Here is a 54,271-nt window from a genome sequence, read left to right as displayed (position 1 = left end):
CCGCTGACCGTGCGCAGAAAGTGATCGGCGTCTTCCGGCTCGCCGAGTCGGCCCAACTCCAGCCAGGAACCGTCGGCGAACGCGAGCCGGAAGGTGGCGTACCCGCGCGGCTGGCCCGCCTCACCGTCGATCCGGGCTCGGTCGAGGTTGAACTCCGTGACGGTCCGGAAATCGTCGGCCTTGGTCGGCGACAGCCGACGGCGAGGGGACGCTGCCACGCAGATGCGGTCGCGGGTCAGCATGACCAGGCGCTTAGGGTTGGGCGAGTACCCGTACCAACGCAGCAGCAGCTGGCCCGCGGTCAGGTTCCAGTCCCCGTCGAAGACCCCGCTGGTCGCGTCCTGCCCGCGATCCCCCTCACGAGAGCGGTCACGGCCGGAACGCTGTGTGTCGGGTGGACACGGCTGTCCGGTCTGACCGTCACGGCTCCGTCCCGACAGCCGTTGGTCGAGTCTACGGCCGAGACTGTCCAGCAAGATCATCGGTACGACCACGAAGAAGAACACCACAGCTCCGGCGTACCACAACCAGTGGTGGCGCGATTTCAGGCGTCCTTTGCCTGCAGCACGGTGAACGTCCTTGGGCGGTGCGGGGATGGGCTTGTGGATCTCACACCAGACCAAGGCCACGGGTTTCTCGCCCAGGATCTTCCGAGCCCGCCGCTGCACCTTGCCCTTCGCCATGCCAAGATCCTAGTGCTGGCCTTCTACCAGTGGCCGGTGGGCGGGCAGTTGGTGGCTGAAGCCCCTCTCCCTCAGCGAGACCGGCCGACGCCGCCGTCCGGGTCGTCGTTCGCGTCGAGCCGGTCGAGTGCAGCCGGGATCGCGGCGGTTCCAGCGACCTGCGCTCACGGCGAGGCCGACCAGAGGGTCGAGTGGCTGTCGGCGGCATCCTACCGACGCAGGCGGGACGTCGAGGTCCGCGGATATGACGTCACCGGGTTGCCGAAGCCGCTGGATTTCGCGGAACGCGGCCTACTCCGACTTGATGGTCCGCACCGGCATGCGGATCTTTGAGCAGTCAGCGGTGACTGGCGTGGAGTTGCCAGCGGGGCCAGGGACTGCTGCTGGATTTCCCAGGTTCTGGCTGCCGGAGGCGATTGCGAAGGGCAGGTCGGCCCGCTGGGTCAACGTTCCCGGCTCGGTGGTGAGGGACCTGACCGACCACCGCAACGTCGACCGCGCCGGCGGCAGGGCGGGCGGGCAGTAGGTCGACGTCCGGCACCTGAAGCCCCCAGAACGCTACCGGCTGTTGTGGGAGACGGCCGACGGCCTGGAGCCGGCGATGTCCTGGGTACCGGCGCACAGGGCGCGGTCCACCAGCCCGCCGCCGGTGCCGTCGGCGACGACGACTGAGCGGCTCCCGTCCGCGGAGAGGCCGGTGCGCACCGTGAATCCCTCCAGGCCCCTCCGTGGTAAACCGGCTCCCTGCTGACCGGGCCATCGCCCCTTTCAGGCTTATCTTGTCCGCTCCCCACCCGGGGCCCGACGCACACGGGCCCAGAGGGTCAGCGGGCGCCGGTCACCACGGTGGCCTCCCACTCCGGGCAGGAGACCACCTCACAGGCCAGACCGCCCCGGACGAAGGCCTCGCGCGCCGCCACAACCTGTTCTTGGCCCACCTCCACCAGCACCCGGCCGCCCGGCGCCAGCCACCGGCCGGCGTCGGCCGCCACACGGCGCAGCAGGTCCAGCCCGTCCTGTCCCCCGTCCAGGGCCCGCCGGTCCTCGTGCACGCGCGCCTCCGCGGGCAGCAGCGCGATCCGGTCGGTGGGGACGTAGGGCACGTTGGCGACCAGCACCTGGACGCGGCCGCGCAGGTCCGGGGGCAGGGCGTCGTACAGGTCGCCCTGGTGCACCCGGTGCCCGGGCAGGTTGCGCCGGGCGCAGGCCACGCTGGCGGCGTCGATGTCGGCTGCGTGCAGGGTGATGTCGGCGCGGGCGCGCGCCAGGACCGCGCCCAGGGCCCCCGAACCGCAGCACAGGTCCACGGCCACGGCGCCGGGGGTGAGCAGGGCGCAGGCCCGGCGGGCCAGGAACTCGGTGCGGGGACGGGGCACGAACACGCCCTCGTCCACGCGCACGCGCAGTCCGCAGAACAGGGCCCAGCCCAGGACGTGTTCGAGGGGCAGACCGGCGCAGCGGCGCCGGACCATCAGGTCCCGTTCGCCGGGGGTGCGCGCGGCGGAGGCGATCAGGCTCGCCTCCTGCTCGGCGAAGACGCAGCCCGCTTCGCGCAGACGGGCGACGAGGGCAGGGGAGACCGGGGAAGGTGGGGATGCCACGAGAGCCTTTCGACGAACTGTCGGGCGCTCCGGCTACGACGCGGGTGCGTGACCTCGCGGTGGGAACGCCCCTCCTGCGACAGCGGAGATCGTCCTCACCCCCTCGGTTGTACGGTGCAGTGCCCCGGAACTCTACCCCAACGCGCCCTGCTCAGGAGTCGCGGGGCGGCACCGGCAGGCGTTGCAGGTCCTGGGCCAGCGTGACGGGCCCGTCGAACTCGGCGGCGGCCTCGGCGAGGAAGCGGGCGTCGTCGCGGTCCTCGTAGCGTTCGGAGATGTGGGTGAGCACCAGGGTGCGCGCCCCGGCGCGCGCGGCCACGCGCCCGGCCTGGCGGGCGGTCAGGTGGCCGTAGGAGCGGGCCAGGTGCTCCTCGGTGTCCAGGTAGGTCGACTCGATCACCAGCATGTCGGCTCCGCGTGCGAGTTCGACCGCCTCCTCGCACTCGGCGGTGTCCATCACGAACGCCATGACCTGGCCCCGGCGCGGCCGCGCGCAGTCGGCCAGCTCCACGCGGCGCCCCCCGGCGGTGGTGACCGAGCCCCGGCGCTGGAGTTCACCGACCATGGGGCCGCGCACGCCGTGGGCGGCCAGCCGCTCTGGCAGCATCCGCCAGCCGTCCGGTTCGGCCAGCCGGTAGCCGTAGGCGGTGGTCGAGTGGCGCAGCGGCAGCGCGGTGACGCGCAGGTCCCGCTCGCCCAGCGGGCAGGAACCGGTGCCGCCGACCGGTTGGGGGAGTACGACGTCGGTGTCGTGGAAGGCGGTGGCGTGGCGCAGCCGCCGCCAGTAGCGCTCGCCGTCGGCGGGATAGGCCACGCGCACGGTGTGGGGCACCCGGTCACGGGCGATGCGCTGGATGGTGCCGGGCAGGCCCAGGCAGTGGTCGCCGTGGAAGTGGGTGACGCAGACGCGGGTGATGTCGGTGGCGGCCAGGCCCGCCAGGCGCATCTGGCGCTGGGTTCCCTCGCCGGGGTCGAACAGGACGCCGTGGGTGTCCCACCGCAGGAAGTAGCCGTTGTGGTTGCGGCGGCGGGTGGGCACCGCGCTGGAGGTGCCCAGGACCACGAGTTCGCGTACGGACATGGGAGGGATCCTGCCACAGCGCGGGTCGGGGCCCCTGCCAGGAAACGTGCGGGTCCGCGCGTACCCGCGAGCGGGTGCCGATCCTGCTCCCCGTCGCCCGGGAGAGGGGCCAGGACGTCACCCCGGCCCTTCGGCGCCCGACAGGGCCCGCGTGCCGCACGCGCTCACCGCCGACCGGCGGGCCGAGGGAGGGCCCCGCTTACTGGGGGAGGCCTTCGTCGCCGCCGGGTGAGGCGTCGGAGTCGCGCGGCGAGAGTACAGCTCTGGCTGTACCCGACGCGTTTTCGGGCCCCGACCAGCAGACCCTGAGGGCGCCGCCAACGAAACTCCGGACTCCCCCGCCCTCTTTGTAGCAACACATGTAGTAGCACCTTATAAGGTTCACTTATCGGAGGTGAGGAAGTGGGGGTGTTTGAACCCTTGTTACGTATGCAGACTGTATTTACGTTAACAAGTAACGTAACAAACGAAACGTTATTAAGCCGGCTGGGGAGCAGACCTGCCAGGGCTCCGCGGTCAGGTGCACCCGGCGGCCGTCGGCGGCGGCCACGATCCGGGGAACGGCCCTGTTGGGGCTCCGGGACCAGCGCTGTGACGCCGCTGGCGGACCGGGGCGTGAGGAACATCGGAGCAGGATCGACCGCAGATGAACTGCGATCGTCCGCGGTGGTGCCGGTGCCGCCCCAGGCGGGCCGCCCCCGCACACCGGAGGCGGCCCGCCGTGGTCATCCGCGATAGCGCCCGGGGTTGCCGTGGGAACGACCACCGGCCCGACACCAGGGCCGCCGTGCCCGCCCTCGGCGGGGCGGCCCAGACGTTCCTCGCCGGGATCGTCAACGCCGACACCGCGCGCCCACCAGCTGCTCCCTGCGTCGGAACCGCGTCGCCGACCGGCTCGGTGCCGCCTGGGGCACGGCGACGTCGGCCCTGTGGCCGCGACGTTGCGCTGGATCTCGGTCGGCGTCCGAGAGGTCACGTACTGGGGCAGGGCGTTGACGCGCTTGCCGTGGTCCCTCCCGTGCGGCGCCGAGCCCCGCACGGGAGGGAGGTCAGGCGTCTCCGTTGAGCATGGCGGCGGTCAGGACGCCGCCGGCGACGCCCCAGCCGCCGTCGGCGACCTCGTCGACCAGCACGACGGTGGTGGGCCGGGCCCGCTCACCGTAGATCTCCACGTACAGCTCGGTGGTGCGCTCGACGAGCTTCTTCTTGTCAGCGGTGGTGATGGTGCCCGCAGGGACCTTGAAGTTGGCGAAAGGCATGGGTGTTCCTCCTTGGACGGGTTCTCCCGTGATGCGGAAGCATGTGTTCGAGAACGTGTGGCCACGGTGCCGTTCTCGGTCGGTGTAGGCGTTGGCAGATGCCGACGCGTGGGTCAGCGGTTCGTAGGTGGCGAGCCGTTGGCGGGACCGCGCCCGGACCCGGGCGCACATGAGCGGCTCCGCCTCGCCGCCGTCGCGGCTGGGGCCGATGCGTGCGTCAACGGTCGCGTCGGCACGGGAGAAGCGGTCGGTGCTGCCCGGCCGGGCGCAGGGGACGACGGGGTGCGGCGTTCGACCATGGCGTCACACCATGCCCCCGTTGGCCCGAAGGACCTGGCCGTTCACCCAGTGCCCTGCCGGGCTGGCGAGGAAGGCGACCACCTGGGCGATGTCCTGCGGGGTGCCCAGCCGCTCCAGGGGCGCCGCCTTGGCGAGCTGGTCGATCTGCTCGGGCGCCTTGCCTTCGAGGAACATGTCCGTGGCCGTGGGGCCAGGCGCGACGGTGTTCACGGTGATGTCCTGCCCGCGCAGCTCGCGGGCCAGGATCAGCGTGATCGACTCGACGGCCGCCTTGCTCGCCGCATACGCACCGTAGGCAGGGAAGCTGGTGCCGACCACGGAGGTCGAGAAGCCCACGAACGCGCCGCCCGCGCGCAGTCGTCGGGCGGCCTGCTGGGCGACGACGAAAGCGCCACGGATGTTGGTGCGGTGTAGGGCGTCGAGCACCGCCAGGTCGAGGTCGGCGATGGGCGACAGAGCGAGTCGGCCGGCGCAGTTCACCACGACGTCCACCCCGCCGAACACCTGCTCAGCCCGGTCGAACAACTCGGCGGCCGCGTGCTCGTCCGCCACGTCCGCCCGCGCCGAGACCGCCCGCCCTCCGGCGGCGGTGATCGCCGCCACCACCTCCTCGGCGGCAGCCGCGTCGCTGGCGTAGTCCACCACGACGGCAAGGCCGTCCTGGGCGAGCCTGAGGGAGACCGCTCGGCCGATGCCGCGTGATCCGCCGGTAACGACGGCGACGCGCATGTCCGGCGAAGGGGTGCTTGTGGTGTGGTCCGTAGTCATGTCCTCCACGGTGCACGCCGCCGACCGGCGTAACCAGGGGATCTCATCCCCTGTGTCGGCGGCCCGGCCGGACGCAGAATGGGTGGCATGGGTTCTGTGAGATACACCGAGCTGGGAGCTTTCCTACGCGCGCGGCGTGAGCGCATCCGTCCAGCCGATGTGGGACTTCCCCACGGGCTCCGCCGCCGGGTGCCCGGGCTGCGCCGCGAGGAGGTCGCCCAGCTCGCAGGCGCATCGGTGGACTACTACAACGAACTCGAACGCGGTGCCGGATCCCAGCCCTCCGAGCAGATGGTCGCCGCGCTGGCGAGGGCCCTGCGCCTGACCGCTGACGAGCGCGACTACCTCTACCACCTGGCCGACCGCCCGGTGCCCGCGCACGGCGGACCGGCCTCGCACGTCCACCCCGGCATGCTCGACCTGCTCATCCGTCTGACGTCGACTCCCGCACAGGTCATCACCGACCTGCACGTCACCCTCGTGCAGAACCCGCTGGCGATAGCGCTGCTCGGGGACCACTCCGGCCTCCGCGGCGCTCGGGCCAGCTTCGTCCACCGGTGGTTCACCGACCCCGGCGCCAGGCGGATGTATCCCGAAGCCGACCACGAGGGCCAGTCCCGGGCCTTCGTCGCCGACCTGCGGGCAGCCGCCGCCAGACGAGACGCCAAGGACACCGAAGCCCGCTCGATGATCAGCTCGCTGACCGACGCCTCCCCCGAATTCGCCGCTTTGTGGGCCGAACACGACGTGGCGTTCCGGCGCGACGACCGCAAACGCCTCAACCACCCCACGCTCGGCCTGATCGAGGTCAACTGCCTCCACCTGTTCAGCGAGGACGGCCGACAGCGGCTGCTCTGGTTCACCCCCGCGGTCGGCACCGACAGCGCCGACCTCCTTGACCTGCTCGCCGTTCTCGGTACCCAGGAAGTCACCGGACCGGCGCGCTGATGCGCGCAGGGCTCCCCTGGCTGCCCGTACTCGCCCCGCGCCTTACCCTGCCGGTTCCGGTCCCGCTGCTGGGCGTGCCCAGCCCCCGGTTCGAACGGCCCTGGACCGTCACCACCTGGTTACCGGGCACACCCGCCGACCCGGCCCCCGCCACGAACGCCGAAGGAGCGGCCGAGGACCTGGCCGCCTTCCTGACCGGGGACGGCGCCGTCAGGCGCTTCTACCGCGCCTACCGGCCGACCCCCGCCCCCCGCGAACCTGCGCCGGGCCCGGCGAAAGCGCACCACCGCGGGGCGCCGCGCGTCATCGCCGCCTGGGCCCAGGCGTGGCGGAGGAGGCGCCGGTCGGCTCCTCGGGCGCCGGGTGGGGGCGCCCTGTCCGGACGGGAACGGCGGGTAGGGGTGTGCGCCGGTCGGGTGCCCGGCCCGGCGCACACCCCCGTTCGGGATCAGCCGTTGTAGGGGGCCGCCACGTCCAGGACCCAGACGACGCCGAAGCGGTCCTTGAGCATCCCGTAGAGCGGCGCCCACTGGGAGGGCTCCAGCGGCTGCACGATGGTCGAGCCGGCGGACAGCTTCTCCCAGAAGGCGGTGATCTCGTCGGCGCTGTCACCGCGCACGGAGACGAAGACGGAGTTCTCGCCCTGGTCCCACGGCATCGCCGGGGGCACGTCGTAGGCCATGACGCGGAACCCGTTGTCCGCGACCACCTGGCCCCAGACCACCCAGTCCGCCTCGTCCGGGTTGGTGACGTTGCCCGCGTCCTTGTAGGTGACGGCGACGACGTCCCCGCCGAAGACGGAGTGGTAGAAGTCGAGCGCCGCGCGGGCGTCGCCGCGCAGGTTCAGGTGGGTCGTGGTCGTGACGGACATGCTGGCTCCCTGGTCGTGTCGGGTGTGGACGGGCGCCGAGCGGGTCCGTGTCACGGGCGGGCCGGTCCCGCGCGGCCACGGCGTCCGCCCGGTCCCGTGGCCGGGCGGACGCCGCCTCTCCTGCGGGCGGCGGACACCAGGTGCCCACCGCCCACGGGGTCGTGACCTGCGATGACCGTGCTGGTGTCGGCCCCCGTCGGCGTCTGCGGTCTCAGATTGGCAGGGGTAGGGGCCAGGGTGTGTCCTCTACTTCCAGCAGGATGGGTTCCATGGTGATGAAGGCTTCCGCTCGTCTGCTGGCGCTGCTCTCCGTGCTCCAGACCCGCCGGGACTGGTCGGGCCGGGACCTGGCCGCCCGGCTGGGCGTCAGCGCGCGCACGGTCCGCCGCGACGTGGACCGTCTGCGCGAACTCGGCTACCCGATCACGACCTTCAAGGGGCCCGACGGCGGGTACCGGCTCGACGCCGGGTCGCGGATGCCACCGCTGCTGTTCGACGACGACCAGGCCGTCGCGCTGGCCGTGGCGCTCCGGGCGTCCACGGCCACCGGCGCCGGTATCGGGGAGGCCGCGGCGCGCGCCCTCGACACCGTTCGCCAGGTCATGCCCGCCCGCCTGCGCCAACGGATCGACGCGGTCCGGGTCGCCGTGGTCGCGCCGCCCGCCGCCCCGCAGGCGCGGGCCGACGGCGGGGTGCTCACGGAGGTCAGCGCCGCCGTGCACGCCCGCGAGGAACTGCGCCTGGACTACGCCCCCGCCTTCCAGTCCGCCTCCTCCCGGGAGGGGGCCGCCGTGGGCCCGCGCCGGGTCCAGCCCCACCACCTGGTCACCTGGGCGGGGCGCTGGTACCTCCTGGGCTGGGACGTGGAGCGCGAGGACTGGAGGACCCTGCGGGTGGACCGCATCGCGCTGCGCAGTCCCAACGGTCCCCGGTTCACCCCGAGGGAGGTGCCCGGGGGTGATGTGGCTTCCTTCCTCATCGGCCGGTTCCGGGGTTCGGACGGCGCGGTCGACTGGCCCTGCCGCGGTGAGGTGGTCCTCGACCTGCCCGCCGCCGCTGTCGCCCCCTTCGCGCGCGACGGGCTGGTCGAGGAGGTGGGCCCCGAGCGCTGCCGACTGGTTCTCGGCTCCTGGTCGTGGGTCGGCCTGGCCTCGGCCGTCGGCCGCTTCGACGCCGACTTCGATGTCGTCGGACCGCCAGAGCTGGAGGACGCCTTCGCGCGGCTGGCCCGCCGTTACGCGGGCGGCGGCCGTCAGGCCCGCGCCCCCGAGCGCTGACCGCCCCGGAGGGCGGATCGCCGTAGCCCCGGGTCCGGGCGGTCCCGGTCGCGGAACGGTGGGCCCGCGGGGTCGCGAAGCCCGGGCCGGGAGGTTGTCCGGCGCGCGGGAAGGTGCGTGCAGAATGGGCGGCCGTCATCGCGGTCCCCACCATGATCGCCGGGTTCTACGGCATGAACTTCGACCACATGCCCGAACTGCACTGGCTGTTCGGATACCCCCTCGTCATGGGCGTGATGGTCGGTGCCTCCGGCCTGGTCCACCACCGGCTGCGCGAGAACCGCCGGCTGTAGGCGCCCCGGACCGGGAGGGCACGGCTTTCTCCCCGGCCCGGGGCACGGTGCACGGGCGCGCCTCCCCTCCCTTCGCCACACGGGCTCATGCCTGATACGCACAACCTCTTGCCTAAAACCCTTAGGGAGAATTACAGTGGTTCCCGGCAGAGGGGAGAGAGGTTATGGCACGCGCGGGACTGACCACCCAACGCCTCACCGAGGCGGGAGCCGAACTCGCCGACGAGGTCGGCTTCGAACGGGTGACCGTCTCCGAACTGGCCCGGCGCTTCGACGTCAAGGTCGCCAGCCTGTACTCACACCTGCGCAACTCCCAGGACCTGAGAACCCAGATCGCCCTGCTCGCCCTGGAGGAGCTCGCCGACCGGGCCTCCGACGCCCTGGCCGGACGGGCGGGCAAGGACGCCCTGGCCGCCCTGGCCAACGTCTACCGCGACTACGCCCGCGAGCATCCGGGCCGCTACGCCGCCGCCCAGCTCAGACTCGACCCGCAGACGGCCGCCGCCAGCGCCGGTGTGCGGCACGCACAGATGACACGGGCGATCCTGCGCGGCTACGACCTGTCCGAGCCGGACCAGACGCACGCGGTTCGCCTGCTGGGCAGCGTCTTCCACGGCTACGTGACCCTGGAACTGGGCGGAGGGTTCAGCCACAGCGCCCCCGACACCCAGGAGACCTGGACACGGACCCTGGACGCCCTCGACGCCCTGCTGCGCAACTGGCCCGAGCCCTGACCGCGGCCCGCGCCCCCTCCCGTCGGAGCCGAGCCGCGGGCCCGCCGACCCACCAGACTCCATGACCGCCCCGACCACCAGGTTGACACCTTGAACACCCAGCACCACTGGACCACCACACCACTGACCGCGGACCTCCTGCGCGGGGCCCTGGACCTGGAGCGCACCGAGCGCGGCGTGCTGCCGCATCGTCTGCCCGCTCGGGCCCGCGCCCAGTGCGAGGACCCGCAACTGCTCATGGCCGAGTCCCAACCCTCCGGGGTGCGACTGGCCTTCCGGACCCGGGCCAGCGCCGTCGAACTCGACACGCTGCCCACCAAGCGCGCCTACACGGGCGCCCCGCCCCGCCCGGACGGCGTGTACGACCTGATCGTGGACGGTCAGCTCGTCGACCAGGCCAGCGCGACCGGAGGCAACACCCTGACCATCGACATGGTCACCGGCTCCGCCGAGCACCGGCCCGGACCCGTGGCCACCGTGCGCTTCGCCGGCCTGCCCGACCACGTCAAGGACGTCGAGATCTGGCTGCCGCACAACGAGACCACCGAACTCGTCGCCCTGCGCACCGACGCGGCCGTCGAACCCGCACCCGACCAAGGGCGCAGGGTCTGGCTGCACCACGGCAGTTCCATCAGCCACGGCTCCAACGCCGCCAGCCCCACCGGCGTCTGGCCCGCGCTGGCCGCCTCCCTCGGCGGTGTGGAACTGGTCAACCTCGGTCTGGGCGGCAGCGCCCTGCTCGACCCGTTCACCGCCCGGGCCATGCGCGACACCCCCGCCGACCTGATCAGCCTCAAGATCGGCATCAACCTGGTCAACGCCGACCTGATGCGCCTGCGCGCCTTCGGTCCCGCGGTGCACGGCTTCCTCGACACCCTGCGGGAGGGCCATCCCGGTGCGCCGCTGCTGGTCGTCTCACCGATCCTGTGCCCCATCCACGAGGACACGCCCGGCCCCTGCGCCTTCGACTCGGACTCCCTGCGCACCGGGGAACTGCGGTTCCGGGCCACCGGCGACCCAGGCGAGCGCGCCGCCGGAAAGCTGACGCTCACCGTCATCCGCGAGGAACTGGAGCGCATCGTGCGCCAGCGCGCGGCACAGGACCCGAACCTGCACTACCTCGACGGGCGCGAACTCTACGGTGAGGCGGACAACGCCGAGCTGCCGCTGCCCGACGAACTGCATCCGGACGCCGCCACGCACCGGCGCATAGGCGAACGCTTCGCCGAGCGCGTCTTCGGCGCGGGCGGCCCGTTCCACGACCACAGAACCTGAGAGCCCGACCGGCCCGCCCCTGCCGCGCTGCCATCGTCGTCCCACTGATCGGCCGAGCAGGCACCGTTCCTGAACAGTGATCAGAAGTGACCCTCAGGGTCACTTTGGCACTGCACCCATCCCGAACGGTGCTGGATGGGCCGGGTCACCGCGTTCCCGCCCCGCCCGGCCACGCGCATCGCGTGCACGCGCCGTGACGGGTGGGCGGTTTGCCCCACGCCCACAACTCCCCGGTGCGGCCTGGACGGTCCGATGCCCCGCACCATCACCCTGGGCGATGACCGCCACCCCCAGGGTGCGGGCCATCGAGGTCAGCCGGGACCGCAGCCGGGCGGTGGGAAAACCGATGATCAGCCGCCGGAACCTCTGCGGCTCAGCAGCCCGCGGTCGCGGGTGAGCAGGACCCTGTCCTCGGCGTTGGCCTGGCGGAACAGGGAGGGGTCGTCGCGGTCGTTGTCGTAGGCGGTGTCCAGACCCAGCAGGCGCAGGCGCCGGGCCAGGGTGCCCAGGTGCACGTCGAGCAGGAACCGCGGCTCGGCGAAGGGTAGGCGCTGCGGATACTGCACGGGCAGGACCGTCACGGCCCCGCCCGGGGCGGGGATGTGGGAGGCGGGGGTAGCACGGCCGTCGACGCGCAGCGCGCCGACCTCGGTCAGGGGTACGCCCAACGACTGGACGAGGTGTCCGAGGGTGGATGTGGAGTCGCCCTGCACGCGCACGGTTCCGCTCCGGTGCCGTGAGGGCAGGAAGAACCGCAGTTCGGGCGCGAAACTCAGGTCCAGCATCGGTTCTCTTCCTTCCAGCGCGCCCTTCCCGCCCCCGGACCATAGGGCCGACCGGTGGCGGCGGACGCGGTGCGGCAGGTACCCGCCGCGGCCGGTGAGCGGTTCAGGGCAGGAGCGGGCGGACCCTTTCGGCGGTGAAGCGCACGAAGCCCTCGGGGTCGGGCTCGTCGGCCGTGGGCTGCAACACCACGGTGTCGGCTCCGGCCTCGGCCATGTGCCGCACCGCCTCGGCGACGCGGTCGGCGTCACCCGCCACGCCCGTCTGCGGCGTCAGGCCCTCGGCACGCAGTTCGGCGGCCATGCGCCGGTCGGCGTCGGGGCCGGTTGCGGCGAGCAGGTAGACGGTGACCGGGTGGTGGCCGGGGCGCCCTGCGGCCTGGCGTCCCTGGTCGACCAGTTGCCGTGCCCTCCGCACGCCGTCCACGCCCGCGGCGGCGTCCAGGATGGTGCCGTCGGCGGCCTGCCCGCTCAGGTGCAGGGTCCGCGGTCCGCGGGCACCGGCCAGTACGGGGACGGGGGCGGTGGGCGGGTAGTCCAGGGCGACGTCGTCCAGGGTGACGTAGCGGCCCCGGGAGGTGACCCGTTCACCGGCCAGCAGGGCGCGCAGTGCGTCCAGGTGCTCGCGCAGGAGGGCGAGAGGGGAGTCGGGGCGCGCGCCGACCTGGGCCATCCAGTCCTGCACGCCGTGGCCCACGCCGATGCGTACACGACCGGGGAAGAGCCGGTGCAGGGTGGCTGTCTCCATGGCGGTCAGGGCGACGTTGCGCAGGGGGACGGGGAGCAGGCCCACGCCCACGGTGAGGTTCTCGGTCCAGGCCAGGGCGGCCGAAGCGGCGGCCACGCCGCTCTCCAGGAAGCAGTCCTCCCACAGCCAGAGCTGGTCGAGTCCGGCTTCGTCGGCCGCGCGGGCCACGGAGCGCAGGCGCTCGGGGGGCAGTTGGGGGCGGAAGACGGCTCCGAGTTCGGTCATGGTGCCGTTCTACCGGGCGGGGGCGGCCGGGGACAACGGTTCTCGCCCTCCCCGTCACCTGCGATGCGGACCGCGGCCTCCACCCACGGGTGGAGGCCGCGGTCCTGGTCTCTCAGGGCGCGAGGCGCACCACGCCGCCGGAGTCCGTCACGGCGACCAGGGTGATCTCGAAGCCGTTCATGACGAACACGCCCCCCGGCTCCCCTCCCATCGGAGGCGGGAGGTGGCCCGACAGGGTGGTGCCGGGTCCGTAGCCGCTGACGTCCAGCCCGTCCTCGCCCACGGCGTCGACCACGAACCGGTCCACGCCGTGGGAGCCGTCCATGGCGAACTCGTCGCCGCTCTGCACCAGCACCTCGCAGTCGGCGTCGGCGCAGGCCTCCAGGTCGGTGCCGTCGGCGGCCTCGGGCGGGGCCGGTGCGGCGGCGGAGGGGGAGGCGGTGTCCGTGTCGCCGGGAGGGGAGGCGTCGGCGGCCGAGGGGTCGGGGTTCGCCGCGTCCTGCTCCTGCGTTCCGGCGCAGCCGCCGAGCAGGGCGGTCACGGCTCCGGCGGCGGCCAGGACGCGGATCCGGTTGAGGGTGGTGGTCATGGTGCCCCGTCCATGGGTCGGGCCGCGCACGTCCGGGGGTGAGGGGAGGCCGCGCGGCGGTGGCCTCGTCGCCGACGGTTGTGCCCCGGCTCCGTGGTGTCCATACGCCTTCCCGTGTGGTGCGCGTCACCAGGACCGGTGCGGCCGTGACCTCGGGCCTTCCGCGTGGCGGCAGGTACAACCGCGCGCGAGTGCGCCAGGGTCCAGGCGATCGCCACCTGGGAGGGGTTCGCCTGGACCCTCGGGGGCCGGTGCGCCGTGCCCGGGCGGGGCAGCCGCCCGAGCGGCGGGTGCGGCCCACGGCGCGAGCGGTGCCGGGCCGATCGGGCTGCTCCCCTCCCCGGCAGGTGCGCCGGACTGGCTAGGCTGTGGCGCGGAACACCTGAGCGAGCGAGGGGTTGGCGGCCATGGGCCCGGTAGTGGAGTCGGTCAGCAGCAGTCCCGGCCACACGTTCAGCAAGGCCGCCCTGCCCCGGATCCGTCTTCTGGCGGGGTTGGGCGTGGAGGGTGACGCCCACCTGGGCGCCACCGTCCAGCACCTGTCCCGGATCGCCGCAGACCCCGACCAGCCCAACCTGCGCCAGGTCCACCTGGTGCACGCGGAGCTCCTGGAGGAGGTCGGCGAGGCCGGGTTCGCGGTCGCCCCCGGACGACTGGGCGAGAACATCACCACCCGCGGCTTGGACCTGCTGTCCCTGTCTGCGGGCACCGTCCTGTCCTTCGGTGACGGGGCCAGTGTTCGGGTCACCGGCCTGCGCAACCCCTGTGCGCAGATCGACGGCTTCTCCCGGGGGCTGCTCAAACAGGTTCTGCACCGCGAGGAGGACGGAACCGTGGTGCGCAGGGCTGGGATCATGGGCGTGGTCCTGACCAGCGGCACGGTCGAACCCGGTATGGCTGTGCGTGTGTGGACACCCCAGGGTGCCCGCACACCTCTCGAACGGGTCTGAGGAGCGGTTCCGCCCGCGGACGGCTCCGCAGACCCGGGCGCGTATGGAGGGGCCGGTGGCGTCGCTGGGACCGCAGGTCAGCGGCCGCAAACCGTTACTCGCTGGTGCCGGGGAAGTCGGTCGCCGACGTGCTCTCCACACGGGCGCTGGAGCGGTTGCGGCGGATCAAGGCCGAGCGCGACCCGCAGAACGTGCTGCGGTCCAACTACCCGGTGCTGGCCTGACGCGGGCCCGGCGCCTCAGTTCTCGCCGCGCTGCAGGAGGCGTTCGTGGCGCTGGCGGGCGGCCTGGGCCGAGCCCAGCCCGAGGCCGAAGGCGATCTCCTGCCAGGTCATGCCGCGTCCCTTGGACATCTGGAGCAGTCCGGCCTCCAGTTGGTCGAACTCGGCGCGCGCCCAGGGCACCAGGGTCAGGGCGGCGGTGAGGTCGTCCTGGTCCACGGCCGGGGCGCCGGGCTCGGGATGCGCGCCGCCCGCGGCCAGGTCGGCGACGCGCCGCAGGGCGTCCAGGGGCGCCATGGGCGTGCGCGCCTCGTCCCAGCGCGTGCGGTGCTCTCCGGTGGCGTGGCGTTCGGTGATGCGCAGCAGCGCCTCGTGGGTGCGCATGCGGCGGGCGCTTCGCGGGTCGGCTCGGGTGAAGGCGCTCTCGCGCTGTGCATCGCTCATGCCTCCAGGATGGAGGCGCAAACTTCCAGTTGTCAACGCATCGTTTTCAACAGATTGTTCACTTCGGGTTCCGGATGTCAAGGAAGTCCGCGAAGGTCGCCTTGCCCACCGTCCGGTCCGGGGCCAAGCGGCCCCCGGCGCGGTAGGCGGCGTCCAGGTCTCGCAACGACTGTTGGAGCACCACCGACGACACCTCACCCGACCAGGACCGCTCCTCGGTCTTCTTCGCCTGGGTGGTCAACCGTGTGGACAGCTCACCGGCGGTCGGAAGAGCCTCTGCGTTCGCGTGCGCGGTCTCACGGGCCCGGAGGGCATCGTTGCGGACCACACGGGAGCACCCGAACGCCCCGGCCAACGCACCCCGTCGGTCGGCGTCCGGGTACACGCGAAAGGAATACCGCAACTGCATACCCCGGACAGTAGAGACCGGCTACGGCAGCACGTGACCATCCAAGGACACGCGGGGAGTCCGGATCCGATTCACCTCCGGCGGGAACTCCGGGCACTCTCGGACAAGACCTGTAGCCCAGCGGAACCCGGTCCACGCCGACGACGGAGACGTAGACCAGGTGCGCCACCCCCGCCTCGCGGACCGCGCGGATCGGGTGGGTGGCCGACTCGATGACGCCGCCCGCGAGCGCCCTGACCACGGGGCGGTGGTGTCTTCGGCGCCAGGTGTCCGGTTAGAGTGCTGGCGGCGTCGGCGCAGCGGAGCGGCCGAGCGAGCGGTGAGGGAGTGTGCCCATGTCCGGGATCGCCGGGAGACTGACGGCAGCGGTCGGCGCGGAGCAGGTGGTCACCGACCCCGCCGTCCTGGAGGGCTACTCCCACGACGAGGCCGAGTGGGCTCCCCACGGCGTCCCGGCCGCGCTCGTGCGCCCCCGCCACACCCAGGACGTGGCGGACGCGGTGGCCGTGTGCGCGGAACTGGGCGTCCCGGTGGTCGGGCGCGGAGCCGGGACGGGGCTGTCGGGTGCGGCCAACGCCGTGGACGGCTGGGTCGTGGTCTCCTTCGAGCGGATGAACCGGGTCCTGGAGGTCGACCCCGTACAGCAGACCGCCACCGTGCAGCCGGGCGTGGTCAACAGCGACCTGCGCGAACGGGTGGCCCGGGACGGCCTGTGGTACCCGCCGGACCCGGCCTCCGCGCACTGGTCGACCATCGGCGGCAACGTGGCCACCAACGCGGGCGGCCTGTGCTGCGTCAAGTACGGGGTCACCCGCGACTACGTGCTGGGCATGGAGGCGGTCGTGGGCTCGGGCGAGGTGGTGCGGCTGGGCCGGACCACCGCCAAGGGCGTGACCGGCTACGACCTGTGCGGGCTCATGGTGGGCTCGGAGGGGACGCTGGGCCTGGTCACCGAGGTGACGCTGCGGATGCGGCCGCTGCGCACCGGTACCGAGCACACCGTGGTGGGCTACTTCGACTCCTTGGCGGAGGCCGGACGGGCCGTCGCGGCGGTCTCGGCGGCCGGGGTGGTGCCCTCGGCGATGGAGTTGATCGACCGGTTCTGCCTCCAGGCGGTGGACGACTGGAAGAACATGGGGTTGTCCGCCGAGGGCGAGGTGCTGCTGCTGGCGCGCAGCGACCAGCCCGGGGCGGCGGGCGAGGAGGAGGCCGACCGCATCCTGGCGTGCTTCGAGGCCGAGGGCGCTGTCTACGCGGTGCGTTCCACCGACGAGGAGGAGGCCGAGGCCCTGTTCGAGGCCCGCCGTCTGGCCTATCCGGCGCTGGAGCGGCTCGGTCCGCTGCTGACCGAGGACATGTGCCTGCCCAAGGCGAAGGTGCCCCTGATGCTGGAGCGCATCGAGGCGATCGGCAGGCGCTTCGACACCCGCATCGGCAACATCGCGCACGCCGGTGACGGCAACCTGCACCCGCTGTTCATCGTCCCGGCCGGTGACGAGGACGCCAAGAAGCGCGCGCAGGAGGCCTTCGAGGTGATCGTGGACGAGGCGATCGCCCTGGGCGGCACGGTCACCGGCGAGCACGGCGTGGGCCTGCTCAAGATGCGCGGCGCCGCCCGGGAGATGGGTCCGCACGTGCTCGCGATGCACCGGGCCGTCAAGGACGCCCTGGACCCCAGGGGCATCTTCAACCCGGGCAAGGTCTTCGCCGCGTCCTAGCCCACGGGGGTCGGCCCGGGAGGTGGGGCGGGCGCTGGGGCGCGGGGCCGTGAGAAGTGTGGAACCGGTCGGGGAGTGGGCGGCGTCTCAGAGGGCAGGAACCGCACCGCGCACGAGGAGACCCCCATGGAGACCCCCACCGTCCTGGTTCTGGTGATCGCGGCCCTGGTGGTCGTCGGCGTCATCGGGGCGGCGGTCACGGGCTCGGCGGCCGAACGCCGCCGCTCCCGCGTCCTGACCCTGTGGGCCTCGCGGGAGGGGTGGCGCTACGACCGAGAGCGGCCCGAGCTGGTCGACCGCTTCGAGGGCGTCCCCTTCCTGGAGCGGCGGTCCAACGCCAGGGCCAGGCACGTGCTGTGCGCCGAACTGCGCGGACGTCGGGTCCTGGCCTACGAGTACGGATACGCCGCGCCCCACCCCCAGCAGCGGCACCGCACCGTCGCGCACGTGTACACCGTGGTGGCGGTGGCCCTGCCGGCGGGCGTACCGCTGCTCCAGGTGGAGGAGGTCGGCGCCGGTGCGCCCCGGCCCCGGACCGACGGCGCCCGCGCCTGGACCGCGGGCGAGGCCGCCTTCGACGAGCGGTTCGCCGTGGTGACCGGCGACGGGGCCTTCGCGGCGACCGTCCTGGGGGAACCGGTGCGGGAGTGGCTGCTCTCGCGCGAGGGCGTGTGCCCGTTCCGCCTCGGCGGCCGGTACCTGGTGGCCTGGGAGCGCGGACCGTTGGAGACCGGTCGCGTCCGGGAGCGCGCCGACGCGGCGATCGGCATGCTGGAGCGGATTCCGTCCGGTGTCTGGGAGGGCGCGCAGGACACCCTGGGGTGAGACCTCTTTTGGAGCCGGGCGCAGTGGACGGCGTCAGGGGCGGCGCCCCTCACTCTCCGGACACGGTACCGGCGAACGCGGCGCGCAGGCGGCGCACCCCCTCGGTGATCTCGGCGGTCCCGGCCGCGCCACCGTAACTGAGCCGCAGGTGCGGGGCGGTCGGCTCCGCAGGGAAGTAGGCCTGGCCGGCGGCCACCGCCACCCCGGCGCGCAGCGCCGCCGACACGAGCGCGGCCTCGTCGGTCTCACCGGCAAGCCGCAGCCACAGGTGGTACCCGCCCGAGGGCAGGTGCGGCGCCGCCAGTTCGGGCAGCTCACGCGCCAGGGCCGCGGCCATGGCCGTGCGGCGCTCGCACAGACCCGCCGCGACCGCGCGCAGGTGTCGGCCCCAGACGGGGGAACCGACCAGCTCCAGCACGGCCTCCTGGAGGGGGCGCGCCACGAAGAAGCTGTCCACCAGCTGGATCGCGCGCAGGCGCCGCGTCACCGGTCCCCGCGCGGCGATCGCCCCCACGCGCAGACTGGGTGAGGTCGCCTTGGTCAGCGACCGCACATGCACCACGGTGCCGTCGGGGTCCTCGGCCGCCAGCGGGGGCGGTGGGGCGGCGGCGTCGGCGTGCGCCAGGTGGCGGGCGAAGTCGTCCTCCACGACGAACGCGCCCGCGGCGCGCGCGATCCGCACCACCTCGCCCCGCCGTGCCGGAGCCAGGACCGTTCCGGTGGGGTTGTGGAAGAGGGGCTGGCACACCACCACGCGGGCGCCGCTGGCGGCGAACGCCTCTTCCAACAGGTCGGTGCGGATCCCCTCGGCGTCCACCGGGACGGGGACGGGCCGCAGGCCCGCGGCCCGCACGATGGCCAGCAGACCGGTATAGGTGGGCGACTCCACCAGCACGGGCGCTCCCGGATGGGCCAGGGCGCGCAGCGCGGTGGTCAGCGCGCTCTGCCCGCCCGCGGTGACCAGTACGTCGGCCGCGCCGACGGAGCCGCCGATCTGACGGGCGAACCAGCCGCGCAGCTCCTCCACCCCTTCCGCGGGCGGGCGTGCCCAGGCTCCCGGCCGCCGTCCCGCGCGGGCCAGTGCGGCGCCCATGGCCTGTTCGGGCTGGAGAGCGGGGTGCAGGTAGCCGCCGTTGAACACGATGACTCCCAGAGCGGGCGGGGTGAGGGTGGCCAGCACCCCGGAGGCGTCCACGGTGCGCGGGACCGGCTCGCCGGAGGCCGCCGCCGATTCGGCGCTCAGCGCGACCTCCTGCCATGAGGTGTCGCCGACCGGGCTCCCGGAAGCGCCTGTGCCCGCACGGAACGCCCCGGCACCGGGACGGGTGACCACCACGCCCTCGGCGACCAGCGCCGCGACGGCCCGCGACACGGTCACCGGGCTCACGCCGTAGCGGTCCACCAGTGCCCGGCTCGACGGCAGCTTCTCGCCGGGGGAGTAGCGGTCCACCTCCCTGCGTAGAAAGTCCGTCAGTTCCCGCACACTGCTACGCTGTTTCATGAAGACACAAGATAGCGCTATCGTGGCGCGCGGAGTAGCGGTGCTCGGCGCCACCCTGTGCGCGGCGCTCGGCGTCCTCGGGTTCTCGTTCACCCTCCCGGCCACCGCGTGGGCCCTGGAGGGCTTCGGGCCCTGGAGCGTGGCGGTGGTGCGGTGCGCGCTGGCCGCCGCGCTGGCGGGCTGCTGCCTCGCGGCGGTCCGCGCCCCGCTGCCCGACCGCGTCCACCGGCGGGGCATCGCCGTGGTCGCGCTGGGCTGCGTGGTGGCGTTCCCGCTGTTCAGCACGCTCGCGCTCCAGGCCTCCTCGACCTCCCACGCCGCGGTCGTGGTCGGGCTGCTGCCGCTCACCACCGCCGTATTCGCCCTGCGCCGCAGCCCGGTGCGTCCCTCGCGCCGGTTCTGGACCGCTGCGGTGTGCGGCGCCGTGGCCGTCGTCGCGTTCGCGCTGGTGCGCAGCGGCGGAACACCCGGCCCGGCCGACCTGTACCTGCTGGCGGCCCTGGTGCTGTGCGCCGCGGGCTACGCCGAGGGCGGCCGACTGGCCGCGCACATGCCGGGCTGGCAGGTCATCGCCTGGGCGCTGGTCGCCGCCGCGCCGCTGACCGTGCCCGCCGCGCTGTGGGCTCTGGCCGCCGAGCCGGTGGCCGCCGCGCCGCGCGCACTCGCGGGCATGGCCTACCTCGCCGCGGTGTCGCAGTTCGGCGCGTTCGTGGTCTGGTACCGGGGGATGGGCGCGATGGGCGTCGCCCGGGCCAGCCAACTCCAGCTCGCCCAGCCGCTGTTGACCCTGGTGTGGGCGGTGCTGCTGGTGGGGGAGTCGCTGACCCCGGCCGCGCCCGCGGCGGCCGTCGTCGTCCTCGTGTGCGTCGCCGTCACCCAGAGGTCGCGCGGCTGAGCCCTCGAGCGTGGCGCGCGCCTTTTCGGCGGGTGGTGTGAGAGGACGGCCTGTGCGGGTAGGGGCGCCAACGCGGCACGGAGGGTGCCGGAAAGAGTCCAGCTCTGAGGGGGCAGCTATGGCCGACACGCTCAACGGCCGTCGGGTCGCGATTCTGGCCGCGGACGGGGTGGAGCAGGTCGAACTCGTCACACCGCGCAAGGCGCTGAACGAGGAGGGCGCCACCATCGACCTGGTCTCGCTCAGGTCCGGGCGGATCCAGGCGATGAACGGCGACATCGAACCGGCGGACACCTTCGACGTGGACCGCGTGGTGTCCGAGGTCGGGGTGGACGACTACGACGCCCTGGTGGTCCCCGGCGGGACCGTCAACCCGGACAACCTGCGCTCGGACGAGAACGCGGTGGGGTTCGTGCGCGACTTCGTGGCCGCGGGCAAGCCCGTGGCCGCCATCTGCCACGGGCCGTGGATCCTGGTGGAGGCCGACGTGGTGCGGGGGCGCACCGTGACCTCCTACCCCAGCCTGCGCACCGACATCCGCAACGCGGGCGGGACCGTGGTGGAGGAGGAGGTGGTCACCGACCAGGGGATCACCACCAGTCGCAACCCCGACGACCTGCCCGCCTTCTGCGAGCGCATCGTCCGCGAGTTCGCCGCGAAGTAGGCGGCCTCCGGCGGGGCGCCCGAACGACGACGGGGCGGTGGGAACCGATCGGTTCCCACCGCCCCGTCGTCGTTCGGGCGCGGCTACCCCTCTTCGGGCTTCTCGGGGTGGCGGCGCAGGTGGACGATGGCCGCGATGAGCCCGCCCCACAGCAGGATCATGGCGACTGCCATCATGACGATCGCGCTGGTGGTCATCAGCGTTCCCCTTCCTTGGTCGTGGCGTCCTCGGTGTCGGCGTCCTGGCGGGCCAGGGCGTCGGCGCGCTTCCAGGGGAAGAGCGAGACGACGATCCCGAAGACGATCGCCCCGATGGCCAGGCCCCATCCGGCGGCCAGCAGGAACCCGGTCGAGTAGCCCGCGTAGTTCTCGGTCAGCTCCGTACGCAGGCTGTCCCACATCATGAAGCCGAGCAGGATCGGGGTGACCACGCCCAGGACGACCTTCCACCACAGGCCGAGCCGGATGGAGGAGATCGCGTTGGCGTGCTCCTGGAACACCGGCAGCCTGCGCGCGATCCAGCCGAAGACCACGATCATGACCAGACCCGCCAGTGCGATGCCGTACTGGTTGATGAAGTGGTCGAACACGTCGAGGAAGTGCAGCCCCTCTGGCGTGGGGAAGAGCAGGATCGAGGCCAGCGCGGTGGCGCCGCCCACCAGCAGCACGGTCTGGACGCGGCCCAGGCCGGTGCGGTCCTGCACCGCGGAGATGATCACCTGGACGATGCTGATCAGCGAGGTCAGACCCGCGATCACCAGGGAGCCGAAGAAGAGCACCCCGAACAGCGCGCCGCCGATGGGCAGGGTCGAGATGATCTGCGGGAAGGCGACGAAGGCCAGGCCGATGCCGTTGGCGGCGACGTCCTCGACCCCGGTGCCCGCGGCGGTGGCCATGAATCCCAGGGCGGCGAACACGCCGATGCCCGCGAGCAGCTCGAAGGAGCTGTTGGCGAAGCCCGCCACCATCGCCGAGCCGGTCAGGTCGGCCTTGCGGCGCAGGTAGGAGGCGTAGGTGACCATGATGGCGAAGCCCACGGACAGGGAGAAGAAGATCTGCCCGTAGGCGGCGATCCAGACGCTGCCGTCGAGCATGGCGCCCCAGTCGGGCGTGAACAGGGCGTTCAGACCGGTCGCGGCCCCCTCCAGGGTGAGCGCCTGCACGACCAGGACCAGGAACAGCACCAACAGCAGTGGGATGAAGACCTTGTTGGCCTTCTCGATGCCGTTGCGCACGCCCAGCGCCAGGATGAGCAGCACCACGACCCACACGCCCACGAGCGGCCAGGCCACACCCGCCACGTAGCCCGAGACCATGCCGGGCCCCTCGCTCATCTGGAGGAAGTCCTCGAAGAAGAACGCGTTGGGGTCGTCGCCCCACTGCTGCCCGATGGAGAACCAGGCGAACCGGGCGGCCCAGGCCACGATCACGGCGTAGTAGACCGCGATGACGAAGCAGACGGCCACCTGCCACCAGCCGATGGCCTCGGCGGGTCGCGTGATGCGCCGATAGGACAGCGGCGCGGAGGAGCGGTAGCGGTGCCCGATGCTGTACTCCAGGATCAGCAGCGGGATACCGGCGGTGAGCAGGGCGATGAGGTAGGGCAGCATGAAGGCGCCGCCGCCGTTCTCGTAGGCGATGTAGGGGAATCGCCAGATGTTGCCCAGACCGATGGCGGAGCCGATCGCCGCCATCAGGAAGCCCGCGCGCGATCCCCACTGCTCGCGAGTCTGTTGGACCATGTTCAGGTCTCCTAAATCATCCCGTAGTTCGCGATCCGCACCGTAGCAGGAGTTGGCCTGGTCAGCATCGCGGGACGGGAAGCCTGGACAGGGTGTCGCCCCACGATGCTCCCCTCGTTTCCTTTTGTCCAGACTCGCACGAGGAACGGAAACGACAAGGGGTGCTTACCGGAAACCTTCAGCCGTCCTTGCACGCGCGCGTGGCGGCGACCGCCGGGGGACGGGAGCGTCTCTTACGGAACCGGCCGGTTCCCGGTGAATGCGGGCGCGGGGACCACAAGGGCGCGGCCGGGGCCTTCCGGACCGTGGCACGCGGACGCGCCCCGGCAGACCCCGGCCGACCGTCGCGGGCGGCTACGCGCCGCGGTGGCGCGGGCGTGCGCGCAGGCGCGCGTTGGGCAGCTCCGGAGCCGGGAGGGCCGCGTCGTCGTCGGCCGCGACCGCGGCGAAGCGCCGCCCGTCCGCGTCGACGGCGCCGTCCCGGTCGTTCTCCCAGGCGAGGCGGGCCCGCACGATCTCGTCGTGGTCGCGGCCGACGAAGTTCCACCACATGACCAGGTCCTCGGTGAAGGGTTCGCCGCCGATCACCAGCACGTGCGCGGTCTCGTCGGCGCGCAGTTCCACCTCCGTGCGCCCCTCGCCCGCGTAGAGCAGCGCACCGGCCTCCACGTCGTGGCCGAGGACCCGCACGGGCGCGTCCAGGGGCAGGACGCCGTGTTCGAAGGACGCGTCCAGGGGCAGGCGCACCCGGGCCCCGGGCTCCAGCACGACCTCGGCGCCCATGAGCGGGGTGTGCACGCGGGCGGGGGAGCGGCGGCCGTCCACCTCTCCGGCGATCACCGTGACCCTGGCTCCCGGTGCGTCCGTGCCGGGCAGGTCGAAGGCGGGAAGGGCGGCGTGGTGTTCGAAGCGGGCCGGTCCCTCGCGGTCGTCCTCGGGAAGGGCGATCCACAGCTGGGCGCCGTGCAGCAGCGGCGGGGCGCCGGCGGGGGAGCGCTCGGAGTGGGCGATGCCGTGTCCGGCGGTCATGAGGTTGAGCTGGCCGGGGCGGACCAGCTGGTCCGAACCCAGGCCGTCCAGGTGGTGGACCGAGCCCTGGACCAGCCAGCTCACGGTCTGCAGGCCGATGTGGGGGTGCGGCGGCACCTGCATGCCGGGGCCGTCTGCGACGCCGGTGGGTCCGTAGACGTCGGCGAAGCACCACGCGCCGACCATGCGGCGGTTCTTCCCGGGCAGGGCGCGGCGGACCAGTATGGCGCGCGGACCGCCGAGCGGGACCTCGCGCGGTTCGAGGAGTTCGGTGTCGCCGGACTCGGCGGCGCCGACGGGGTCGACCTCTCCGCCGCAGACGCGTTCTTCGGCGGGGTGGGTGTCCAGATTGCTCACCCTGCCGAAGGTAGCCGAGACGGGCCGGCTCTGGCATATCCGGGACGTCGGAGGCCGCGACGGCGCGGCCCCGGTGTTGGCGGATGCCGCGTCGGGGTAGGAACAGCAGGGCGTTCGGCCCCGTCCAGGGGACCTCCGTCCTGGACTTCGGGCGCGGGACAGGCTCCCACACCCGGCTCCTGAGACGCCGGGGCGCGCATCCCGTCGTGGGCGTGGACATCTTCCCCGGCATGGTCGAGGCCGCGCGGCGGATCGAGGAACGACGGCCGCCGGGCCTGAGGTAGGAGGTCCACGACATGGCCGACACGCCCGCCCTGGGCGTCTTCGGCACTGTGGTGGCGGTCGCCGTCCTGCACTACGCGCGCGACCGGCGCATGCTCGACCGCATGGTGCTGCGGGCGGGGGAGAACCTAACCCCCGTCGACGGATCCCCCTGCCCGGTCACCATCCCCACGGCCCCGCCCACGGTCCTGCCCGGCCCGCTACTGGAGCCGCGAGGCCATGGAGGACTCGCTGCGCGGCGCGGGGTTCGTCCAGGTGCGCTGTGAGACCGTCGAGGGCGTCCCCCCGGGCGCGGGGGAGCCGCTCAAACTCCTGCTCAGCGCGCGCGTCCCCGCCTAGGACGACCGGCGGCCCGCGACGGCGGGGGCCGCGTGCGCTCGGGCCTTCCGGCGCTCTGGCGGTGACGGGTGTCGAAGCGCTTCGCGTCGTGGCAGGTCCGGGGCCCCTCTGGTGCACGGGGGTGTTTTTGCCGTAGGCTGGAAAGCGCTTTCATACGGAAAGGTGGTAACAACCCATGGGTGATCACGTGCTGGGTGTCGCCATGAACGGCGTCACCGGACGCATGGGGTACAGGCAGCACCTGACCCGGTCTGTCCTGGCCATCCGGGAGGCTGGCGGCATACGCCTGCCCGACGGCTCCCGGATCATTCCCGAGCCCGTCCTGGTCGGACGCTCCGAGCACAAGCTGCGCGAGATCGCCGAACGCCACGGAATCGAGCGCTGGTCCACCGACCTGGACGGTGTGCTCTCCGACGACGACATCACGGTCTACTTCGACTCGCAGATCACACACGCCCGTGAGGCGGCCGTGCGCGCCGCCATCGCCGCGGGCAAGCACGTCTACGTCGAGAAGCCCACCGCCAGCACGCTCAGCGCCGCCCTGGAGCTGGCCAAACTGGCCCGCGACGCGGGTGTGCGCAACGGCGTGGTCCAGGACAAGCTCTTCCTGCCCGGCCTGCTGAAACTGCGCAGGCTGGTCGAGAGCGGCTTCTTCGGCCGCATCCTGTCGGTGCGCGGCGAGTTCGGCTACTGGGTCTTCGAGGGCGACTGGCAGCCCGCGCAGCGCCCCAGCTGGAACTACCGCGCCGAGGAGGGCGGCGGCATGGTGCTGGACATGTTCCCGCACTGGCACTACATCCTGGAGCACCTGTTCGGCCAGGTGCGCGCGGTGACCGCCAAGGTGGCCACCCACATCCCGCGCCGCTGGGACGAGGAGGGGCGGCCCTACGAGGCCACGGCCGACGACTCCGCCTACGGCATCTTCGAACTGGACGGCGGCGTCATCGCCCAGATCAACTCCTCCTGGAACGTGCGCGTGGCCCGCGACGAACTCGTGGAGTTCCAGGTCGACGGCACCCACGGCAGCGCCGTGGCGGGGCTGCGCTCCTGCCGGGCCCAGCACCGCTCGGCCACGCCCAAGGCGGTGTGGAACCCCGACCTGGAGGACCTGGGACGCTACCGGGAGCAGTGGGAGCCCGTGCCCGACAACACAGAGTTCCCCAACGGGTTCCGCGCCCAGTGGGAGGACTTCCTGCGACACGTGGTCCTGGACACCCCCTTCCCGCACGACCTGCTCTCGGGCGCGCGCGGTCTCCAGATGGCCGAGGCGGGACTCCAGTCGGCGCGCACCGGACGCACGATCGAACTGGACGAGGTCACCCTCGCATGAGCACACTCCTGCTACCCGCCGCCGACGGCACCGCCGCCCCCTACACCCTGAGCGGCACCCCCGTCGACGCCTCCCCGCTTCCCCCCGCCCGCTCGCGCACGGCCTACGCGGCGGCCCACGTGGTCGCCGACCCCCTGGCGGCCAACGCCCCCGGAGCCCCGGCCCGCCTGGACTGGGAGGCCACCCTGGCCTTCCGCCACCACCTGTGGGACCAGGGCCTGGGCGTGGCCGACGCCATGGACACCGCCCAGCGCGGCATGGGCCTGGACTGGGCGGCCACCGCCGAGCTGATCCGCAGGTCGGGTGCGGAGGCCGCCGCGCGCGGCGCCGCCCTGGCCTGCGGGGCGGGCACCGACCAGCTCGACCTTTCGCGGGCCGATCTGGAAAGCGTTATCACCGCGTACGGTGAGCAGCTCGACGTCGTCCAGGGCGCCGGAGCCACCCCCATCCTCATGGCCTCGCGCGCCCTGGCCGCGGTCGCCTCGGGCCCCGACGACTACGCCAAGGTCTACGCCGACCTGCTGGGCCGGGCCGACCAGCCCGTCATCCTGCACTGGCTGGGCACCGCCTTCGACCCGGCCCTGGCCGGGTACTGGGGCTTCGCCGACCCGGCCGAGGCGATCGAGCCGGTGGCGGCCCTGATCGGCGAGCACGCGGCGAAGGTGGAGGGCATCAAGGTCTCCCTGCTCGACGCCTCGCTGGAGGTGCGGCTGCGGCGGCTGCTCCCCGAGGGCGTGCGCCTCTACACCGGCGACGACTTCAACTACCCCGACCTCGTCCTGGGCGACGAGCAGGGCCACTCCGACGCCCTGCTGGGCGTCTTCGCCGCCATCGCCCCGGCCGCCGCCCGCGCGCTGGCCGCCCTGGACGAGGGCGACACCGAGCGGTACAGGGCACTGATGGACCCCACGGTCCCGCTGGCCCGCCACCTGTTCGCCGAGCCCACCTTCTACTACAAGACCGGCGTGGCCTTCCTGGCCTGGCTCAACGGCCACCAGAAGGGCTTCCACATGGTGGGCGGGCTGCACAGCGCCCGCGACCTGCCCCACCTGGCCCAGGCGGTGCGACTGGCCGACGCGGCCGGGGTCCTGACCGACCCGGACCTGGCCGCGGCACGCATGCGGGCGCTCCTCCAGGTGTCAGGAGTCGACCAGTGAGCACGATGCCCGAGGGCGCCGCGGCGCCCCCCGCGCGGACGGCCGCGACGGTGGCCGCGGGCGCGGCCGTCCGCGCGGGGGTCGTGCCCGGCGCGGTGGACGTGCCCTCCGGTCAGCCCGCCGCGGTCCCCACCCCCGAACCGGGCGACCCGCGCCTGGCACGGCTCTCGCTCAACCAGGCCACCGTCAAGTACTGGAACCTGACCCAGGCCGTGGACGGCTGCCTGCGCGCCGGACTGCCCGCCATCGGGACCTGGCGCGAGCCGGTCGCCGAGACGGGCCTGGCCAAGGCGGCCGCCCTGCTGCGCCGTTCCGGGCTGCGCGTGTCCTCGCACTGCCGCGGCGGGTTCCTCACCGGCCCGGACCGGGCCGCGGCGCTGGAGGACAACCGGCGCGCCGTGGACGAGGCCGCCGAACTCGGTTCGCCCTGTCTGGTCATGGTCGTGGGCGGGATGCCCGACGGCGAGCGCGACCTGGTCGGGATCCGCGAGCGGGTGGCGGACGGTATCGCCGAGCTGGCGCCCTACGCGCTGGAGCGGGGGGTACGGCTCGCGCTGGAGCCCCTGCACCCGATGTTCTGCGCCGACCGCGCCGTGCTCTCCACACTGGGCCAGGCCCTGGACCTGGCCGAGCGCTTCGACGCGGCCGCCGTCGGCGTGGTGGTGGACGCCTACCACGTGTGGTGGGACCCCCAGGTGTGGGAGCAGATCGCCCGCGCCGGGGCGGGAGGGCGCATCGCCTCCTTCCAGGCCTGTGACTGGGAGCTGCCCATCCCCGCCGACGCCCTGCTGGGGCGCGGCATGGTCGGCGACGGCCACGCCGACGTGCGCGCCCTGCGCCGCGCGGTGGACGCGGCAGGTTACGACGGCGACATCGAGGTGGAGATCTTCAACGAGCGGATCTGGTCGGCCGACGGCGACGACGTCATCGCCACCCTGGCCCGACGCCACGTCCAGCACGTCCTGTGAGGCCCCGGGGGCGCGCGTGCGCCCCCGGGGCCCCGAGCTCAAGGAGCGAGTTTGAACTTCGACGGAATCCTCTTCTTCCCCCTGACCCCCTTCGATTCCGAAGGAGGCGTGAACGAGGACGTGCTGGCCGAGCACGTCGCCTCGGGCGTGGAGCACGGCGCGGGCGGGGTGTTCGCGGCCTGCGGCACCGGTGAGGTGCACGCCCTGTCGGCCGCCGAGCACGCCGCGGTGGTGCGGCGGTCGGTGGAGGTCACCGCGGGCCGCGTGCCGGTGGTGGCCGGGGCGGGCGGCAGCGTGGGCACCGCCATCGAGCAGGCCCGCGCGGCCCGCGAACTGGGCGCGGACGCGATCCTGCTGCTGCCGCCCTACCTGGTGGGCGCGCCGCAGTCGGGGCTGGTGGACTACGTGCGCACCGTGGTCGCGGCCTCCGACATCCCGGTGGTGGTCTACCAGCGCGGGTCGATGGTGTTCACCCCCCAGAGCGCGGCGGAGCTGGCCGCGATCCCGCAGGTGGTGGGGATCAAGGACGGGGTGGGCGACCTGGGCCGGATGCACCAGATCGTGATGGCGGTGCGCGACCTGCGCGGCGAGGAGTTCACCTTCTTCAACGGCCTGCCCACGGCGGAGCTGACCGTGGCGGCCTACCGGTCGGTGGGCGTGCCGCTGTACTCCTCGGCGGCGTTCGCGTTCGTGCCCGAGGTGGCCGACGCCTTCTACCGCGCCTTCCACTCCGGTGACGCGCTGGCCGACACCCTGATGCGCGAGTTCTTCGAGCCGCTGGTGCGGCTGCGCGACCGGACGCCGGGGTACGCGGTGTCGCTGGTCAAGGCGGGCGCGCGACTGCGCGGGGTGGACATGGGCGGGGTGCGCGCGCCGTTCAGCGACCCCACCGCCGAGGAGGAGGCCGAGCTGGCCGAGCTGATCGAGACCGGCCTGTCCCTGGTCGAGGAGGGCTGAACGTGCGCGTCACCGAGGTCGGCGCCCGGGCCTTCCGGCTGCCGCTGCACCGGTCCTGGGACGGGGGCGTGGACCGCAACGACGTCGTGGTGGTGCGGGTGGCCACCGACTCCGGGCTGGTCGGCACGGGGTTCGCGTGGACCCCGCTGATCGGGGCCCGGGCGGTGGCCGCGCTGGTCAACGACGACCTGCGGCCCGCGCTGGTGGGCGCCGAGGCCCATCCGGCGCGGTGGGACGAGCTGCGCTGGCACCTGCGCGAGGCGGGCACCAGCGGGCTCACCCTGATGGCGCTGGCGGGGGTGGACATCGCCCTGTGGGACCTGCGCGCCCGCGCGGCGGAGTCGAGCCTGGTGGACCTGGTGGGTCGGCGCCGCGAGTCGGCACCGGCCTACGGCAGCGGGGTCAACCTGGACTACTCCCTGCCCGACCTGGTGGAACAGGTGCGCGGCTGGGTGGAGGCCGGGCACGTCGCAGCCAAGATCAAGGTCGGCTCGCCCGACCCGGCCCGGGACGCCGAGCGGGTGGGCGCGGTGCGCGGGGTGCTGGGCCCGGACCGGCTGCTGATGGTGGACGCCAACCAGCGCTGGGACGTGCCCGGGGCGGTCCGGGCGCTGGACGCGCTGGAGGAGTTCGGCCCGCACTTCGTGGAGGAGCCCCTCCCGGCCGAGGACCTGGAGGCGCACGCCCGCCTGCGAGAGCGCACGCGGGTGCCCTTCGCCGTGGGTGAGAACCTGCGCACGGCCGCCGAGTTCGAGCGGGCCGTGGAGCTTGGGGTGTGCGACGTCGCCCAGCCCAACGTGGTGCGGGTGGGCGGCATCACCCCGTTCCTGCGGATCGCGGAGTCGATGGCTCGCCGCGGCGTGCCGGTGGCTCCGCACCTGTTGCCCGAGCTGTCGGGGCAGCTGGCGCTGTGCCTGCCCCGGGTGGCCATGGTCGAGGACATCGACCGGGCCTCCTTCGCCGCGCTGGGAGCGTTGGCCCGCCCCAGCGGGGTGGAGTTCGACCGGGGCCGGGTGCGCGCCGACACCGGCCGCGGCCACGGCCTGGTGTTCGCCGACACGCTCACACCGGTCGCGGACGCTTCCCCCTAGCACCGGGTCGCGACCGGAAGGGGGCCGGGACGCCCCGCGGCGGTGGCGTCCCGGCCACCGTCGCGCGTTGGCGGGGCCGTTCATGGGGTGCGGGGCCCGGCCATGGCCTCGGAGCCGGGACGGAGGGGGCTCGCCGCCTCCCGGTGTACGGGGCCGCTCATGCGTCAGATGCGTAGCGTTCCCTCATCTGCGGCCCGGCGGCGGGTCCCGCGGTGAAGACGTAGGCGTCCGCGTCGTCCAGGCGCCGCCCGGTCGCCGCGTCGACCACGATCGGTTCGACCTCCTCGCGGCTCTCCGCGTCCACGAGGATCATGCGGCGCTCCTCGGGGGGCAGCCGGGAGTTCCCCCAGGCGGCCAGGGTGACGACGACCGGACGCAGCGAGCGGCCCAGGTCGGTGAGCACGTACTCGTGGCGGACGGGTCTGTTCTGGTATGGCCGCCGCTCCAGGAAGCCGTCCGCGACCAGCCTCCTGAGCCGTCCGGTGAGCATGCTGGACGAGATGCCGAGGTTCCGCTGGAACTCGTCGAAGCGCGTGTAGCCGTCGAAGGCGTCGTGCAGCAGCAGGAGCGTCCACCAGTCGCCGACGTACTCGATCGCCGTAGACAGTGGGCACTCGCGGTCCTCCTGGCGTATCCGACCGGTCACGGCACTCTCCTTCAGAGTTACTGCTAATATCGAAGCTAGTAACTTCTTTTTTAGAAGTTTCTTTGGGGTGGACACTCCCACGACCACACCCGGGACGACGCGGCCACCGAGCCGCTCATTCCCGCGATTCGGAGGATCTCATGACCGACACCCGCGCCGTCGACCTCGATCGTCTCCCCGAGACCGTCACGGCCTACCTGGCCGCGCACAACGCGCACGACACGACGACTGCGGCGTCCTTCTTCACCACCGACGCCACAGTCGTCGACGACGGGCGCACCCACGAGGGCACCGAAGCCATCATCCGCTGGGCGGAGGAAACCGGGAACGCGTTCACCTACACGGCCGCGCCGGTCCGCGCCGAGACCGTCGGCGCGGACCGGTACACCGTCGTCCAGCACCTGGAGGGGGACTTCCCCGGAGGGCAGATCGACCTGTGCCACCACTTCACCCTCAGGGAGGGGCGCATCGCGGAGCTGGTGATCGAGCCGTGAGCGGCGACACCTGGTTCGTCACGGGAGGCACCCCGGGAGGGTTCGGTATGGCCTATGCCGAGGCCGTGCTCGCACGGGGAGGCCGGGTCGCCCTGACCGTGCGCCGTCCCGAAGAGCTCGGCGCCTGGGCTGAGGAGCACGACGGCGACGCGCTCGTCCTACCGCTCGACGTCACCGAACCGGACGCTGTGCGCGCCGCCGTAGCCGCCGCGGAGGAACACTTCGGCGGCATCGACGTCCTGGTCAACAACGCGGGGCGCGGCTGGTACGGATCAGTCGAGGGCATGGACGAGGCCGCCGTGCGGCGCACCTTCGAGGTCAACTTCTTCTCCGTCCTGCACGTCACCCGTGCCGTCCTGCCGGGCATGCGCTCCAGGGGCGGCGGGTGGGTAGTCAACATGTCCTCGGTCGCGGGGCTGGTCGGAACTCCCGGATTCGGCTTCTACACGGCGGCCAAGTTCGCCCTGGAGGGGATGACGGAGGTCCTCCGCCGCGAGACGGAGCCCTTCGGTATCCGGGTGATGGCCGTCGAACCCGGGGCCTTCCGCACCCGGGCCTACGCCGGGTTCACCGACGAGCCCGTCCGGGAAGCGCTGACCGCCCACCTGCCCATGCTGGAGGAGGTACGGGCCGCCATGGTCTCCCGGGACGGCGTCCAGCCGGGCGACCCGGCGCGCGGGGTGCGGGCCGTCCTCGCCGCCATGGAGAGGAGCGAACCGCCGCACCGCCTGGTCCTGGGCGCGGCGGGCTACGAGGCGGTGGCCGCGCGCTGGGAGGAATCCCTGGCCGCGCTCCGCGCCGACGAGGCCCTCTCCAGGGGAGCCGACTTCCCGCCGGGAGGATGACCCGCCGATCTCACGCCCGGAGGCACCGGAACAGGACCTGGCCGTGAGCGCGGGTCCCCGTTCCGGCACCAGCCGAACGACCGGGCCGAGGAGCCGGTCGCGGTCCGGAACGCCCCATGGCGGTGGCGCCCCGGACCTGTCATGAGCAGGAGTACTCAGGGGGACCGGGTGCGCGTACCGATGCAGGCGGGGCGGCCCGGTCCTAGGTTCGGGGCATGACCTCCCTCCTCGTGGGCCACGCCGCGGCGGCCCTGCACTTCGGTTTCCTCGCCTTCGTCGTCTTCGGCGGCGCGCTGGCCTGGCGCTGGCCCCGGATGTTCTGGGTGCACCTGGCGGTGGCGGCCTACGCCCTGGGCATCGTCATCGTCGACTGGCCGTGCTTCCTGACCGAGATCGAGAACTGGTCGCGGGCGCGCACCGGAAGGGCGGTGATGGAGGACGGCTTCATCGACTTCTACCTGACCGGGAACCTCTATCCGCCCGAGCACCTGCTCACCTCACGCCTGGTCATGGCGGGAATCGCGGCGCTCACCTGGGCGGCCGCGGGGTGGCTGGTCCTGCGCCGCCGTGCGGCGCTACAGGCCGGGGTGTGAGCGGTCGGAGCCCGCGTCGGCACCGGACGTGCGGCGGCGGTCCGAACGGCCCGGGGCGGGGCACGGTGGTGGTTCCCGGAGCGGGTCCGGTCGGCTCGCCCGCAGCCCCCACGGTAGGTTCTGGTGCGTCGAGCGCTCGCCGGGCCCGTCGCCCCCGATCGTTCGCGGACGGATCGGGCGATCGGAAGAACCCGCTCGGAAGGCCGCCACGGTTCACCGTCCGACCGGCCGACGGCACACCCGGCAAGGAGCCACGCATTGAGCACCCCGCACGCCTTCCCCCTGGAGCCCGCTCCGATCCACGTGCCCGACGAGGTCCTGGACGACCTGCGCGCCCGCCTCGCGTCGACCCGTGCGCCGCTGGACGAGGGAAACGAGGACTGGTCCTACGGCGTCCCCGACAGCTACCTGCGTGAGCTGGTCGCCCACTGGCGGGACGGCTACGACTGGCGCCGGGCCGAGGCCGCCATCAACGCCCACGAGCACTACCTGGTGAGCGTCGCCGGTGTCCCGGTGCACTTCATGCGCGAGCCCGGCCGCGGACCCCGGCCGATCCCGCTGATCCTCACCCACGGCTGGCCGTGGACGTTCTGGCACTGGTCGAAGGTGATCGGCCCGCTCGCCGACCCGGCCGCGTTCGGCGGCGACCCCGCCGACGCCTTCGACGTCATCGTGCCGTCCCTGCCGGGCTTCGGTTTCCCCGGCCCGCTCACCGGCTTTCCCGACGTCAACTTCTGGAAGGTCTCCGACCTCTGGCACACCCTGATGACCCGGACCCTGGGATACGAGAAGTACGCCGCCGGGGGCTGCGACATCGGCGGGATCGTCTCCAGCCAGCTAGGCCACAAGTACGCCGACCGGCTGTACGGCGTCCACATCGGCTCCGGGCTGCCGCTCGACTTCTTCAACGGCCCCCGGGCCTGGGACTTCGCCCGGAACAGGCCCCTCACCGACGACCAGCCCGCCGACGTGCGCGCCCGGATCGTGGAGACGGACCACCGCTCGGCCTCCCACCTGGCCGTCCACATGCTCGACGGGGCCACCCTGGCCCACGGGCTGAGCGACTCGCCCGCCGGGCTGCTCGCCTGGCTGCTGGAGCGCTGGAGGTCCTGGAGCGACAACGGCGGCGACGTCGAGTCGGTCTTCACCAAGGACGACCTGCTCACCCACGCCACGATCTACTGGGCGAACAACTCCATCGCCACGTCGATGCGCTACTACGCCAACGCCAACCGCTACCCCTGGGTCCCCGCCCACGACCGCACCCCGGTCGTGCAGGCCCCGGTCGGCCTCACCCTGGTCACGTATGAGAACCCGCCCGGCGTCCACACCGCCGACGAGCGCGTCCGGGCGTTCAGGGAGGGCCCGCAGGGCGCCTGGTTCAACCACGTCAACGTGACCGCCCACGAGCGCGGCGGCCACTTCATCCCCTGGGAGAACCCCGACGCCTGGGTGGACGACCTGCGCCGGACCTTCCGCGGCCGCAGGCCCTGAACGACCCGAACACGGCCGGACCCGTCCGCGCCTCCCGGCGCCGCTGGCAGGGGACACCGCGGACACGGGGGCGGAGTCCACTGCGGGGCCCGCCGCCGGAGCGGCGGCCGGGGTCAGGCGAGTCCGGCGTCGTGGGCCAGCAGCGCGATCTGGGTGCGGTTGTCCATGTCGAGCTTGGCCAGGACGCTGGAGACGTGGGCCTTGACCGTGGCCACGCTCATGTACAGCTGCGCGGCGATCTCCGCGTTGGTGCGGCCCCGGGCCACGGCCAGGGCCACCTCGTGCTCACGCGGGCTGAGCCGGGCCAGCGCAGTGCGGGCCCGCTCGTGGGACCCGGCCTGGACGGCGGTGCGGTCCATCAGACGGCGGGTGACGCTCGCGGACAGGATGGGCTCGCCCTCGGCCACCCGCAGGACCGCGTCCACGATCCGCGCGGGCGGGGTGTCCTTGAGCAGGAAGCCGCTGGCCCCGGCGCGCAGCGCGTAGAGGATGTTCTCGTCGGTGTCGAAGGTGGTCAGCACCACGACCTCGGGCGGGGGCGTGCGCGCCCGCAGCCTGCGGGTGGCGGTGATGCCGCCCACCCGGGGCATGCGCAGGTCCATCAGGACCACGTCGGGCCGGTGGGCGTCGGCCGCGGTCAGCACCTCGTCCCCGTCGCGGGCCTCGCCGACCACGACGATGCCGTGGACCCCGTCGAGCATCATGGTCAGCCCGCCGCGGACGAGGGCGTCGTCGTCGACGATCAGGACACGCGGCGCACGGTTCATGCCGGCCATGGTAGCCAGGCGTGCAGGTGGAAGCCCTCGGGTGTGCGCTCGTGGTCCAGCCGCCCCCCGGCCAGGCGCACCCGCTCGGTCAGGCCGACCAGCCCGGTTCCGCTGCCCGGCACCGGAGGGGACCCCTCCCCGGCCGCTGCGGCCCCGGCGGGCCCGGTCACGGGGTTGCGCAGGTCGATCACCAGGCCCTCGCCGGGAGCGCCCTCCACGCGCACCCGCACCGGCTGGCCGGAGGCGTGCTTGCGGGCGTTGGTCAGGCCCTCCTGGACCAGGCGGTAGGCGGTGCGGCCGGTGGAGGCGGGCAGGCGGTCGGGGTCGGCCACCGCGTCGCGCAGCTCCACGCGCTCCCCGGCCCCGCGCGCCTCCTCCACCAGGCGGGGGACGTCGGACAGGAACGGCTGCGGGCGCCCGCCCGCCTCGGGCTCCTCCTCGCGCAGCACGCCGATCACCTCGCGCAGCTCCTCCAGGGCCTGGTGGACCCCGGTGCGCACCACCCCGGCGGCGCGGGCGAGCTGCTCGGGCGGGGCGTCGGGCCGGTACTCCAGCGCCCCGGCGTAGGTGGCCAGCAGGGACAGCCGGTGGGCGAGCACGTCGTGCATCTCGCGGGCGATGCGGGTGCGCTCCAGCATCCGCGCCTCGGCCACCCGGCGGCCCTGTTCGGCCTCCGCCCGGCGGGCGCGCTCGCGCAGCGACATCACCAGCGCGCGGCGGGCCCGGGCCAGGGCGCCCCAGCCCACCAGAGCACCGGTGGCGATGGTGATCAGGGCCAGCCACCAGGCGTAGGAGATCTGGGTGCTGGGCTGGAACAGCCCCTGGACCGCGTGCGCGGCGACGGCGGCCGCGGCGACCGCGAGGGCCAGCGGCAGGGGGCGCCGGTGGGCGGCCTGGAGCACGCCCAGCGCCGCCGCCGGGGTGGCGGCGGGGGAGAGGACGGCCAGGACGGACGCGCCCAGCGCACCGGTGACCGGCCACCGCAGCAGGACGGGGGAGAGCACGCAGACCACGAGGCCGACGGCCAGGTCCAGTCCCCGTGTCCAGGGTTCGGTGTGGCCCTCCCAGCGGGCCCAGACCGCTGCCGCGACCTGGAGGCAGACCAGGACGACCACGGCGGTCAGGGCCCGCGGCGAGCCGCGGCGCGCGGGCCGGGTTTCGTCGTCGATCGGGCTCGGCACCAGGTCAGCGTAGCTCCGGGCGTCCCCGCCCCGACACCGACCAAAGTCGGATACGGCCCCGTCCGCGGTCGACCCCGTTCACGCCCCGGGACCGATGCGGCGGCGGTGCCGTGCCGGGGAGTGTGGGGACCGGGGCTTTCGAGGGCCGACACCGCACCGGTGCGGCCCCGTTGCCCCGGCGGCGCGGTCCCGGCGTCCAGCTCTCGGACCTGCTGGGAGTACGCCTCCGAGGGGACGCGGACGGACCTTCGTCCAGTGGTCCGAGGCGGGGCCAGGACCGCGCCGCACCACACGACGACGACGTTGGGAAAGACCATGGCCACCAAGGAAACCGCTACCCGAACCGCCTCCACCGTCCCCCGGCGGATGCTCACCGCGGTCGCCGCGGTGCTCGCCCCGCTGGCTCTGTGGGGCCTGGCCGTACCGCTGATGGGCGTGGACCTGACCGCCGTCCCGGGCGGGCAGGCCCGCCCGGTGGGGCCGGGGGCCGTGGCCTTCGCGGGGATGCTCAGCGCCGCTGCGGCCTGGGCGCTGCTCGCCGTGCTGGAGCGCACGGCGCGGCGGCCCCGGCTGGCGTGGACGGTCACCGCCTGCGCGGTGCTCGCGCTCTCCCTGGCCGGACCCCTCACCAGCGGCGCCGCACCGGTGGTGGTGCTGGTGCTGGAGGGGATGCACGTCCTGGTCGGGGCGGTGCTGATCCTGGGCCTGGGCCGCTCGGCCCGCGTCTGAGGGGGACCCCCGTCGGATGCGGTGGGCCGGGCTTTCGGCGGGGGTGCCGGTCAGCGCGTCCGCAGGCCGGCGACGAGGGTGTCCACGAAGACGTCGCGGTCCCCCGGCGGGCCGAGGCGGACGGCGTGCTCGATCCCGCAGACCAAGCGCTCGACCTGGGCCGTCGAGAGGTCCGGACGCACGTCACCGGACGCCTGGGCCCTCGCGAGCACGTCGTCGAGCCTTGCGAGGACCGTGGCCTTGAGGGCCGCGACCTCCGCGCTGGCGTCCTCGGCGGCGAGCAGGACCGCTTGGAGGCCGCCCGCCTCAAGGTGCAGGTCCACGACGGCGCGCAGGGCCGTCTCGAAGCCCTGCCTGGGGCTGGGATCGGCGGAGGCCTGGCGGGCGACCGCGTCCAGCCGTTCCAGGGCCTCGACGGTGAGTTCCTCCACGAGGGCGTGGGCCGTGGCGAAGTGGCGGTAGACGGTGCCGACCCCCACCCCGGCCTCGCGGGCGACGTCGTTGAGACGGAGGTCCTTGGGATCGCTCCTTCGAGCGGCCTCGAGTATCCGCTCCCGGCTGCGGGCCGCGTCGGCGCGGAGTGCGTTCATGGGCACACCCTACCCGAAAGCGGATTAGCCATCCGATTGGTGCTAACGTAAGCGGATGAGTTATCCGTTTCAAGGAGGGCGCATGATGTGGGATCCCGAAGCACTGCCGGACCAGGGCGGACGCACCGTGGTGGTGACCGGGGCGACCTCGGGCATCGGTTACTTCGCCGCCCAGCGGCTCGCCGGAGCCGGGGCGCACGTGGTGCTCGCCGGACGGTCGGCCCGACGGCTGGAGGCCGCCGAGAACGCCATCCGCGGACAAGTTCCCTCGGCGTCTTCGAGCCGGCTGGTCCCGGACCTGGCCTCAGGGGACTCCGTGGCCGAGGCCGCCGCCCGTCTGGCCGAACTGGAGCGCGTCGACGGGTTGCTCCTCAACGGCGGTTCGATGTCTCTGCGGGCGTCGGACAGGACCTTCGACGGTCTGCCGACGCTGCTTGCGACCCATGTGGTGGCCAACGTGGGGCTGGTAGCCGGTTCTCTGCCGGGAATGATCCGCACGGGGGAGCTGCACGGCGGACCGACGAGGATCGTGCACACCTCGACGGGGTTCGTGGACCGGTTGCGCGGGAGCGTCGAGGACGTACGGCGAGGTTCTCGGATCGGTGTCGTCGCGTACAGCAGGGCGAAGGCTGTGACGGAGATGTTCGCTTTCGAACTCGACCGCCGTCTGCGTGCCGCTGGACTGCCGGTGGCGTCGCTGGTCTCGCGTCCGGGTATCGGTGTGGACGCCAAGACGCCCCGTCGGCCGGGAGTCCGTGACGAGACGGTGCCGGTGCGGCGCCACCCCTATACGCCCTGGGCGCAGGGCAAGGACACCGCCGCCTGGTCGGCGCTTCGCGCCCTCACCGATCCGGAAGCGGAGGGAGGGGAACTGTACGCGCCGGAGAACGGTGTCAGGGGACGGGCCGTCCGGGTCGACCCGCCCTCCCTGACGGTCTCGCCTCCGGTGAAGGCCATGGATTCTGTGTGGCGCCAACTGGAGGAGCTGGCGGGCGTCGAGCTGCCGATCCCCGAGGACGCCTCCCGCGCCTGAGCCCCGCCCACCCGTTCGGCACCGGTCGGACCGCCACGAGCCGCCGGGCCTCTGACCGGGGCGGCTCAGCGGGTGGGCGGCGCGGTGCTCTCGCGCTCGACGACCTCGCCGCGAACGGTGACCACGCGGGGCTGGTCGCTGGGCTCGCCGTCCAGGGCGAGCACCGCCGCGCGTTCGCCCATCTCCTCCAGCGGCAGGCGCACCGTGGTCAGGGCGGGGGTGAGGTCGCGCAGGGTGGGGATGTCGTCGAACCCGGCCACCGAAAGGTCGGTGGGCACCCGCAGTCCCAGGTCGCGCAGCGCGGCCATCGCCCCCGTGGCCATGACGTCGTTGACGGCGAACAGGCAGGTGGCGTCGGTGCCCACCGCCATCAGGCGGCGGGTGGACTCGTAGCCGCCGTCGCGGGTGAAGGCGCCGTGCACCACGTTGTGGTGGGCCAGCTCCAGCCCCGCGCCCGAGAGCGCGGAGTGGAACCCGTCCAGGCGTTCGCGTGCGGTCTGCAGGTCGGTGGGCCCGGCCAGGATGGCGAACTCGCGGTGCCCCTGGGCGATGAGGCGGCGGGCCAGGTCGGAGGCCCCGGTGTGGTTGTCGGGGGTGACCGTGTCCGCGGGCAGGCCCTCCTGGGACACGCACGCCACCCGCCCGCCCTGGCGGCGGAACATGCGGATCTCCTCGGACAGGCGCCGGTTGCTCTCCTCGTCGGTGGAGCGCGAGCCGACCAGCACCACCGCGCGGGCCCGGTGCGCGCGCAGTGTGGCCAGGATGCGGCCCTCCTTCTGCGCGGAGCGGCTGGTGGTGCCCAGTACCAGGACCAGCCCCTGTTCCTCGGTGTGGCGGGTGACCCCGGCGGCGATCGAGGAGAAGTAGGGGTCGGAGATGTCGTGGACGAGTAGGCCGACCAGAGCGCTGCTGTTGCGGGCCAGGGTCTGGGCCGAGGCGTTGGCCAGGTAGCCGAGTTCGCGCGCGCTGGCGGTCACCTTGTCGCGCAGGCGCTGGCTGACCTGGCGTGTACTGCCGTTGATCACCCTGGACGCCGTGGCCAGGGACACCCCGGCGTGCTCGGCGACCTGTTCCAGTGTCACGTAACCGGACTCCACGCCGCTCCCTCTCCTGCCTCGGCCCATGGGAAAACTCTTTCCTACCCTAGCGGAGCCCTCGACCAGCTCACGGACGCTCTGATGCCCCACGCGCCCCGTCGGCCACGGAACCGTCCTCGGAGGCGGCCGCACGGCTCTGCCCGGTGCGCAGCTGCGTGCGCCAGGTCCGGGAGGGGGCCCAGCCCAGCGCGGCGCGGGCCGCCTGGGAGGAGAAGACCGCGCGGCCGTCGGCCAGGGCGGCGGCCGCCGGGGCGGCGCCGGGGTGGTGCAGGGGCAGCAGGGTGTCGACGGGCACCTCGGACAGCGGGTCGGGGGCCATGGCGTTGAACACCTGGCCGCCGCTGACCTTGGCCGGGTTCTCGATGACCAGCGCGAACAGCTCGGCGGCGTCGCGGGCGTCGACGTAGTTGAACAGGGAGGTGGCGGCCAGGGCCGGGTCCGCCAGCCGCTCGGCCATGGTGTGCCCGAGCTGGGTGGGCGCGCCCTCCCACTCCTCGGGGGCCACGACGTAGCCCGGGCGCACGCACGACAGGACGCAGGTGGCGGAGGTGCGGGCCAGGGCGCGCACGGTGTCCTCGATGATCGCCTTGCTCAGCCCGTAGGCGTGCCAGGGCGCGACCGGGTGGGCCTCGTCCAGCGGCAGGTAGCCGGGCGCCCAGGAGGGGGTGTTGTACCCGTAGACGGTGGGGCTGGAGGCGGCCACCGCCGAGTGGGCGCCGTGGGCGACGGCCGCGGAGAGCACCGCCCAGGCCAGGCCGGTGTTGACCTGGAGGGTCTCCACGTCGGGGCGGGCGAAGGGCACGGCGATCCCGGCCAGGTGGACGAGGGCCTCGGGGCGGGCCCGGGTGAAGGCCGCCTCCAGGGCGTCCGGGTCCAGCAGGTCGGCGGTGACCGCGTCGACGCCCTCGGGCAGGTCGGCCGCGGCGGTGTCCACGGAGGTCACCTGGTGTCCGCGTGCGGCCAGGGTGGCCACGACGCTGCGGCCGAGCCGTCCGGAGCCGCCGGTGACGAGAACGCGCATGGGTGTTGTCTTCCTTCCCTAGTCCCCGGGTCCGGGGGGTTGTCCACAGGCCGTGCGGGGCACTGGCGCCGCCCCGCGCGGCGGTCCTGACGTTGATATCGGGGGGTCCCCGGGCCCGCCCGCTTCGTGCCGCGCCCCTGGTGCCCGGGCCGCCCTTCCCCTCCTCCTGCCGACCGTCGGCGGTCCCGTGTCACACGCCGCCGGTCCGCCGGGGACCGGGGCACCGACGGACCTGACCGGCGACCAGGGCGCTGGCGGACCGGCCGCAGACGTCGCCGGGGCGGTTCCCGGCTGAGTGGTTCCGACCAGGTCGGGCCCCGGGCTAGAACAGGTCCCGGGCGGCCTCGGCCAGGGCCGCCAGCTCCCCGGCCCCGTCGGCGCGCCCGTCGCGCACCGCCACGCGCAGCCGCCGCTCCAGCCGCCCGCCCTCGGGCAGGGGCAGTCGCGTGTCCCACGCCAGCGCGGGCCCCACCCCCGGATAGTCCTCGGCCCGCAGGAACCACGGGTCGGTGTGCTCCCCGGGCTGGAGGAAGACCAGGGTCCATCCCCCGTCCACGGCCTCGTCAGCGTCCGCCGCGCCGTCTTCGGCTCCGCCCGAGGCCGCGCCGCCGCCCCGGGCACCACGGCCTCCGGCACCCTCTGCCGCAGCGGCACCAGCGGCCCCGACGCCCTCACCGCCACCTCCGACCAGGGCCAGCCACTCCGCCCGCGAACCGTGCAGGGCCTTCTCGCCCTCCAGTCCGCCCGAGCCCACGACGGCGGGCGGGGTCGCGGCCACGGGCGCGCGCCAGAACAGGCCCCCGTACCCGGCTCCGGGCCTGCCGTTGGTGGCGGGGCTGCCGATGCTCAGGTCGCGCCCGGAGGTGTTGCGCAGCTGCGTGCGCACGTCCAGCACCCAGGTGCGCCCGTCCAGGCCCGCGGCCCGCACGGTGCGCTCCTCGCTCAGCATCTCGGCCCCGTCCGGGCCGGTCCACGACAGCGCCTCCACACGGCGGTCCGCGGCCAGCTCCAGCCAGGACACGTGCCGCTGGCGGCCGTGGTTGTCCAGCAGCACCGACCCACGGTCGCGGGTGAAGGTGCGCCCGCCCCAGAAGCTCACCCCCGACACGTCGGGCACGGCCACGCCCACCCCCAGGTGGTGCAGGTGGTCGGCGGGCCGCTCCTCGGTGACCGACACCCCGGCGAGGGTGCGCACCGGGTGCAGGTAGGGGCGCGGCGACAGGGCCGGCTCGATGTCGGTCCCGTCCCTGAGGACGGCCAGGACGCAACCGTCCAGGGTCAGCGTGTTCACGGCGTGGCCTTCGCGTCGGTCGCTCCCGCCCGGGCCGCGGGGGACCAGGCGGGGTCGAGTTCGGAGAACAGCGCCAGGTGCTCGGCGCTGCGGTGGATGAGGGCGTCGATGCCGGGGACGATCCGGCGCACCCCCTCCTCGGTGCGGTACACGTGCTGCATGCCCGCGGGCAGGGCCACCGGGTCGGGCGCGGCGCGCACCGCTTCGAGCACGTGCATGAACGCCCGGGTGGCCCGGGGCGGCACCAGCAACGGCTCGTCCCCGCGCACGTGTTCGACCAGGTTGGACATCAGGTGGGTGCGCGGGTGCGTGGTGGTGGCCGGGGGTCGGCCCGGTCGGTGCACGGTGACGCGGTCCAGCGTGTACTCGAACTCGATGCGCCCCAGGTCGCCGTGGACCACCAGACGCGGCGGCAGGTGCTCGGGCGCGCACAGGGTCACCGCCAGGGTGATGGGCAACCCGTCCGCGGTGCGCACGCGCACGCACGATGTGTCGTCGGCCTCGATGGGGTGGGCGTGGAACATCTCCAGCTCCACGCCCCGTGGCGCCTCGGTCGCGGCTCCGGCCACGGCCAGCGCGGTGGCCAGGGCGTGGGCGAAGGGGTTGGTCAGCGCCCCGTCCACCACGTCGCGCCCCTGGAGGCGGCGGCGCCCCGCCCAGGGGGCGCGGTCGTAGTAGGCCGAGGTGCGTACCCACGTGCCCGTACCGCCGATGCCGCGCACGCGCCCCACCGCGCCCTCGCGCACCAGGGTGCGCACGGCCTCCACGGCGGCCGACCCCAGGCTCTGGAAGCCCACCTGGCAGGCCAACCCGGAGGCGTCCACGGCCGCGGTGAGCTCCTCGAACTCGGCCAGGGTCGCGGTGGTGGGCTTCTCCAGCAGCAGGTGGGAGCCGTGTTCCAGCGCGGTGCGGGCCAGGGGCAGGTGGGTGTGGATGGGCGTGGCCAGGACGGTGATCCGCGCGCCGGTGCTCTCGATCGCCTCGCCCAGGTCGGCGTGGCATGGCAGCGCGCCGTGCCCCTCCAGGTCGTCGTCCCCGGCGACGGGGCGCTGGTCGCACACGCCCACGAGCCGGACCAGGCCGCTCTGCGCCAGTTCGCGCAGGGAGCGCAGGTGGGCGCGGCCGTGGCCGTGGACCCCGGCCAGCAGCACGGGCACGGGTTCGCCCATCAGCTGCCCCCGAGAAGGTCGGCGACGCGGACCGGTCCCCCCGAGGCGATGGAGGCGTTGGCCGCCAGCCCGGTGAGCAGGGCGTTGCCGCCGTCGGAGTGGTCGGGGCGGATGCCGTCGTCCTCGCCGCCGAACAGCGAGTCGAGCATGAGCTGGTCGCCGCCGCCGTGGGTGCCCTCGCCCACCGCCACGGGGATCTCCTCGGGGGGCTGCCAGTGGCGGCGCAGCCACAGCCGCGCGCTGGTGTGCTCCTTGGGGGCTGGCATGCCGCGCACGGGCGTGGTCTCGTCCTGATCGGGCGAGGTGTACTCGAACTCGGTCATGTCCAGCTCCAGGCGGCCCCGGCTGCCGGTGATCGCGATCCGGTAGCCCTCCCAGGGCGCGTAGGCGACCAGGTGGTAGGTCAGGCGCGCGCCGGTGTCGTAGCCGACCAGCACGGACATGTCGTCCTCGATGGTGATGCCGGGGCCGAAGACGTTGAGGTCGCGGCGGTACCCGTCCTCGTGCTCGGCGTCCAGGTACAGGGCCCGCAGGTCGGCGCTGTCGTCCATGTGCAGGGCGAAGGGGTCGCTCTGGGCGGCGTCCTCGCCGTGGCCGCGCTCGTAGTCGGCGGCCAGGCCGTGGCGGCGGCCGTTGTCGTCGCCGTAGAAGAACAGCCTCCCCGACGCGAACACGTCGGTGGGGCGGGCGCCGATCCACCAGTTGACCAGGTCGAAGTGGTGGCTGGCCTTGTGCACGAGCAGGCCGCCGGACTGGTTCTTGTCGCGGTGCCAGCGGCGGAAGTAGTCGGCGCCGTGGCGCAGGTCCAGCAGCCACTCGAAGTGCACCGACCCGACCTCGCCGATCACCCCGGAGGAGATGAGGTCGCGCAGCTGGCGGTGGACGGGGTTGTAGCGGTAGTTGAAGCCGACGGTCACCCGCCCCCCGGTGCGCGCCTGGGCCTCGTTGATGCGCCGCAGCCCCTCCAGGTCGGCGGTCATGGGCTTCTCGGTGATGGCGTCGAGCCCGGCGTCCAGGGCCGCCACGACGTAGTCGGCGTGGGTGCGGTCGACGGTGCAGACGATGACCTCGTCGACGCTCTCCTCCTTGAGCATGCGGACGAAGTCGTCGGGGGAGTAGGTCGGCACGGCGTCGAGCCCGGCGTCGGTGACGATGCGGTTGTGCACGGCCATGCGGGTGCTGTTGGTGTCGCAGAGGGCGACCAGACGTCCCCGGTCCCGGTGGGTGCCGGTCAGTGCCCGGGTGTACATCCGGGCGCGGGATCCGGTGCCGACGATCGCGTACCTGCGTGGGGTGGTGTGGTTCACACAGGGCATGGTAAACGCTTTCCCATCCGGTCGACAAGGGCGTCGACCAAGACGTGTCCGAGCGTCCGCACTCCCGTGACGCATGACGGAGAGTGTCGAAAAGACTTCGAGGAGTCGTATTTCTCGCGCGAACGAGCGCGGGAGGGGAAAGCGCGCGGCAAAATCCGCGCCTCCCGGGCCGCCGGAAGCGTAACGATATGGGGCTTGGATCACAGTTTTCGGGAAACCTGCCGTTGACACCCATGTAACCCGGTGCTAGAAACTGAACATCTTAGTACGTGGATAGCGCTTACCAGAACATGTTTAGGCAGTTCAGCACGTGTTCTCGCCCACAGCGTACGCGTCTCCGAACGAGATTGGCAGTTTCCATGAATCCAGGACCGCACGCGCCCGCCAGCGCTCCGGCGGTGGCCCCACAGGAGGGTGGATCCCCGTGAGCGCCCTCCTGCAACGGCGGCCCGCCAAGGCCCCCGACGCCCCGGTCGGCGCCAAGCCGCGCCGCGGGGTCGGCAAGAGCCCGGCCCCTGGCAAGCGGCGGAACGAGAACCTCGCCGCCTACGGCTTCCTGGCCCCGTGGTTCGTCGGCCTGGTGCTCATCACCGCGGGCCCCCTCCTGGCCTCCCTGTACTTCTCCTTCACCGACTACAACCTCATCGGCGACTACGAGTGGGTCGGCCTGGAGAACTACCAGCGGATGTTCGACGACGAGCGCCTGCACAGCGCGCTCAGGGTCACGTTCGTCTACGTCTTCGTGTCGGTGCCGCTCCAGCTCACCCTGGCCCTGGCCCTGGCGATGATCCTGGACCGCGGCGTGCGTGGCCTGCCCCTGTACCGGTCGGTGTACTACCTGCCCTCCCTGCTCGGCGGCAGCGTGGCCATCGCCATCCTGTGGCGCCAGGTCTTCGGCGCTGAGGGCCTGATCAACCAGGTGCTCGCCTTCTTCGGCATCCAGGGCGAGGGCTGGGTCTCCCACCCCGACTACGCGCTGGGCACGCTGATCGTGCTCAACGTGTGGACCTTCGGCGCGCCCATGGTGATCTTCCTGGCGGGACTGCGCCAGATCCCCGCCATGTACTACGAGGCCGCCGCGGTGGACGGGGCGGGCCCCCTGCGCCGCTTCTGGAACATCACCGTGCCGATGCTCACCCCGATCATCTTCTTCAACATGGTGCTGCAGTTCATCAACGCCTTCCAGACCTTCACCCAGGCGTTCGTGGTCAGCGGCGGCACCGGCGGCCCCTCGGACTCCACGCTCTTCTACACGCTCTACCTCTACCTGCGCGGCTTCGGCTCCTTCGACATGGGCTACGCCTCGGCGATGGCCTGGCTGCTGCTGCTGATCATCGGCGGGTTCACCGCGGTGAACTTCATCGCCTCCAAGTACTGGGTCTTCTATGGCGACTAAGACAATGCCCCCCGTGGCCTCGCGGAAGCGCACGCGGGCCGAACGCACACGACGGCTGATCACGCACATCGGGCTCATCGCCTTCGGGCTGGTCATGCTCTACCCGCTGCTGTGGATGCTCTCCAGCTCGTTCAAGCCCACCGAGGAGATCTTCCGCGCCCCGGGCCTGATCCCCGAGACCTTCACCCCGGGCAACTACACCGAGGGGTGGAACGCCCTCCAGTTCCCGTTCCACCACTACCTGCTCAACTCGGCGATCGTGGTGGCCGGGGCGATCGTGGGCAACCTCATCGGCTGCTCGATGGCGGCCTACGCCTTCGCCCGGCTGGAGTTCCGCGGCAAGCGGCTGTTCTTCGCCGTCATGATGGCCACGATCATGCTGCCGATCCACGTCGTGATCGTGCCGCAGTACATCCTCTTCGCCGAGCTGGACTGGATCAACACCTTCCTGCCGCTGATCGTGCCCAAGCTGCTGGCCACGGACGGGTTCTTCATCTTCCTCATGGTGCAGTTCATCCGCGGACTGCCCCGCGACCTGGACGAGGCGGCGCGCATCGACGGCTGCGGCCACGTGCGCATCTTCTTCCAGATCATCATGCCGCTGTCCCTGCCGGCCCTGGCCACCAGCGCGATCTTCACCTTCATCTGGACCTGGAACGACTTCTTCAGCCAGCTGATCTTCCTCACCGACCCGTCGATGTACACCGTCCCCGTCGCCCTGCGCACCTTCGTCGACTCGACCTCGCAGACCTCCTGGGGTCCGCTGTTCGCCATGTCGATCGTCGCTCTGGGCCCCGTCTTCGGTTTCTTCCTCGCGGGTCAGCGATACCTCGTCAAGGGCATCGCCACCACCGGAATCAAGTAGTCGAAGGGAACCGAACACATGCACGCACACCCTGGCTACGGGCGCCCCCAGGCCCGTCGCCGCAGCCCTTTCCTGTCCGTGGCCGCGGGAGTGGGCGCCATCGTGATGGCGGCCACCGCCTGTGGCGGCTCCGAGGCCGACGACGGCACGGTCGAGCTGCGCTTCTCCTGGTGGGGCGCGGACGACCGCCACTCCACCACCCAGCAGGTCATCGACCTGTTCGAGGCCGAGAACCCGGGCATCACCGTCGTCCCCGAGTACACGGACTGGGGCGGTTACTGGGACCGTCTGGCCACCAGCACCGCCGCCAACGACGCCCCCGACATCATCACGCAGGAGGAGCGCTACCTGCGCGAGTACGGCGACCGCGGCGCCCTGCTCGACCTCAACGAGGTCGACCTGGACCTGTCGGGGATCGACCCGCTGGTGGCCGAGAGCGGGGACCTGGACGGGCAGACCTTCGGCGTGGCCACCGGCGTGAACGCCTACGCGATCCTGGCCGACCCCCAGGCCTTCGAGGACGCTGGCGTGGAGATGCCCGACGACGAGACGTGGACCTGGGACGACTACATCGAGATCTCGGCCCAGATCAGCGAGGCCACCGACGGCGAGGTCGTGGGCACGCAGAGCATGTCCTACAACGAGTCGGGCTTCCAGATCTTCGCCCGCCAGCGCGGGGAGAACCTCTACGCCGAGGACGGGTCCCTCGGCTTCTCCCAGGAGACGCTGGAGGAGTGGTTCTCCGTCACCGAGCAGCTGACGGAGAACGGCGGCCAGCCCGGCGCGGCCGAGAGCGTGGAGATCGAAGCGGGCGGCCCCGACCAGTCGGTGCTCTCCACCAACCAGGGCGCGATGGCCCACTTCTGGACCAACCAGCTGGGCGGCATCTCGGCCTCCTCCGGCCGCGACATCGAACTGCTGCGCTACCCGGGTGAGAGCACAGAGGACCGCACCGGCATGTTCTTCAAGCCGGCCATGTTCTACTCCATCTCGGCGGGCACCGAGCACCCGGAGGAGGCCGCGCTGTTCGTGGACTTCCTGCTCAACAGTGAGGAGGCCGCCGAGCTGATCCTGGCCGACCGCGGCCTGCCCGCCAACGTGGACGTGCGGTCCCACATCATCGACTCGCTGCCCGAGGCCGACGCCCGCAGCGCGGTGTTCCTGTCCGAGATCGAGGGCACGATCGTGGACGGCAACCCGCCGCCGCCGATCGGTGCCGGGCAGGTCGTGGACATCACCAAGCGCGTCACCGAGGACCTGACCTTCGGTGAGCTGACCCCGGCCGAGGCCGCGGAGCAGTTCATGGCGGAGGTCGAGGCGGCCACCGGCGAGGCCTGATCCGGACCTACCCGGCACCAGCGCGCGGGCGGGCCCGGCGGGAGGACCTCCTCCCGCCGGGCCCGCCCGCGCGTGTGCGGCCAGCCCGGTGAGGCGTTCCGGTGGCGTCCGAGCACGGTTCCCGGTTCCTCAGGGCGAGGCGGTGACCGGCGGCTCCTCGGGGTCGGCCTCGGGCGGCGCGGGGGCCGGGGGCACGGCGGTCTGGGCGACGAGGGCGCCCGCGACGATGACGGCGGCGCCGACGGCCTGCACGGGTGTGAGCGCCTCGTCCAGCAGCACCCAGGCCAGCACGATCGCGGTGACCACCTCCAGGTAGGCGACCGCCCCGGCGACCTGCGGGGACAGGCGCCGGACCGCCGAGATGCCGAGGAAGTAGGCGAGCGCGGTGCACACCAGGCCCAGCCACAGGGCCGTCGCCCAGCCGGGGAAGGAGAACCCGCCCAGCGCGACCGGGTCGGCGAGCATGTGCCAGGGCAGCGTCCAGGGCCGGGCCAGGACGCCCAGCAGCACCGCGGCGACCAGGGAGCCGAAGGCCACCACGGCCAGCGGGTCGGTGTCCTCGTCCATGCTGTCCGACAGCAGGAAGAAGACGGCCTGCGCCGCGGCGGCGCCCAGAGCCAGCCCCACGCCGACCGCGTCCAGGCGCACGCCCGCCCACACCTCCAGCAGCAGGCCGAGCCCGGCCACGGCCAGGACCACGCCGACCACGGCGGCGGGGGAGACCCGGGTACGGCGCACCACGCGCAGCCACAGCAGGACCAGGACCGGGCCGAGGAACTCGATGAGCAGGGCGATGCCCACGGGGATGCGCGCGATGGAGGCGAAGTACAGGGCCTGGACCCCGGCCATCGGGAAGACGCCGTAGGCCAGGACCAGCAGCGGGCGGCGGCGGGCGGTGCGCCAGTGGGCCAGGGCCACCGGCGACAGCAGCAGCGCCGCACCGGCCACGCGCAGCCAGGTGACGTGGAGGGAATCCATCCCCGCGTCCAGCAGGGGGCGGGCGAAGACGCCCGATCCGCCGAAGGCGAGTGCCGAGGCGAGCGCGAAGGCCAGCCCCGAGCTCCGGTGGCGCGCGGGTGGGACGGACACGGCGGTGCTCCCGGGGGATGGTGGGGACATGGGACCGTTGACGAGCATACGGCCGGGGTCCGGGGAAGTCTTCGGGCGGCGTGCGCCCTCCGGCACCGGATGCTGTGCGCGGCGCAGCGTCCGCGTTCACGCGTCCTCCCCGGCGGGCGGCGCGCAGGAGGGGCGGCTCGCGACCGGTCGCGGAGACGGCAGGCCCTTCGGCTCGGACTCCTCTGGCTGTCACCGGCGCGGGAGGGGCGCGCGTGAACGCGTCCACAGCCGCGACCGCGAACCGCGCGGGGACCACGCCCCACCGGCCGCCTCCTCTGCGTCCTGTGCCCGGGAGCGGACCGAGCGGGGACCGCGCTCCCCGCAGGTGGAGCCCGCCTCAGCCCTGCGCGGGGGTGAGGTCGATCTGGGCCCAGGCGACGTCGTGCCAGGCGTCGAACTTGCGGCCGACCCGGCGCATGACGCCCACGTCCTCGAAGCCCAGGGAGCGGTGCAGGCCCAGGCTGGCATCGTTGGGCAGCGTCATGCACGCGACGGCGGTGCGCATGCCGCGTTCGGCCAGGCGGGGCAGCAGTTCCCGGTACAGGGCCCGGCCCGCGCCGGTGCGCCTGCGGCCCATGGCCAGGTAGACGCTGACCTCGCACGACCACCGGTAGGCGTCGCGGGCGCGGAAGGGCCCGCCGTAGGCGTAGCCGACGACCCCGTCGGCGTCCTCCAGCACGATCCAGGCGTGCCGCCGCTGGGCCGCGGCGATCCGCTCGGCCATCTGTTCGGCGGTGGGCGGCTCGTACTCGAAGGTGATCGCGGTGTCGGTGACGTAGGGGGAGTAGATCGCCGCGCACGCCGGGGCGTCCGCGGGGGTCGCGTCGCGGACGGTGAGGGTCGGCATCGAAGTCATGTCGAACATGGTATTCAGGTCTGCTCCCTATAGTGAACGTCATGAGCGACACACTGGGCACGGCCCTGGCTTCGACCCTGCGAGAGCTGCGCCGGGCCCGCGGGCTGAGCGGAGGGGCGCTGGCCGAGCTGTCCGGTGTCTCCCGGGGCATGATCAGCCGGATCGAGAACGGCGAGGCCCAGCCCACCGCCTCCCTGCTGGGGCGGATCGCCGCCGCGCTGGGCATCACCCTGTCGGAGCTGATCGCCCGCGCCGAACAGGGAGACCGTCGTCTGGTCCGCGCGCACGAGCAGCCCGTGTGGACCGACCCCGGGACGGGCTACCGGCGGCGCGCGGTCTCGCCCGCGTCCGGCGGCCCGATCGAACTGGTGGAGGTGGAGCTGCCGCCGGGTGCGCGGGTGGGCTTCCCCGCGCAGGCCTACGCCTTCACCCACCACCAGATCTGGGTTCTGGAGGGCACACTGGCCTTCCGCGAGGGCGGTGTGGAGCACGTGCTGGAGCGGGGCGACTGCCTGCACCTGGGCCCGCCCGAGCCGTGCGAGTTCCACAACCCGACCGGTGCGGACTGCCGGTACCTGGTGGTCATCTCCCGGCGCGGAGCCTGAGGCGGCGGACGGGACCGGGAACCGCCGCCCGACTCAGGGCGCCAGCGCCCGGACGAACCCCGCGCGCTGGTCGGCCAGCCAGGCCTGGCGGCGGTCCCAGCGCTCCCACCCGCCCATCCGTTCCAGGTCGCGGGCGAACAGCCCGTCACCGTTCTCGACCCGCTCGGCCACGAAGACGCGGGCGACGGCCGTGTACTCCTCGACCACCCCCGGCAGGGCGCGGCGGTCGTCGGGGGAGAGCCCGTAGGCGTCGGCGAGGAGGCGCATCCGGTGCGCGACGTCGTTCTCCTCGTGCGGGGTCCCGGCGGCGGAGACCGGGTCGAGCGCGGGGGCCAGGTAGTAGACCAGCGCAGCCACGTCCCAGACCGGGCGGCCCGGCGCGGCCAGGTCGAAGTCGATCAGGGCCGCGGCCCGGCTCCGGCGGAAGACGATGTTCTCCAAGCAGGGGTCGTTGTGGCACAGGATGGGACCGCCCTCGGGGTCGGCCATCCCGGTGGAGCCGGTGTTCCAGGCGGCCGAGGTGTCCACGGGCACGCGTGCGGCGGCGTCGTGGTAGCGGCGCAGCAGTTCCGCGGCCGAGCGCAGGGTGTGCTCGGTGAACGCCCAGTCGGGGAACGGCGGAAGGGCGACGTCCCCCTCCACGAAGGTCAGCTCCTCGCGGCCGTCGTCGCGCAGCCGGAGCGGCACCGGAGCGCCCCTGAACCCGCTCTCGGCCAGGGCGCGCAGGTGGGCGTGGATCGCGGGTGCGGCGGGTGTCGCGGTGCGCACGACGTGGCCGCCGTACCGGAACACCGTGGTCATCATGCCGCCTGCCAGCCGCTTCCCCCTGTTGTCGGTCCCGCTGTCGGTGTCGCTCGGGTGGGTCATCGCTCTCCTCGCGTCGAGGACCTGCGGCGGCGGGTCCACCTCGAAACTAGTGCCAGCGACCGTCCAAGGGGAGGCCGCGCCGCGTTCGAGGTCGTTCCGGAAGAGGAGAAAACCCGATCACAGCAGCGGAACCGGGACCGGACGCGACCCCCGGGCCAGCGACTCGGCCCCGACCACCCCGACCAGTGAGGCCGCCACGGCCGCGCGTACCGGCACCAGCGGCTCGGCTCCGTGCTCGACGGTGTCGCGAAAGCCCCGCAGCAGTCGCACCGTGCCCTCGGCCCCGCGCTCCACGGGCTCGCCGTCCAGCAACAGCGCGGGCGGGACGCGTTCCTCCTCACGGACGTCGCCGTCGGGGCGGGTCCACCCCTCGTGGCGCACGCGCACCGACCAGGCGCGCTCTCCCCGCGCCCGCACCGACTCGGCCAGACCGAGGGTGCCGCGTACCGACACCCAGCTCCAGTGGCTCTCGGGTTCGCCCTGGAGGAAGCCGTTGCGGGTGACGGCCAGGGCGCCCGTGGACAGGCGCACCACCATGGTGCTGGCCTGGCGCGGCGCGGCCTCGTCCACGGTGAACGCGCTGACCTCCACAGGTTGTGCCCCGGTGATCGCCAGGATCGGCGACAGGGAGTGGGTGCAGTAGGCGGTGGGGGCGATGCGCCCGCGCCAGTGGGCGGGGTCGCCGGTCAGCCCGGTGACGCCCTCGGGGGACATGCCGTGCAGGTAGTCGGCCTCGATGAGGTTGATCCGGCCCAGTTCGCCAGCCCGGACGGCCTCGCGGACGAGCAGCACGTGCGGGTGGAGGGTGTAGTTCTCGGCCAGGGAGTAGCTCGCTGAGGAGCGGTCGGCCGCCGCGACCAGCGCCCTCGCCTCGGCCTCGTCGGCGCACGCGGCGGTCTCGGAGAGCACGTGGACGCCGCGGTCCAGGAAGGCCAGGGCAAGGGGCACGTGGGCGTCGAAGTCGTTGGCCAGGACCACCCCGTCCAGGTCCTGGTCGAGCAGGTCCCGCCAGCGTCCGGTGAGGACCGCGCCGGGCAGCCGCTCGCGGGCCGCGGCGTGCGAGGCGGGGTCGCGGTCGCAGACCGCCACCACGTCCATGCCGAGTCTGGCGGCCCACGCCGCCAGGTGCAGGCCCATCCCCAGTCCCACCACTCCCATGCGCATGGGGGCATCATCATCCTCCGCACGGCTGCCGGGCAAAGGAATTACGCGGCCCGGGTGAGGGGAGTGTCCGTCCCCCGCGGGTCCCCGCGAGTACGGGAGCGGACGCGCCGGGACCCGGGTCGTGGGCACCACTCGGATTCCGGCATGCGAAAACCAGTTCCGCGCAGCGTCTCCCACAGGCAACACAATGGAAACACCGGCGGTGGGAAACTGCCCCGCGCTTCTCCGGGCGCACTCCCCGTTCATACGTGCTCTGAACTGCGGAGATACCAGTTCTCCGGAGGCGGAGGGCGGCCCGGGGCTACGAAGGAATATGTTTACATCGAGGTAATACACTCCTCATACAGCCACGATCCGCAGGCGCGAGGACCTCAGGGCCTGGGATCACCACCATGTGTTGCGCCAGCGTGCGCGTGTTCGAGGTTCCCGACACAACGGCGTGTGGGGTGCCCGTTCCACCTGTGCTGAAAGGAACGTTCACCCATGCCCTTCGCCGACGAGGCAGGCCGTGACCACCACCCCGGAGTCCGATCCGCCTACGAGCACGTCGTGCGCCGCAACCCCGACGAGCCGGAGTTCCAGCAGGCGGTGCTGGAGGTCCTGGACGACCTCTCCCCGGCCCTGACCCGGCACCCCGAGTACGCCGAGCAGCGCATCCTGGAACGCCTGTGCGAGCCCGAGCGCCAGGTGATCTTCCGGGTGCCCTGGCGTGACGACCAGGGCCGGGTGCACGTCAACCGGGGCTTCCGGGTGGAGTTCAACAGCGCGCTGGGCCCCTACAAGGGCGGGCTGCGCTTCCACCCCAGCGTCAACCTCGGCGTGATCAAGTTCCTGGGCTTCGAGCAGATCTTCAAGAACGCCCTGACCGGCATGAACATCGGCGGCGGCAAGGGCGGCAGCGACTTCGACCCCAAGGGCCGCTCCGAGACGGAGATCGAGCGGTTCTGCCAGTCGTTCATGACCGAGCTGCACCGCCACCTGGGTGAGCACACCGACGTCCCGGCCGGGGACATCGGCGTGGGCGGCCGCGAGATCGGCTACCTGTTCGGCCAGTACCGGCGCCTGGCCAACCGCTGGGAGGCCGGTGTGATCACCGGCAAGGGCCTGGAATGGGGCGGCTCGCGGGTGCGCACCGAGGCCACCGGCTACGGCAGCGTGCTCTTCACCCAGCGGATGCTGGAGCGGTCGGGCCGCGCCCTGGACGGTCAGCGGGTGGTGGTCTCCGGGTCGGGCAACGTGGCGATCTACTCGGTGGAGAAGGCCCAGCAGCTGGGCGCGAACGTGGTGGCCGTCTCCGACTCCGGCGGCTACGTGGTGGACGACAAGGGCTTGGACCTGGACCTGCTCAAGCAGGTCAAGGAGGTCGAGCGCGCCCGGATCAGCGTCTACGCCGAGCGTCGCGGCGGAGGCGCCCACTACGTCGAGGGCGGCAGCATCTGGGACGTGCCGTGCGACGTGGCGCTGCCCTCGGCCACCCAGAACG

At 73.1% G+C, this 54,271-nt stretch carries 57 protein-coding genes and 3 pseudogenes (2 of these 60 only partly in view); 30 read left to right on the top strand and 30 right to left on the bottom strand.

Annotated elements, in window-relative coordinates; all coding sequences use genetic code 11:
- The 6 genes from KGD83_RS15630 to KGD83_RS15605 all read right to left on the bottom strand — a co-directional run.
- Window positions 1-683 carry the 5' portion of a hypothetical protein gene (locus KGD83_RS15630; protein WP_212639913.1) on the bottom strand. 4 nt of this gene lie to the left of the window's left edge, so the window shows 683 of its 687 coding nt (coding positions 1-683); its start codon is at window positions 681-683; the stop codon falls past the left edge of the window.
- Window positions 684-1,241: 558 nt separating this feature from the next.
- A complete protein-coding gene (locus tag KGD83_RS15625) occupies window positions 1,242-1,388 on the bottom strand; it encodes a hypothetical protein (RefSeq protein ID WP_212639912.1) in 147 nt (48 codons plus the stop codon).
- A 119-nt stretch (window positions 1,389-1,507) separates the two neighbouring features.
- Window positions 1,508-2,284, bottom strand: coding sequence for a putative protein N(5)-glutamine methyltransferase (locus tag KGD83_RS15620; RefSeq protein ID WP_212639911.1), 777 nt, complete (start codon window positions 2,282-2,284; stop codon window positions 1,508-1,510).
- A 151-nt stretch (window positions 2,285-2,435) separates the two neighbouring features.
- The gene (locus KGD83_RS15615; protein WP_212639910.1) at window positions 2,436-3,365 is read right to left on the bottom strand and encodes a ribonuclease Z; all 930 of its coding nucleotides are present in this window, start codon (window positions 3,363-3,365) and stop codon (window positions 2,436-2,438) included.
- A 1,049-nt stretch (window positions 3,366-4,414) separates the two neighbouring features.
- The gene (locus KGD83_RS15610) at window positions 4,415-4,624 is read right to left on the bottom strand and encodes a tautomerase family protein (RefSeq protein WP_212639909.1); all 210 of its coding nucleotides are present in this window, start codon (window positions 4,622-4,624) and stop codon (window positions 4,415-4,417) included.
- 303 nt (window positions 4,625-4,927) lie between these two features.
- The gene (locus tag KGD83_RS15605) at window positions 4,928-5,692 is read right to left on the bottom strand and encodes an SDR family oxidoreductase (protein WP_212639908.1); all 765 of its coding nucleotides are present in this window, start codon (window positions 5,690-5,692) and stop codon (window positions 4,928-4,930) included.
- An 87-nt stretch (window positions 5,693-5,779) separates the two neighbouring features.
- On the opposite strand from KGD83_RS15605, the gene KGD83_RS15600 reads away from it, so the two are divergent.
- Together KGD83_RS15600 and KGD83_RS28675 are read left to right on the top strand one after the other, a co-directional pair.
- Window positions 5,780-6,640 (top strand): helix-turn-helix transcriptional regulator, encoded by an 861-nt coding sequence (locus KGD83_RS15600; RefSeq protein WP_249351886.1) that lies wholly within the window; start codon window positions 5,780-5,782, stop codon window positions 6,638-6,640.
- Window positions 6,640-7,101, top strand: a complete 462-nt coding sequence (locus KGD83_RS28675) for a phosphotransferase (RefSeq protein WP_394358075.1) — start codon at window positions 6,640-6,642, stop codon at window positions 7,099-7,101. Before KGD83_RS15600 ends, KGD83_RS28675 begins: the two co-directional genes overlap by 1 nt.
- On the opposite strand, the gene KGD83_RS15590 is transcribed toward KGD83_RS28675, so the two are convergent.
- Complete coding sequence (locus tag KGD83_RS15590; RefSeq protein ID WP_212639906.1) at window positions 7,089-7,511, bottom strand: VOC family protein; 423 nt, start codon at window positions 7,509-7,511, stop codon at window positions 7,089-7,091. The two genes, KGD83_RS28675 and KGD83_RS15590, sit on opposite strands and share 13 nt — an antisense overlap.
- Before the next feature lie 269 nt (window positions 7,512-7,780).
- On the opposite strand from KGD83_RS15590, the gene KGD83_RS15585 reads away from it, so the two are divergent.
- From KGD83_RS15585 to KGD83_RS15570, 4 genes and pseudogenes are all read left to right on the top strand, one after another.
- A complete protein-coding gene (locus tag KGD83_RS15585; protein WP_212639905.1) occupies window positions 7,781-8,788 on the top strand; it encodes a helix-turn-helix transcriptional regulator in 1,008 nt (335 codons plus the stop codon).
- Window positions 8,789-8,907: 119 nt separating this feature from the next.
- Window positions 8,908-9,081 (top strand): annotated as a pseudogene (locus tag KGD83_RS15580) (CorA family divalent cation transporter); the annotation flags it as partial.
- 164 nt (window positions 9,082-9,245) lie between these two features.
- Window positions 9,246-9,815 (top strand): TetR/AcrR family transcriptional regulator, encoded by a 570-nt coding sequence (locus KGD83_RS15575; RefSeq protein WP_212639904.1) that lies wholly within the window; start codon window positions 9,246-9,248, stop codon window positions 9,813-9,815.
- Between the two features lie 90 nt (window positions 9,816-9,905).
- Window positions 9,906-11,090: a GDSL-type esterase/lipase family protein gene (locus tag KGD83_RS15570; RefSeq protein WP_212639903.1), complete on the top strand. Its 1,185-nt coding sequence runs from the start codon at window positions 9,906-9,908 to the stop codon at window positions 11,088-11,090.
- A gap of 362 nt (window positions 11,091-11,452) precedes the next feature.
- On the opposite strand, the pseudogene KGD83_RS15565 reads toward KGD83_RS15570, so the two are convergent.
- From KGD83_RS15565 to KGD83_RS15555, 3 genes and pseudogenes are all read right to left on the bottom strand, one after another.
- Window positions 11,453-11,875 (bottom strand): annotated as a pseudogene (locus KGD83_RS15565) (Mut7-C RNAse domain-containing protein); the annotation flags it as partial.
- A gap of 103 nt (window positions 11,876-11,978) precedes the next feature.
- Window positions 11,979-12,845, bottom strand: coding sequence for an LLM class flavin-dependent oxidoreductase (locus tag KGD83_RS15560; RefSeq protein ID WP_212639902.1), 867 nt, complete (start codon window positions 12,843-12,845; stop codon window positions 11,979-11,981).
- Window positions 12,846-12,957: 112 nt separating this feature from the next.
- The gene (locus KGD83_RS15555) at window positions 12,958-13,434 is read right to left on the bottom strand and encodes a hypothetical protein (protein WP_212639901.1); all 477 of its coding nucleotides are present in this window, start codon (window positions 13,432-13,434) and stop codon (window positions 12,958-12,960) included.
- Between the two features lie 407 nt (window positions 13,435-13,841).
- On the opposite strand from KGD83_RS15555, the gene KGD83_RS15550 reads away from it, so the two are divergent.
- Both KGD83_RS15550 and KGD83_RS28670 read left to right on the top strand, forming a co-directional pair.
- Window positions 13,842-14,384, top strand: a complete 543-nt coding sequence (locus KGD83_RS15550) for an MOSC domain-containing protein (protein WP_212639900.1) — start codon at window positions 13,842-13,844, stop codon at window positions 14,382-14,384.
- 104 nt (window positions 14,385-14,488) lie between these two features.
- Window positions 14,489-14,608, top strand: a complete 120-nt coding sequence (locus tag KGD83_RS28670) for a BBE domain-containing protein (protein ID WP_249351885.1) — start codon at window positions 14,489-14,491, stop codon at window positions 14,606-14,608.
- Window positions 14,609-14,623: 15 nt separating this feature from the next.
- Here the strand turns inward: KGD83_RS28670 and KGD83_RS15540 are convergent, their stop codons facing one another.
- From KGD83_RS15540 to KGD83_RS28665, 3 genes and pseudogenes are all read right to left on the bottom strand, one after another.
- Window positions 14,624-15,049, bottom strand: coding sequence for a DNA-binding protein (locus KGD83_RS15540; protein WP_212639899.1), 426 nt, complete (start codon window positions 15,047-15,049; stop codon window positions 14,624-14,626).
- A gap of 58 nt (window positions 15,050-15,107) precedes the next feature.
- On the bottom strand, window positions 15,108-15,458 hold the full coding sequence (locus tag KGD83_RS15535; RefSeq protein ID WP_249351884.1) for a helix-turn-helix domain-containing protein: 351 nt from the start codon (window positions 15,456-15,458) through the stop codon (window positions 15,108-15,110).
- A 112-nt stretch (window positions 15,459-15,570) separates the two neighbouring features.
- Window positions 15,571-15,684 (bottom strand): annotated as a pseudogene (locus KGD83_RS28665) (nucleoside-diphosphate sugar epimerase); the annotation flags it as partial.
- A 109-nt stretch (window positions 15,685-15,793) separates the two neighbouring features.
- Between KGD83_RS28665 and KGD83_RS15530 the strand changes: the two are divergent.
- A complete protein-coding gene (locus tag KGD83_RS15530) occupies window positions 15,794-17,176 on the top strand; it encodes an FAD-binding oxidoreductase (RefSeq protein ID WP_212639898.1) in 1,383 nt (460 codons plus the stop codon).
- Window positions 17,177-17,302: 126 nt separating this feature from the next.
- Window positions 17,303-18,001 carry a hypothetical protein gene (locus KGD83_RS15525; protein WP_212639897.1) on the top strand — a complete coding sequence of 233 codons (699 nt, stop codon included), beginning with the start codon at window positions 17,303-17,305 and terminating at the stop codon, window positions 17,999-18,001.
- Between the two features lie 49 nt (window positions 18,002-18,050).
- On the opposite strand, the gene KGD83_RS15520 is transcribed toward KGD83_RS15525, so the two are convergent.
- Complete coding sequence (locus tag KGD83_RS15520) at window positions 18,051-19,502, bottom strand: aminotransferase-like domain-containing protein (RefSeq protein ID WP_212639896.1); 1,452 nt, start codon at window positions 19,500-19,502, stop codon at window positions 18,051-18,053.
- Between KGD83_RS15520 and KGD83_RS15515 the strand changes: the two genes are divergently transcribed.
- Window positions 19,501-20,397: a DMT family transporter gene (locus KGD83_RS15515; RefSeq protein ID WP_249351883.1), complete on the top strand. Its 897-nt coding sequence runs from the start codon at window positions 19,501-19,503 to the stop codon at window positions 20,395-20,397. The genes KGD83_RS15520 and KGD83_RS15515 overlap by 2 nt on opposite strands.
- Window positions 20,398-20,515: 118 nt before the next feature.
- Window positions 20,516-21,061, top strand: a complete 546-nt coding sequence (locus KGD83_RS15510; protein ID WP_212639895.1) for a type 1 glutamine amidotransferase domain-containing protein — start codon at window positions 20,516-20,518, stop codon at window positions 21,059-21,061.
- 83 nt (window positions 21,062-21,144) lie between these two features.
- On the opposite strand, the gene KGD83_RS15505 is transcribed toward KGD83_RS15510, so the two are convergent.
- From KGD83_RS15505 to KGD83_RS15495, 3 genes are all read right to left on the bottom strand, one after another.
- Entirely contained in the window at window positions 21,145-21,258 is a 114-nt protein-coding gene (locus KGD83_RS15505; protein ID WP_212639894.1) for a methionine/alanine import family NSS transporter small subunit, read from the bottom strand.
- The gene (locus KGD83_RS15500) at window positions 21,258-22,802 is read right to left on the bottom strand and encodes a sodium-dependent transporter (RefSeq protein WP_212639893.1); all 1,545 of its coding nucleotides are present in this window, start codon (window positions 22,800-22,802) and stop codon (window positions 21,258-21,260) included. The genes KGD83_RS15505 and KGD83_RS15500 overlap by 1 nt, the downstream gene beginning before the upstream one ends.
- A gap of 354 nt (window positions 22,803-23,156) precedes the next feature.
- On the bottom strand, window positions 23,157-24,188 hold the full coding sequence (locus tag KGD83_RS15495) for a pirin family protein (protein ID WP_212639892.1): 1,032 nt from the start codon (window positions 24,186-24,188) through the stop codon (window positions 23,157-23,159).
- Window positions 24,189-24,271: 83 nt separating this feature from the next.
- On the opposite strand from KGD83_RS15495, the gene KGD83_RS29245 reads away from it, so the two are divergent.
- The 7 genes from KGD83_RS29245 to KGD83_RS15460 all read left to right on the top strand — a co-directional run bounded on the left by KGD83_RS29245 (window position 24,272) and on the right by KGD83_RS15460 (window position 30,312).
- Window positions 24,272-24,472 carry a methyltransferase domain-containing protein gene (locus tag KGD83_RS29245; RefSeq protein WP_212639891.1) on the top strand — a complete coding sequence of 67 codons (201 nt, stop codon included), beginning with the start codon at window positions 24,272-24,274 and terminating at the stop codon, window positions 24,470-24,472.
- A 12-nt stretch (window positions 24,473-24,484) separates the two neighbouring features.
- Window positions 24,485-24,736, top strand: coding sequence for a hypothetical protein (locus KGD83_RS15485; protein ID WP_212639890.1), 252 nt, complete (start codon window positions 24,485-24,487; stop codon window positions 24,734-24,736).
- A gap of 248 nt (window positions 24,737-24,984) precedes the next feature.
- Entirely contained in the window at window positions 24,985-26,139 is a 1,155-nt protein-coding gene (locus KGD83_RS15480; RefSeq protein ID WP_212639889.1) for a Gfo/Idh/MocA family protein, read from the top strand.
- A complete protein-coding gene (locus KGD83_RS15475; protein WP_212639888.1) occupies window positions 26,136-27,296 on the top strand; it encodes a dihydrodipicolinate synthase family protein in 1,161 nt (386 codons plus the stop codon). The genes KGD83_RS15480 and KGD83_RS15475 overlap by 4 nt, the downstream gene beginning before the upstream one ends.
- Entirely contained in the window at window positions 27,293-28,264 is a 972-nt protein-coding gene (locus KGD83_RS15470; protein ID WP_212639887.1) for a sugar phosphate isomerase/epimerase family protein, read from the top strand. The genes KGD83_RS15475 and KGD83_RS15470 overlap by 4 nt, the downstream gene beginning before the upstream one ends.
- 51 nt (window positions 28,265-28,315) lie before the next feature.
- A complete protein-coding gene (locus KGD83_RS15465; protein ID WP_212639886.1) occupies window positions 28,316-29,221 on the top strand; it encodes a 5-dehydro-4-deoxyglucarate dehydratase in 906 nt (301 codons plus the stop codon).
- A 2-nt stretch (window positions 29,222-29,223) separates the two neighbouring features.
- Window positions 29,224-30,312, top strand: a complete 1,089-nt coding sequence (locus KGD83_RS15460; RefSeq protein WP_212639885.1) for a mandelate racemase/muconate lactonizing enzyme family protein — start codon at window positions 29,224-29,226, stop codon at window positions 30,310-30,312.
- 157 nt (window positions 30,313-30,469) lie between these two features.
- On the opposite strand, the gene KGD83_RS15455 is transcribed toward KGD83_RS15460, so the two are convergent.
- Window positions 30,470-30,958 carry a winged helix-turn-helix transcriptional regulator gene (locus KGD83_RS15455; protein ID WP_212639884.1) on the bottom strand — a complete coding sequence of 163 codons (489 nt, stop codon included), beginning with the start codon at window positions 30,956-30,958 and terminating at the stop codon, window positions 30,470-30,472.
- Between the two features lie 140 nt (window positions 30,959-31,098).
- On the opposite strand from KGD83_RS15455, the gene KGD83_RS15450 reads away from it, so the two are divergent.
- The 4 genes from KGD83_RS15450 (at window position 31,099) to KGD83_RS15435 (ending at window position 34,384) form a co-directional block, all read left to right on the top strand.
- Window positions 31,099-31,452 (top strand): nuclear transport factor 2 family protein, encoded by a 354-nt coding sequence (locus tag KGD83_RS15450; RefSeq protein WP_212639883.1) that lies wholly within the window; start codon window positions 31,099-31,101, stop codon window positions 31,450-31,452.
- Window positions 31,395-32,297, top strand: coding sequence for an SDR family NAD(P)-dependent oxidoreductase (locus tag KGD83_RS15445; RefSeq protein ID WP_338036904.1), 903 nt, complete (start codon window positions 31,395-31,397; stop codon window positions 32,295-32,297). The genes KGD83_RS15450 and KGD83_RS15445 overlap by 58 nt, the downstream gene beginning before the upstream one ends.
- A gap of 215 nt (window positions 32,298-32,512) precedes the next feature.
- Window positions 32,513-32,890, top strand: a complete 378-nt coding sequence (locus KGD83_RS15440; protein WP_212639881.1) for a DUF2784 domain-containing protein — start codon at window positions 32,513-32,515, stop codon at window positions 32,888-32,890.
- Window positions 32,891-33,148: 258 nt separating this feature from the next.
- Window positions 33,149-34,384 carry an epoxide hydrolase family protein gene (locus KGD83_RS15435; RefSeq protein WP_212639880.1) on the top strand — a complete coding sequence of 412 codons (1,236 nt, stop codon included), beginning with the start codon at window positions 33,149-33,151 and terminating at the stop codon, window positions 34,382-34,384.
- A 113-nt stretch (window positions 34,385-34,497) separates the two neighbouring features.
- Here the strand turns inward: KGD83_RS15435 and KGD83_RS15430 are convergent, their stop codons facing one another.
- Together KGD83_RS15430 and KGD83_RS15425 are read right to left on the bottom strand one after the other, a co-directional pair.
- A complete protein-coding gene (locus KGD83_RS15430; RefSeq protein WP_212639879.1) occupies window positions 34,498-35,160 on the bottom strand; it encodes a response regulator transcription factor in 663 nt (220 codons plus the stop codon).
- Window positions 35,148-36,332, bottom strand: a complete 1,185-nt coding sequence (locus KGD83_RS15425) for a sensor histidine kinase (RefSeq protein WP_212639878.1) — start codon at window positions 36,330-36,332, stop codon at window positions 35,148-35,150. The genes KGD83_RS15430 and KGD83_RS15425 overlap by 13 nt, the downstream gene beginning before the upstream one ends.
- A gap of 315 nt (window positions 36,333-36,647) precedes the next feature.
- On the opposite strand from KGD83_RS15425, the gene KGD83_RS15420 reads away from it, so the two are divergent.
- Complete coding sequence (locus tag KGD83_RS15420) at window positions 36,648-37,061, top strand: DUF6069 family protein (RefSeq protein WP_212639877.1); 414 nt, start codon at window positions 36,648-36,650, stop codon at window positions 37,059-37,061.
- Window positions 37,062-37,111: 50 nt separating this feature from the next.
- On the opposite strand, the gene KGD83_RS15415 is transcribed toward KGD83_RS15420, so the two are convergent.
- Window positions 37,112-37,651, bottom strand: a complete 540-nt coding sequence (locus tag KGD83_RS15415) for a TetR/AcrR family transcriptional regulator (RefSeq protein ID WP_212639876.1) — start codon at window positions 37,649-37,651, stop codon at window positions 37,112-37,114.
- 85 nt (window positions 37,652-37,736) lie between these two features.
- Here KGD83_RS15415 and KGD83_RS15410 point away from each other — a divergent pair, with 85 nt between their 5' ends.
- On the top strand, window positions 37,737-38,684 hold the full coding sequence (locus KGD83_RS15410) for an SDR family NAD(P)-dependent oxidoreductase (RefSeq protein ID WP_249351882.1): 948 nt from the start codon (window positions 37,737-37,739) through the stop codon (window positions 38,682-38,684).
- Between the two features lie 65 nt (window positions 38,685-38,749).
- On the opposite strand, the gene KGD83_RS15405 is transcribed toward KGD83_RS15410, so the two are convergent.
- From KGD83_RS15405 to KGD83_RS15385, 5 genes are all read right to left on the bottom strand, one after another.
- Window positions 38,750-39,781 (bottom strand): LacI family DNA-binding transcriptional regulator, encoded by a 1,032-nt coding sequence (locus KGD83_RS15405; RefSeq protein ID WP_212639875.1) that lies wholly within the window; start codon window positions 39,779-39,781, stop codon window positions 38,750-38,752.
- A gap of 67 nt (window positions 39,782-39,848) precedes the next feature.
- Window positions 39,849-40,802 (bottom strand): NAD-dependent epimerase/dehydratase family protein, encoded by a 954-nt coding sequence (locus KGD83_RS15400; protein WP_212639874.1) that lies wholly within the window; start codon window positions 40,800-40,802, stop codon window positions 39,849-39,851.
- Between the two features lie 322 nt (window positions 40,803-41,124).
- Window positions 41,125-42,093: a DUF6807 domain-containing protein gene (locus KGD83_RS15395; RefSeq protein WP_212639873.1), complete on the bottom strand. Its 969-nt coding sequence runs from the start codon at window positions 42,091-42,093 to the stop codon at window positions 41,125-41,127.
- A complete protein-coding gene (locus KGD83_RS15390; protein ID WP_212639872.1) occupies window positions 42,090-43,262 on the bottom strand; it encodes a Gfo/Idh/MocA family protein in 1,173 nt (390 codons plus the stop codon). The genes KGD83_RS15395 and KGD83_RS15390 overlap by 4 nt, the downstream gene beginning before the upstream one ends.
- On the bottom strand, window positions 43,262-44,569 hold the full coding sequence (locus KGD83_RS15385; protein ID WP_249351881.1) for a Gfo/Idh/MocA family protein: 1,308 nt from the start codon (window positions 44,567-44,569) through the stop codon (window positions 43,262-43,264). Before KGD83_RS15385 ends, KGD83_RS15390 begins: the two co-directional genes overlap by 1 nt.
- Window positions 44,570-45,002: 433 nt before the next feature.
- Between KGD83_RS15385 and KGD83_RS15380 the strand changes: the two genes are divergently transcribed.
- Genes KGD83_RS15380 through KGD83_RS15370 form a run of 3 tightly spaced genes read left to right on the top strand, consistent with a single transcriptional unit; the run spans window position 45,003 to window position 48,177 of the window.
- On the top strand, window positions 45,003-45,974 hold the full coding sequence (locus KGD83_RS15380) for a carbohydrate ABC transporter permease (RefSeq protein ID WP_212639870.1): 972 nt from the start codon (window positions 45,003-45,005) through the stop codon (window positions 45,972-45,974).
- Entirely contained in the window at window positions 45,964-46,839 is an 876-nt protein-coding gene (locus KGD83_RS15375; RefSeq protein ID WP_212639869.1) for a carbohydrate ABC transporter permease, read from the top strand. Before KGD83_RS15380 ends, KGD83_RS15375 begins: the two co-directional genes overlap by 11 nt.
- Before the next feature lie 18 nt (window positions 46,840-46,857).
- Window positions 46,858-48,177: an ABC transporter substrate-binding protein gene (locus tag KGD83_RS15370; RefSeq protein ID WP_212639868.1), complete on the top strand. Its 1,320-nt coding sequence runs from the start codon at window positions 46,858-46,860 to the stop codon at window positions 48,175-48,177.
- A gap of 129 nt (window positions 48,178-48,306) precedes the next feature.
- On the opposite strand, the gene KGD83_RS15365 is transcribed toward KGD83_RS15370, so the two are convergent.
- Both KGD83_RS15365 and KGD83_RS15360 read right to left on the bottom strand, forming a co-directional pair.
- A complete protein-coding gene (locus KGD83_RS15365; protein ID WP_212639867.1) occupies window positions 48,307-49,266 on the bottom strand; it encodes an EamA family transporter in 960 nt (319 codons plus the stop codon).
- 367 nt (window positions 49,267-49,633) lie between these two features.
- A complete protein-coding gene (locus KGD83_RS15360) occupies window positions 49,634-50,161 on the bottom strand; it encodes a GNAT family N-acetyltransferase (protein ID WP_212639866.1) in 528 nt (175 codons plus the stop codon).
- A 32-nt stretch (window positions 50,162-50,193) separates the two neighbouring features.
- Between KGD83_RS15360 and KGD83_RS15355 the strand changes: the two genes are divergently transcribed.
- Window positions 50,194-50,757 carry a helix-turn-helix domain-containing protein gene (locus KGD83_RS15355; protein ID WP_212639865.1) on the top strand — a complete coding sequence of 188 codons (564 nt, stop codon included), beginning with the start codon at window positions 50,194-50,196 and terminating at the stop codon, window positions 50,755-50,757.
- A 33-nt stretch (window positions 50,758-50,790) separates the two neighbouring features.
- Here KGD83_RS15355 and KGD83_RS15350 read toward each other — a convergent pair whose 3' ends face one another.
- Window positions 50,791-51,624, bottom strand: coding sequence for a phosphotransferase (locus KGD83_RS15350; protein ID WP_212639864.1), 834 nt, complete (start codon window positions 51,622-51,624; stop codon window positions 50,791-50,793).
- Window positions 51,625-51,741: 117 nt separating this feature from the next.
- Complete coding sequence (locus tag KGD83_RS15345) at window positions 51,742-52,788, bottom strand: Gfo/Idh/MocA family protein (protein WP_212639863.1); 1,047 nt, start codon at window positions 52,786-52,788, stop codon at window positions 51,742-51,744.
- Window positions 52,789-53,271: 483 nt separating this feature from the next.
- Between KGD83_RS15345 and gdhA the strand changes: the two genes are divergently transcribed.
- A protein-coding gene (gdhA, locus tag KGD83_RS15340; RefSeq protein ID WP_212639862.1) for an NADP-specific glutamate dehydrogenase crosses the window boundary here: on the top strand, window positions 53,272-54,271 show its 5' portion. The gene runs 371 nt beyond the window's last position; 1,000 of the gene's 1,371 nt are visible here — the first part of the coding sequence; the start codon lies at window positions 53,272-53,274; its stop codon lies off the right edge, out of view.

The sequence above is a fragment of the Nocardiopsis akebiae genome, from assembly GCF_018316795.1.
Taxonomy (GTDB): domain Bacteria; phylum Actinomycetota; class Actinomycetes; order Streptosporangiales; family Streptosporangiaceae; genus Nocardiopsis; species Nocardiopsis dassonvillei.
This window is presented reverse-complemented; position numbering and strand designations above follow the sequence as displayed.

Coding starts and splice junctions, on each gene's coding strand:
- KGD83_RS15555 (WP_212639901.1), bottom strand. CDS start 13,434: ATGACCACCACCCTCAACCGGATCCGCGTCCTGGCCGCCGCCGGAGCC.
- KGD83_RS15420 (WP_212639877.1), top strand. CDS start 36,648: ATGGCCACCAAGGAAACCGCTACCCGAACCGCCTCCACCGTCCCCCGG.
- KGD83_RS15540 (WP_212639899.1), bottom strand. CDS start 15,049: ATGAGCGATGCACAGCGCGAGAGCGCCTTCACCCGAGCCGACCCGCGA.
- KGD83_RS15505 (WP_212639894.1), bottom strand. CDS start 21,258: ATGACCACCAGCGCGATCGTCATGATGGCAGTCGCCATGATCCTGCTG.
- KGD83_RS15615 (WP_212639910.1), bottom strand. CDS start 3,365: ATGTCCGTACGCGAACTCGTGGTCCTGGGCACCTCCAGCGCGGTGCCC.
- KGD83_RS15415 (WP_212639876.1), bottom strand. CDS start 37,651: ATGAACGCACTCCGCGCCGACGCGGCCCGCAGCCGGGAGCGGATACTC.
- KGD83_RS29245 (WP_212639891.1), top strand. CDS start 24,272: ATGCCGCGTCGGGGTAGGAACAGCAGGGCGTTCGGCCCCGTCCAGGGG.
- KGD83_RS28675 (WP_394358075.1), top strand. CDS start 6,640: ATGCGCGCAGGGCTCCCCTGGCTGCCCGTACTCGCCCCGCGCCTTACC.
- KGD83_RS15410 (WP_249351882.1), top strand. CDS start 37,737: ATGTGGGATCCCGAAGCACTGCCGGACCAGGGCGGACGCACCGTGGTG.
- KGD83_RS15370 (WP_212639868.1), top strand. CDS start 46,858: ATGCACGCACACCCTGGCTACGGGCGCCCCCAGGCCCGTCGCCGCAGC.
- KGD83_RS15485 (WP_212639890.1), top strand. CDS start 24,485: ATGGCCGACACGCCCGCCCTGGGCGTCTTCGGCACTGTGGTGGCGGTC.
- KGD83_RS15530 (WP_212639898.1), top strand. CDS start 15,794: ATGTCCGGGATCGCCGGGAGACTGACGGCAGCGGTCGGCGCGGAGCAG.
- KGD83_RS15575 (WP_212639904.1), top strand. CDS start 9,246: ATGGCACGCGCGGGACTGACCACCCAACGCCTCACCGAGGCGGGAGCC.
- KGD83_RS15360 (WP_212639866.1), bottom strand. CDS start 50,161: ATGTTCGACATGACTTCGATGCCGACCCTCACCGTCCGCGACGCGACC.
- KGD83_RS15440 (WP_212639881.1), top strand. CDS start 32,513: ATGACCTCCCTCCTCGTGGGCCACGCCGCGGCGGCCCTGCACTTCGGT.
- KGD83_RS15600 (WP_249351886.1), top strand. CDS start 5,780: ATGGGTTCTGTGAGATACACCGAGCTGGGAGCTTTCCTACGCGCGCGG.
- KGD83_RS15585 (WP_212639905.1), top strand. CDS start 7,781: ATGGTGATGAAGGCTTCCGCTCGTCTGCTGGCGCTGCTCTCCGTGCTC.
- KGD83_RS15510 (WP_212639895.1), top strand. CDS start 20,516: ATGGCCGACACGCTCAACGGCCGTCGGGTCGCGATTCTGGCCGCGGAC.
- KGD83_RS15355 (WP_212639865.1), top strand. CDS start 50,194: ATGAGCGACACACTGGGCACGGCCCTGGCTTCGACCCTGCGAGAGCTG.
- KGD83_RS15390 (WP_212639872.1), bottom strand. CDS start 43,262: ATGGGCGAACCCGTGCCCGTGCTGCTGGCCGGGGTCCACGGCCACGGC.
- KGD83_RS15500 (WP_212639893.1), bottom strand. CDS start 22,802: ATGGTCCAACAGACTCGCGAGCAGTGGGGATCGCGCGCGGGCTTCCTG.
- KGD83_RS15475 (WP_212639888.1), top strand. CDS start 26,136: ATGAGCACACTCCTGCTACCCGCCGCCGACGGCACCGCCGCCCCCTAC.
- KGD83_RS15350 (WP_212639864.1), bottom strand. CDS start 51,624: ATGACCCACCCGAGCGACACCGACAGCGGGACCGACAACAGGGGGAAG.
- KGD83_RS15520 (WP_212639896.1), bottom strand. CDS start 19,502: ATGAAACAGCGTAGCAGTGTGCGGGAACTGACGGACTTTCTACGCAGG.
- KGD83_RS15535 (WP_249351884.1), bottom strand. CDS start 15,458: ATGCAGTTGCGGTATTCCTTTCGCGTGTACCCGGACGCCGACCGACGG.
- KGD83_RS15345 (WP_212639863.1), bottom strand. CDS start 52,788: ATGCGCATGGGAGTGGTGGGACTGGGGATGGGCCTGCACCTGGCGGCG.
- KGD83_RS15400 (WP_212639874.1), bottom strand. CDS start 40,802: ATGCGCGTTCTCGTCACCGGCGGCTCCGGACGGCTCGGCCGCAGCGTC.
- KGD83_RS15525 (WP_212639897.1), top strand. CDS start 17,303: ATGGAGACCCCCACCGTCCTGGTTCTGGTGATCGCGGCCCTGGTGGTC.
- KGD83_RS15610 (WP_212639909.1), bottom strand. CDS start 4,624: ATGCCTTTCGCCAACTTCAAGGTCCCTGCGGGCACCATCACCACCGCT.
- KGD83_RS15590 (WP_212639906.1), bottom strand. CDS start 7,511: ATGTCCGTCACGACCACGACCCACCTGAACCTGCGCGGCGACGCCCGC.
- KGD83_RS15515 (WP_249351883.1), top strand. CDS start 19,501: ATGAAGACACAAGATAGCGCTATCGTGGCGCGCGGAGTAGCGGTGCTC.
- KGD83_RS15375 (WP_212639869.1), top strand. CDS start 45,964: ATGGCGACTAAGACAATGCCCCCCGTGGCCTCGCGGAAGCGCACGCGG.
- KGD83_RS15605 (WP_212639908.1), bottom strand. CDS start 5,692: ATGACTACGGACCACACCACAAGCACCCCTTCGCCGGACATGCGCGTC.
- KGD83_RS15450 (WP_212639883.1), top strand. CDS start 31,099: ATGACCGACACCCGCGCCGTCGACCTCGATCGTCTCCCCGAGACCGTC.
- KGD83_RS15560 (WP_212639902.1), bottom strand. CDS start 12,845: ATGACCGAACTCGGAGCCGTCTTCCGCCCCCAACTGCCCCCCGAGCGC.
- KGD83_RS15430 (WP_212639879.1), bottom strand. CDS start 35,160: ATGGCCGGCATGAACCGTGCGCCGCGTGTCCTGATCGTCGACGACGAC.
- KGD83_RS15550 (WP_212639900.1), top strand. CDS start 13,842: ATGGGCCCGGTAGTGGAGTCGGTCAGCAGCAGTCCCGGCCACACGTTC.
- KGD83_RS15480 (WP_212639889.1), top strand. CDS start 24,985: ATGGGTGATCACGTGCTGGGTGTCGCCATGAACGGCGTCACCGGACGC.